This is a genomic window from Allonocardiopsis opalescens (assembly GCF_003002095.1).
Taxonomy (GTDB): Bacteria; Actinomycetota; Actinomycetes; order Streptosporangiales; family Streptosporangiaceae; genus Allonocardiopsis; species Allonocardiopsis opalescens.
In genome coordinates, this window is the sequence record NZ_PVZC01000003.1 from 395,407 (window position 1) to 453,077 (window position 57,671).

A 57,671-nucleotide genomic window follows, 5' to 3' on the forward strand; every position below is an offset into this window, starting at 1 on the left:
CCAGCTCATCGCGTTGGCCGCGCCGCCCGCGAAGAACACCAGCGGCATCACCTGCGCCACCCAGGTCACCGCCCAGCCGCCCGGCCCGCTCAGCGCGTTGCCGAAGCGCAGCACCCCGTCACCGTAGGCCAGCACCGGCATCAGCCAGTGCAGCAGCAGCACGGCGGCGATCCCGGCCGCCCGGATCAGATCGACCAGCGGATCGCGTCCCGGACGCCGGGCGGACGGAGCCGGTCCCGGCTCGGGCGGGGCTGCGGCGGTGAGAGCCATGGCGCGCTGCTTCCTCGGAGTTTCTGCGGGTGCGGGGAACCCCCTCAGCCTCGGCCGCGCCACCCCCGCGGCGCAGGACGGCCAGCCCGCCGAACCGAGGTGGGAAAGCGCGCCCCCGCACCGGGGTGCCAGCACCCCCGTGTGAGCCGGAAGCCCTGCGGGGTAGGCGCTCGCGCATGACCGTGTACGGGATCCACGCCTCGCACGAGCAGGTCCACCCCCGCGAGCTCCTGGCCGCCGTCTCACACGCGGAGCGGGCCGGCTTCACCGCCGCGATGAGCTCCGACCACTTCGCCCCCTGGAGCCACCGCCAGGGGCACTCCGGCTTCGCCTGGTCCTGGCTCGGCGCCGCCCTCCAGGCCACCCGGCTGCCCTTCGGCGTCGTCAACGCGCCGGGGCAGCGCTACCACCCCGCCGTCATCGCCCAGGCCATCGGCACCCTCGGCGCCATGTACCCCGGCCGCTTCTGGGCCGCGCTGGGCAGCGGCGAGGCGAGCAACGAGCACATCACCGGCGGACGCTGGCCTCGCAAGGACGTCCGCAACGCGCGGCTGCGCGAGTGCGTCGACGTCATCCGCGCCCTGCTGGCCGGAGAGGAGGTCAGCCACGATGGCCTCGTCACGGTCGACCGCGCCCGGCTGTGGACCCGCCCCGACCCGGTGCCGCCGCTGATCGGCGCCGCCGTCAGCGAGGAGACCGCCCGCTGGTGCGCCTCATGGGCCGACGGGCTCATCACCGTGAACGCCCCCGCCGAGACCCTGCGCCGGCTGGCCGGCGCCTACCGCGAAGCCGGTGGGCGCGGCCCGCTGCACCTCCAGGTGCACCTCAGCTGGGCGCCCGACCCCGCCGAGGCGATGCGGATCGCCCACGACCAGTGGCGCTCCAACGTGTTCGGCCCCCCGGTCTGCTGGGACCTGGAGCTGCCCGAGCACTTCGACGCCGCCGCCGAGCACGTGCCCCCCGAGCGGGTCGCTGAGGTGGTCAACGTCAGCGCCGACCTGGCCCGGCACGCCGAATGGCTGCACGGCTACGCCGAACTCGGCTTCGACCAGGTCTACCTGCACCACGTCGGCCGCGAGCAGACGCCCTTCGTGGACGCCTTCGGCGCCGAGGTGCTGCCGCGCCTGAACGTGACCCGCCCGGCCCCGGCCGCCGCCCCCGCCCAGGAGGTTCCCGCGCGATGAGACTCACCCGCACCGCCGACCTGTGGTGGAAGACCGCCGTCGTGTACTGCCTGGACGTGGAGACCTTCCGCGACGGCGACGGTGACGGCACCGGCGACTTCCACGGCCTCGCCCAGCAGGTCGACTACCTCGACCGGCTGGGCGTCACCTGCATCTGGCTGATGCCCTTCTTCCCCACCCCCGACCGCGACGACGGCTACGACATCGTCGACTTCTACAATGTCGACCCCCGGCTCGGCACCCTGGGCGACTTTGTCGAGTTCACCCGCACCGCCCGCGACCGGGGCATGCGCGTCATCGCCGACCTGGTCGTCAACCACACCTCCGACCGGCACCCCTGGTTCGAGGACGCCCGCTCCAGCCGCGACTCGCCCTACCGCGACTGGTACGTGTGGCAGGACGAACCGCCCGCCGACGGACCCAAGGGCGTCGTCTTCCCCGACGAGGAGGACGGCCTGTGGAGCCGCGACGAGGCGTCCGGCCAGTACTACCTGCACCGCTTCTACCGGCACCAGCCCGACCTCAACGTGGCCAACCCCGACGTGCGCGCCGAGATCGCGCGGGTGATGGGCTTCTGGATGGAGTTGGGCCTGTCCGGCTTCCGGGTGGACGCCGTCCCCTTCCTGCTGGAGACCTCCGGCCAGGACGACGCCGCCGCCCTGCCCGATCCGCACGACTACCTGGCCGACCTGCGCCGGTTCATGACCCGCCGCAACGGCGAATCCGTGCTCCTCGGCGAGGTCAACCTGCCCTACCCCGACACCATGCGCTACTTCGGCGACGGCGGGGGCGACGAGCTGACCATGTGCTTCGACTTCATCGGCATGCAGCACATGTACCTCTCCCTGGCCCGCCGCGACGCCCGCCCCCTCGCCTCCGCGCTGCGCGAGCGCCCCGCGCCGCCCAAGGACGCCCACTGGGCCACCTTCGTCCGCAACCACGACGAACTGACCCTCGACCGGCTCACCGAGGACGAGCGCAACGAGGTCTTCGACGCCTTCGGGCCCGAGGAGACCATGCGCATCTACGGGCGGGGCCTGCGCCGCCGGCTGCCGCCGATCCTCGGCGGCGACGAACGGCACGTGAAGATGGTCTACAGCCTGCTCTTCTCACTCCCCGGCACCCCCGTGCTGTACTACGGCGAGGAGATCGGCATGGCCGAGGACCTCCGCAACGAGGACCGGCTCGCCATGCGCAGCCCCATGCAGTGGCGGCCCGGCCCGCGCGCCGGCTTCTCCACCGCCGACCCCGGGCGCTACCCCGCGCCGGTCGTCGAGGGCCAGTACGGCCCCGACCGCGTCAGCGTCAGCGCCCAGCTGCGCGACCCCGGCTCGCTGCTGTCCTGGATCGGCCTCCTCGCCCAGCGCTACCGCGAATGCCCCGAACTGGCCTGGGGCGAGTACCGGATCCTCGACACCGGTGTCCCGCAGGTGCTGGCGCACCGCTGCGACACCGGGGACGGCCTGGACGGCGATGTCCACGACGGCACCGTCATCGCGCTGCACAACTTCGCCCCCGACGCCACCGAGGTGGAGCTGGAGCTGGACGGCATGGCCGGCGACTGCGTGCTGACCGACCTGCTGGTCGACGGCGGCACCGCCGTGTCCGCCGACGGCACCGCGAAGATCGCCCTCGACGGCTACGGCTGCCGCTGGTTCCGGGCGACCCGCGGCCCGGACTGACCGCCGGCGCGCTCCCTCCGCCGGGGGCCGGCCCGGCGGAGGGGAGCCCTGCTCAGCGGCGGACCCGCGCCGCGGCGCGCACCGCGAGGAACGCGGCGAGGGCGGCGCCGAGGGCGGCTCCGCCGATGTAGCCGGCGGCGTCCAGCGGGGTGCCGGGGTAGGCGAGCAGCATCGCCAGCACGGTCAGCACCGGGGCGGCCACGGCGACCGCCGGGGCGCGCCACCGGGGCATGGTCCGGTCGGCCGAGGTGATGGCGGCCGCCGCCCAGGCGGCCAGGCCGCCGAAGACGGCCAGCACCGCGAAGCCGATCAGCACGGTCGCCAGCTGGAAGTCGGCGACGCTCATGTCGGTGCGGCCGCCCAGCAGCTGCAGGACCGTGCTGCCGAAGACCATGAATCCGACCAGTACGATCCCGGCCGCGGCCGCCAGGGCGAGCAGCAGCCGCCCCATCCCGGTCTTCCGCCACCAGCCGGCCGCGCCGCGGCCGATCCTGCGAAGTAGGTTCATCAGGTCCATCCTTTTATTTCTCCCACCGGAACCAGCGCAGTCCCGACGGGTAGGTCCGCCCGGGGAACTCCCCGCCGGCCTGCGTGCCCTGGCCGCCCATCCCGGTGTCGTCGGAGATGAGGCCGAAGCATCCTCCGGCCCCGGGCGACGTGGGGATCTCGGTGCCGGTGCGAATGTTGTTGCTCGTCCCGCCGGGGCCCAGGCGCGTGTCAGGGACCCGGCCGGCGAAGTGCAGAGGTGCTGATCAGGCGGTTACCAGAAGGTTTTCTTGCAGATCAGTGGCCCAGTGGAGGATGGGGCCGCAGATGCGGGCGCATTGGGTCCCGGGACCCAATACCGTCCGGTAATCACCTGATGACCTGGCGTTATGGAGGGTGCAAAATTCCGGTCCGGGCAAGCGGTGACATCGAGCACACGGGAACTGCCGGGAGCCTCCGTTGAATCCACTGATTTGTGGCTGATAAACGAACGGAAAGGCTGGAAAGCGCAGTGGAGAAGGGGGTGGTACGCCATTTCTCCCGCTCCGCGTCTCATCCTCCGGCCCGTCCGCCGCGGCGCCGCCGACATGGCCGGCGCGGTCCAGCGGCCGCCCGATCCCGAGCCTCCGCCACCGCTCGGCCGCGCCGCGGCCCGCCTCGCGGAGAGGATTCAGCTGGTTCGTCACTCAGTCCTCCCCGTCCGACAGGTCAGGTACGTCGTTCTCCCACCAGTACAAGCGCAGTCCGGACTGGTAGGTCCTGCCCCGGTACTCCCCGCCCACCTGCATACCCTGACCGCCGACTCCGGTGTCGTCCCCGATCACGCCGCGGCACCCACCGCCCTCCGGCGATGTGTCGACCTCGGTGCCGGTGCACATGTTGTTGCTGGTCCCGCCCGAGACGATCTGGTAGTCGCTACCCAGATGGTCCACGAGGTTCTGCTCGGCGTGCACGCCGCGGTGGGCCGGTTTGTAGATATAGCCGAGATCTTGGATGATCCTCATCGCCTCAGCCGACGGTGCGGTGCCGCTCGTCGTCACCCAGTATTCGTACCGCCCGGTCCGCTGGTTGTAGACCTCTGCCACCGTGTACACCGGCGGGTGGCTGTTGTGCGTACCCATCAGAAGATGCGCGATGTCCGCGAAATGCATCGCGTCCTCTATGGTGCCCGCCGGGCGGTCCGGGCACTGCTGCCTGGGCGGGTTCGCTGAGTCGTTGTGGACGAGGACGTCGGTACCGCCGGCCGCCACATGGTAGGTGTGCAGGTCCGCGACGGTCAGGTTGTAGACCTGCTGGTAGGCGACGGTGCGGACCGACGCCGTCTCGACCTGGACGGAGGTGCCCGCCGGGGTGGTGAGCAGGTCGCCGGGGCGCAGGTCCTCGGCGTCGGTCCAACTGCGGTCGGATGCCACCCAGAAGGGGTGTTCGTCGGTCGCGGTGACGGTGCCGCCGCCGGCCAGGTCGAGGGTGACGAGGGTCTTGCGGCCGTCGCCGCGGATCAGGTCCGTCACCGGCCGGGGGCCCGACTCGCCGGTCGCGGGGTCGTGCGCCCACACCAGGTCGCCGACCGCCACGTCCTCGATGTCCAGGTGGGTCCCGTCGGCGAGCAGGACCGGGGTGTCGGCGACGAAGCTGTTGTGGGTGCAGCGCCCCAGCCCATCCTGGTCGTCCTGCTCGTCGTCCTGCTCGTCGTCTTCGTTGTCGAACCGGTCCCGGTTGCGGTCCTCCGCCTCCCGGTAGGTGTCGTCGTTCGGCCCGCAGCGGTCGCTCCACTGCCAGGGCGCCAGGGCCGGAGCCCAGCCGGCGACCACGCACTCCGAAATCGGGGGACGGCTCTGGTCGTCCTGGTCGTCGCGGACGATGCAGTCGTCCGGCTCGCACTCGTCCCGGTCGTCGTCGTCCGGCGCGCAGTCGCGGTCGAAGCGGCTCTGCGGGCTGCCCGGCTCGCATCGGGGCCGGCCGTCGTCCCGGTCAGGCTCGTTGCCCCGGTCCTCCCCGTCCTCTTCGTCGTCGCGCTCGTCGCCGGGCTCGCAGTTGTCGGTGGAGGTGGGGTACGGGTAGGCCGGGAAGTCGATGCACCGGTCGTCTTCGGGCCGGTCGTCCTCTGGCTCCTCGTCTTCGGGCCGGTCGTCCTCGTCCTCGGGCTCGTCGCCGGGCCCGTCCTCCGGCCGGTTCCCGGGCGAGTCGTCGTCCTGGCCGGGGCCGCAGCCGTCGATGGAGACCGGGTACGGGTAGGCCGGGAAGTCGATGCACCGGTCGTCCTCGGGCCGGTCGTCCTCGTCGTCCTCAGGCCGGTCGTCCTCCGGGGAGTCCTCGTCGTCCTCCGGCTGGTCGTCCTGTGAGTCGTCGTCGTCCTCGGGCCGGTCGTCTTCGTCTTCGGGACGGTCCTCGGGCCCGTCTTCGGGGCGGTTCCCAGTTGAGTCGTCGTCCTGGCCGGGGCCGCAGCCGTCGATGGAGACCGGGTACGGGTAGGCGGGGAAGTCGATGCACCGGTCGTCTTCGGGCCGGTCGTCCTGTGAGTCGTCCTCGTCCTCAGGCCGGTCGTCTTCGTCTTCGGGCCGGTCGTCCTCGTCCTCCGGACGGTCTTCTGGCTCGTCCTCGGGCCGGTCCTCCGGGGAGTCCTGGTCGTCGTCCTCGTTGGGGCCGCAGCCGTCGGTGGAGACCGGGTACGGGTAGGCGGGGAAGTCGATGCACCGGTCGTCTACGGGCCGGTCGTCCGCCGGCTCCTCCTCGTCCTCGCGCTCGTCCTCCGGTCGGTCGTCCTCGTCCTCGGGCCGGTCGTCTTCGGGCTCGTCCCCGGGCCGGTCGTCCTCCGGGGTGTCCGGCCGGTCGCAGTCGTCCACCCAGATCCACGGCGCCACGGCCGGCATGAAGCCGGGCCGGATACAGTCCTCGGGCGACGGTTCGCCATCGCCGGGCTCGTCCCCGGGCCGGTCCTCCGGCTCGTCGTCGCCCGGACCGCCGTCACCGGGTTCGTCCTCCGGTCCCTCGTCCTCCGGCCGGTCCTCGCCGGGCTCGTCGTCGCCGGGCTCGTCCTCGGGCCGGTCCCCCGGGCGGTCCTCGCCGGGCTCGTCGTCGCCCGGTTCGTCATCAGGCCCGTCCCCGGGCGAATCTCCGGGTTCGCCCTCGGGCCCGTCGCCGGGCTCGTCCTCCGGTCCGTCGCCGGGGCCGTCGTCGCCGGGCTCATCGTCGCCCGGCTGGTCCCCGGGCCCGTCGTCCGGTCCGTCCCCGGGACCGTCGCCGTCGGGGTCGCCCTCGCCGTCGGGGTCGCTCTCGTCGCCAGGCTCGGTGTCGTCGCCGGGAGCGGTGCTTATCCCGTCCGCGCAATCCTCATCCATAAAGAGAACGCAGACGGCCGAGCGGATCGACATGTCCACACCCGCCGTCATCGACGCGGTTACCAGGGCGAGCAGCAGTAATGACGACAGGCACAGGAGTGCCGCGTATTCGATAAGGCTCGCGCCCTCGTCTCGACGCATCGACTTACTCCCGTTGTCCGACCTGTAGACCGTCTCCGTCGCAAAGCTAGAGAGGTCCGGAGGGGCGGACCAGGGCCCCCGGGCCGGGCCGGGGGACCCAATCGGAAGAATATTCCGTTTCCACTCGGATTGTTACCAGCAGATTTCTTCGCAGCTCAGTGGGCCGGTATCGGAGCGCTTCGCGCCCAGGGGCATGCGGAAGGGGGCCCAGTCGCAACTGGCGATCAAGTGGTGACCTGGCCCTACGGAGAAATCATTTTTGGGCCCCTGAAATACCGTTCCGCTTTCGGGGCGAGGGCGGATCTCCGGCGCGCGCAACGATATCGGCGCCTTCCGCGAATCCGCTGCGGAAGAAAGCGCACCGAAAGGGCCGAGAGTGCGACAGGCCATGATCCCATGATCCGGCCACCGCCATTCCGGAGCGGCGCCGCTCAGCCGCCCAGTTCGGCCATGGCCTTCCTGATCCGCTTGTCGGAGACGGGATAGGCGGTGCCGACCGGCTGGGCGAAGTAGCTGACCCGCAGCTCCTCGATCATCCAGCGGATCCGGCGCAGCGGCTCGTCGGCGCGCTCGGCGGGCGGCCGCTGCCCGAGCAGCCGCTCGTAGGACTGCCGCACCTGCTCCACCTGGGCGATGTACATCTGGTCGCGGCGCGGGTTCTCCGGCAGCTTGTCCAGCCGCCAGCCGATCGCGCGCAGATAGCGCTCCACGTCGGGCAGCCGCGCCCAGCCGGTGTCGGTGACGAACCCGGGGTACACCAGGCCGGCGATCTGGTTCCTGATGTCGGTGAGCGAGGGCAGTAGCGCCAGGCTGACCGTGCCCCGCAGCCGCCGGTCCACCTCGTGCGCGGCGGCCAGCACCCGCGCCACCCGCTCCACCGCCTCGGCCGCGGTGTGGTGGAGGTCGGCCCGGACTGCGTCGCGCAGCTTCGCGAAGGCCGGCTCGTCCCACACCGGGCCGCCGTGGTCGGCGAGCAGCTTGTCGACCGCGGCGGCCACGCAGGCGTCGAAGAGTTCGGCCGTGCTCCGGTACGGGCTGTGCCCGAGCGCCAGCCGGCGCGGCCCCGGCAGCCGCTGCTGGATCGACTTGGCCGGCGACGGCAGGGTGAGCAGCAGCAGCCGGCGGGTGCCCTGCCACATGGCGCGCAGCTGCTCGTCCTCGGTGTCGAACAGCCGGATCGCCACGCTCGCGCCCTCGTCCACCAGCGCCGGGTAGGCGCGGATGGCGTGCCCGGCGCGGCCCTGGGCGGCGCGGCCCGGGGCGTGGTCCTGCTCGAAGGTGCGCGGCAGCGTGCCGAAGGTCCAGTCGGTGAGCCCGCTGCGCTCGATCCCGCTCGCGGCGGCGGCGAACTCCGCCCGCATCCGGTCCTTGAGCCGGGTCCGCAGCGCCTCCAGGTCCTTGCCCTCGGCGACGGTCGCGCCGGCGTCGTCGACGATCCGGAAGGTCATCAGCAGGTGGTCGGGCACCCGGTCCAGCTGCCAGGCGTCGGCGGGCACCGCGTCGGGGGCGCCGCCCAGCCGGCGGCTCAGCTCGGCGGCGAGCGCCTCCCGCAGCGGCCCTTCGCGCGGTTTCAGCCGGCCCAGCACCGCGGCGGCGTGGTCGGGCACCGGCACGAAATTGCGCCGGATCGCCTTGGGCAGCGCCCGGATCAGCGCGGTGACCAGCTCCTCGCGCAGCCCAGGCACCTGCCAGTCGAAGCCCTCGGCGCCCACCTGGTTCAGCACCGGCAGCGGGATGTGCACGGTCACGCCGTCGGCGTCCGCGCCCGGCTCGAATGCGTAGGTGAGCCGCAGCCGGATGCCGTCGGGGGTGGTCCAGGTGTCGGGGTAGTCGGCCTCGCTGACCTCGTCGACCGCCTCCCTGACCAGCATCGAAGCCGAGAAGCTGAGCAACTCGGGCTGGCTGCGGCGCGCCTTCTTCCACCAGGCGTCGAAATGGCGGCCCGACACCACGTCGGCCGGGATCCGCTGGTCGTAGAACTCGAACAGGGTGTCGTCGTCCACCAGGATGTCGCGGCGGCGGGCGCGGTGCTCCAGCTCCTCCACCTCGGCCAGCAGCCTGCGGTTGTCGTGGAAGAAACCGTGGTGGGTCTGCCAGTCGCCCTCCACCAGGGCGTGCCGGATGAACAGCTCCCGCGACAGCTCCGGGTCGATCCGGCCGTAGTTCACCCGGCGCTGCGCCACGATCGGCACCCCGTACAGGGTGACCCGCTCGTAGGCCATCACCGCCGCCTGCTTCTTCTCCCAGTGCGGCTCGCTGTAGTGGCGGCGCACCAGGTGGCCGCCGAGCGCCTCGGCCCACTCCGGCTCCACCCGCGCCGCGATCCGCCCCCACAGCCGGGAGGTCTCGACCAGCTCAGCCGCCATCACCCAGCGCGGCGGCTTCTTGAACAGCCCCGACCCGGGGAACACCCCGAAGCGGGCGCCGCGCGCGCCCAGGTACTCGTTCTTGTCGGCGTCCTTGACCCCGATATGGGACAGCAGCCCGGCCAGCAGCGACTGGTGGACCGCGGCGTAGCGGGCCGCGGCGGCCGCGTCGTCGGGCGCCTCCCCGGCGTCGCCCCCGGCCGGCTCCTCGGGGACGGTGACGCCCAGGGTGCGCACGACCTGCCGCAGCTGGCTGTAGATGTCCTGCCACTCCCGCACCCGCAGGTAGTTCAGGTACTCGTTCCGGCACATCCGGCGGAACTGGTTGGACGACAGCTCCGAACGCCGCTCCCGCAGATAGCGCCAGAGGTTCAGGTACGCGGAGAAGTCGGACTCGCGGTCGGCGAAGCGGGCGTGCTTCTCGGCCGCCGCCTGCTGGGCGTCGGCCGGGCGCTCCCTGGGGTCCTGGATGGACAGCGCGGCGGCGATCACCATCACCTCGCGCACGCAGCCGTTGCGGTCGGCCTCCAGCACCATCCGGGCCAGCCGGGGGTCCACCGGCAGCTGCGCCAGCTTGCGGCCCAGCGGGGTGAGGCGCTTGGCGGGGTCCTTCGCCGCCGGGTCGAGCGCGCCCAGCTCCTCCAGCAGCTGCACGCCGTCCTTGATGTTGCGGCGGTCCGGCGGGTCGATGAACGGGAAGGCCGCCACATCGCCGAGCCCGGCCGCCGACATCTGCAAGATCACCGAGGCCAGGTTCGTACGCAGGATCTCGGCGTCGGTGAACTCCGGCCGGGACAGGAAGTCGTCCTCGGAGTACAGCCGGACGCAGATGCCCTCGGCCACCCGCCCGCAGCGGCCCTTGCGCTGGTTCGCGCTGGCCTGCGACACGGGCTCGATCGGCAGCCGCTGCACCTTGGTGCGGTGGCTGTAGCGGGAGATCCGCGCGGTGCCCGGATCGACCACGTAGCGGATGCCGGGCACCGTCAGCGAGGTCTCGGCCACATTGGTGGCCAGCACCACCCGGCGGCCGGAGTGCGGCTGGAACACCCGGTGCTGCTCGGCCGACGACAGCCGCGCGTACAGCGGCAGGATCTCCAGCTCGCCAGGGCGCCGGTCCTTGGCCAGCGCCTCGGCCGCGTCCCTGATCTCCCGCTCGCCGCTGCAGAACACCAGGATGTCGCCCGGCCCTGCCGCGCACAGCTCGTCGACGGCCTCGCCGATCGCCTGGAACACGTCGCGGTCGGCGTCGTCGCGGGCGCCCGCGCCCGCCGGGCCCTCGGAGCCCGACACGATCGGCCGGTAGCGCACCTCCACCGGGTAGGTGCGGCCCGACACCTCCACCACCGGCGCCGGGCGGCCGTCAACGGCGAAGTGCTCGGCGAAGCGGTGCGGGTCGATGGTCGCCGAGGTGATGACGACCTTGAGGTCGGGCCGCTTGGGCAGCAGCTGCTTGAGGTAGCCGAGGATGAAGTCGATGTTCAGGCTGCGTTCGTGCGCCTCGTCGATGATCAGGGTGTCGTAGCCGCGCAGCATGCGGTCGCGCTGGATCTCGGCCAGCAGGATGCCGTCCGTCATCAGCTTGACCAGGGTGTTCTCGCCCACCCGGTCGGTGAAGCGCACCTGGTAGCCCACGGCCTCGCCGGTGGTGGTGCCCAGCTCCTCGGCGATGCGGTCGGCCACCGTGCGCGCGGCCAGCCGCCGCGGCTGGGTGTGGCCGATCATGCCGAGCACACCCCGGCCCAGCTCCAGGCAGATCTTGGGCAGCTGGGTCGTCTTGCCCGAACCCGTCTCGCCGGCGACGATCACCACCTGGTGGTCGCGGATCGCCGCCAGGAGGTCGTCCTTCTTCTGGCTGACCGGCAGCTCCGCCGGATAGGTGATCGGCGGGACGGAGGCGCGGCGGCCGCGCACCCGCTCCTCGGCGCGATCGGCGTCGGCGGCGATCTCGGCGATGGCGGCCGCGCGCCGCGCCTCGTCGGTGACCCTGCGTACGCCGTCGAGCCGGCGCTGCAGCCGGCGGCGATCGCTCGGCATCAGCTCCGGCAGGCGTGCTCTCAGCTCGGCGAGCGGGGATCTCCCGGTGGACGTACCCATACCTTGCCCAAGAATAGGCAGACCTCGTAGTGCTTGGCTCCTGGTTTTCCCCGCCCTCAACGGCGCGGCCCGCCGCGCGCATTCCGCGCCCCGGCCCGCCGAAAAGCGGTGGACCCACCGCGCCGCGCGCCGAGACCATAACGGTATGGAACGTACCGACTCACACAGGCTCACCGACGAGGTGCTCGCCTACTACCAGGCCGGCCGCGAGCACGGCCGCCTCCGGGCCGGCCGGGACCGCCTCGAACTGCTGCGCACGCGCGACATCCTCCGCCGCCTGCTGCCGCCTGCCCCGGCGCGGGTGCTCGACGTCGGCGGCGGCACCGGCGTGCACGCCGCCTGGCTGGCCGAGGACGGGTACGACGTCCACCTGATCGACCCGATGCCGCTGCACATCGAGCGGGCGGCGGAGCTGCCCGGCGTGCGCGCCACCATCGGCGACGCCCGCGAACTCGACGCCGCCGACGCCGCCGCCGACGCGGTGCTGCTGCTCGGGCCGCTCTACCACCTGGCCGAGCCCGCCGACCGCGCCCTGGCGCTGAGCGAGGCGGTGCGCGCCGTGCGCCCCGGCGGCCTGGTCGCCGCCGCCACCATCAACCGCACCTCGCCGCTGCACGACAGCCTCTACCACGGCTGGTACCAGGACCCCGCGCTGCGGTCGATGGTCGACACCGCGACCGCCACCGGCCGCCTCGTCTCGGCCGGCCTCGACGCCCCCACCGGCGGCTTCGACGCCTACCTGCACGACCCCGCCGAGATCCTCGCCGAGTTCACCGCCGCAGGGCTGCCCGCCGCCCGCCAGTACGGCATCGAGGGCGCCGCCTGGCTGCTGCCCACGATCGACACCTGGCTCGACGACCCCGAGCGCCGCACCACCCTCCTCGACGCCCTCCGCGGCGTCGAGGAGCACCCGCACCTGCTGGGCGCGAGCGGCCACCTCCTCACGGCGGCGTTCCGGCCGCGGCCGTCCGCGAACTGACGGCGCGGGACCCGCGCAGCGGTACCGGGGCGGACCCGCCCCGGAACCGCTGCGCGGCGGACCGCACGGCGGCGTGCCGGTGCGGACACGGCAGGCACTCCTGCGCCGCCGCACTGTGGGCGCGCCCGTGCCGACCGATGCCGGAGAACCGAGAAGGACACACCCGCACCCGGCGACCTGTGCACAAGTCGACCGCATCGGACCCAACCGTCCACAAGCCGCACTACGCATGGCTTTGCGCGGGCGTCACCTGGAAGAATGGAACTCGGGGGGGTACCCCCGACGGGGGCCCTTGCGAGTCGTGGCCCCGACCACGCTCCACCGTCATCGGGCCCAGGCCCGACCGGTCGACCCGATCCTCCGGCAGGCTCCACCAATACGGGCATGCGCCTGTGCACAGCCCGGCCACACCGGCGCACGCCATCCACAAGCCGCACCGACGCACACCGTGGCGCGGCCTCACCTGGAAGAATGGAACTCGGGGGGTACCCCCGAGCGGCCATACGCCCCGCCCCCACACAAGCCGAGGCGCCCCCGTCCGTTGACGGCGGCGCCCCGGACACGGGTGGGACTCAGACCTGCACGGCCCCGTCGAAGGGCGCCTCGGCCGCGGTGATGTCGGTGCGCACCCGCAGGTAGCGCACCGGGCGGCGCCACGGGTCGTGCGCGCCGCCCCCGGCGCTGACCTCGGCCACCAGCTCCGGCTCCACCTTCGTGTAGCGCAGCAGCAGGTCGCCGTTCGCACGCGGCGGCAGCATCGCCGGCCACGGGTGCCCCGGGCCGGCCGCGCGCAGCAGCGCCGCCAATGCCTGCTGTTCGGCGGCGGCCAGCGGCGCGGTGCGGCCCACCACCCGCAGCTCACCGCCCCCGGCCGGGTACCGGCCCAGGATCAGCTCGCGCGGCCGCCGCAGGGTGCCGGTCACCCCGCCGATGATCGCCTCGGTGGTGGCGCGGTGCCGGTAGCACCACCAGCCGTGCACACCGGGCCGGTAGCGGCCCGACGCCTCCTTCACCACCAGGCCCTCGAAGCCGCGCGGCGGCAGCGCCTCGAACCACTCCCTGGCCGTCTCCCAGCTGCGGGTCTGCGGCACCAGGGTGAGCACCGACTCCGGCGGCTCGCCGCCCAGCAGCTCCGCAAGCAGCCGGCGGCGCACCGACAGCGGCTGCTCGCGCACGCTCGCGCCGCGCAGTTCGAGCAGGTCGAACACTGCGAACTGGCACGGCTCCGCCGTCGCCGCCGCCTGGGCGGTCCGGCCCGTCCCCGGGTAGCGGCGGCGCAGCGCGGCATGGTCGAGCCGCCCGTCACTCCAGCGCACGATCTCGCCGTCGACGGTCGACTCCGGCAGCCGCTCGACCAGCGCCGCCACGATCTCAGGGAAGGCGTCGCTCAACGGCCTCCCCGTCCCCGAGCGCAGGCCGGCCCCGTCAGCGGTGGCCGTCCCCAGCGCCCGGATGCCGTCGTACTTGGGCTCGTACCGGCAGCCGCCCTCGCAGGACTCCGGATAGGGCAGGCTGTCGATCGTTCTCGCCAGCATCAGCTCGGCGGGGCGAATCTCCATGGCCGGGCCAGTACCCGACGCGCGGCGCACGCGCCGCCGATGAGGCGAAGCTGCCGCGAATTTGGCCCGCACATGACCCGCCGCCGCCCCGGCGGCGGGCCGCCTATGCTGCCGACCATGGCATCTACCGGCACGGCGCGGCGCCACCCGCTGTGGCCGCCGCGTGGACGGGTCGCCGACGCCGCCGTGGCGCTCGGGGCGGGCGCGGCGGTGGCGGGCTGGACCCTGGTGTCGGTGGCCGGGCTGCCCAGCCCGCCCCGCCCCGGCCCGCTGGAGTGGCTGCTGGTACTCGGGGCCTGCGGCGCGCTCTACCTGCGGCGCCGCTTCCCGGTCGCCGTCATGGTCGCCACCCTCGCCGCCTGCGCCGTCTACTATCCGCTGCACGAACCCGACGGCCCGATCCTGGTCACCTTCTTCATCGCCCTGTACACCGCGGCGGCCGGCGGGCACCTCGCCGCCGCCATCGTCGTCGGCACCGTCGCGCTGCTCGGCACGGCCTACGGCTGGCTCAGCTCCACCACCCGCTTCGTCGACGACTGGATGCTGCTGCAGACCGCGGGCTGGCTGGTCGCGGTGATCGCCGTCGGCGGCGTCACCAGCAACCGCCGCGCCTACCTGCGCGAGGCCCAGCAGCACGCCCTGGACGCCGAGCGCGGCAAGGAGGCCGAGGCGCGCCGCCGCGCCACCGAGGAGCGGCTGCGGATCGCCCGCGAACTGCATGACGTGCTCGGCCACCACATCTCGCTGATCAACGTGCAGGCCGGCGCCGCCCTGCACCGCCTCGAACGCGACGCCGCCGGCGGCGAGCCGCCGCCCGCCGCCGCGGCGCTCGCCACCATCAAGGACGCCAGCCGCGAGGCGCTGCGCGACCTGCGCGCCACCCTGGGCGTGCTCCGCCAGGTCGACGAGGAGGCGCCGACCGCGCCCGCGCCCGGCCTGCACCGCCTCGGCGAGCTGGTCGAAAGGGCCGCCGCCGCCGGCATCCGGGTCCGCACCGTCGCCGAGGGCGAAGCGCGCCCGCTGCCGCCCGAGGTCGACCTGGCCGCCTACCGCATCGTCCAGGAGGCGCTGACCAACGTGGCCAGGCACGCCCGCGCCGCCACCGCCACCGTCGCCGTCCACTACGGTGACCACGGCGTCGACGTGCGCGTCGAGGACGACGGACGCGGCTCGGCCGCCGCACCGGGCACGGCCGAGCACGCCGGCACCGGGCTGCACGGCATGGCCGAGCGGGCCCGCGCGCTCGGCGGCGAGTTCAGCGCGGGCGACCGGCCCGGCGGCGGCTTCCAGGTCGCCGCCAGGCTGCCGATCGACGGCGGGGAGACGACGTGATCCGGGTGCTGCTCGCCGACGACCAGACCCTCGTCCGCGCGGGCTTCCGCTCCATCCTCGACGGCGAGGACGACATCGAGGTGGTCGCCGAGGCGGGCGACGGCGCCCAGGCGGTCGAACGCGCCCGCGAGCACCGCCCGGACGTGGTGCTGATGGACGTGCGGATGCCCGCGCTCGACGGCCTGGAGGCCACCCGCAGGATCGTCGCCGACCAGCGGCTCGCCGAGGTGCGCGTCATCATCCTCACCACCTTCGAACTGGACGACTACGTCTACGGCGCGCTGCGCGCCGGCGCCAGCGGCTTCCTGGTCAAGGACACCGAGCCCACCGAGCTGATCCACGGCGTGCGGGTGGTGGCGCGCGGCGACGCGCTGCTCGCCCCCTCCGTCACCCGCCGCCTCATCTCCGAGTTCGCCGGGCGGCTCCGCCGCCCCGACCCGTCGCCCCGCCTCAACGCCCTCACCGAGCGGGAGCGCGAGGTGATGGCGCTGGTCGCCGCCGGGCTGTCCAATGACGAGATCGCCGCCCGGCTGGTCCTCAGCCCGGCCACCGCCAAGACCCACGTCAGCCGCATCATGACCAAGATCGGCGCCCGCGACCGAGCCCAGCTCGTCGTACTGGCCTACGAGTCCGGCCTGGCCACCCCCGGCTGGCTGAGCTGACGGGCGGTGTCGGCACCGGCCGCACGCAACTCCGGGAGTACGCGCCGGCCCGCCCCGCCGACCAGGGGAGTACCCCGGGTGACACCGCCGGCATGACGCGCCGGGGCACACCCGCCCCGCACCGTGGACGGCGTGGAATCCGACGTTCTCGACCTCGCCCGGCTCCAGTTCGCGCTGACGGCCGGCGCGCACTTCCTGTTCGTCGCGCTCACCCTCGGGCTCGCGACGATCGTGGCGTGCGTGCAGACCCGCGCGACCTTCGCCCGCAGCCGGGTGCACGCCCGGATGACGCGTTTCTGGGGGCAGCTCTACGTCATCAACTACGCGATGGGCATCCTCACCGGCCTGGTGATGGAGTTCCAGTTCGGGCTGGCCTGGAGCGGGCTGACGCACTTCGCCGGGAACGTGTTCGGCAGCGCCCTCGCCCTGGAGACCCTGGTCGCGTTCTTCGTGGAGTCCACCTTCCTCGGCCTGTGGATCTTCGGCTGGCACCGGCTCAACCGGTGGGCCCACCTCGCGGTCATCTGGGTCGTCACCCTCACCGCCTACGCCTCCGCGTACTGGATCCTGGTCGCCAACGCCTTCCTGCAGCACCCGGTCGGCCACCGGGTGTCTGAGGGCACCCTCGTCCTCACCGACGTGTCCGCCGTCCTCACCAACCCCAGCGCCGTGATCGCCTTCTGGCACATCCTGGGCGGCGCGCTGGTCACCGCCGGCTTCTTCATGGCCGGAGTCAGCGCCTACCACCTGTTCCGCCGCACCAGCGAACACGAACTCTTCCTGCGCTCGCTGCGCATCGGCGTGCTGGTCACCCTGCCCGCGCTGGTGCTCACCGTCATCGCCGGCGGCCTCCAGTTCGCCGCCGTCAACGAGTTCCAGCCGCTCAAGACCGCCGTGTTCGGCAACGACACCGCCGAGGCGGCGCGCATCCAGGCCGAGATGGCCGCCCTGCACGGCCCGGGCGACTACCTGCCCCCGGAGGGCTGGACCCGCGCCGGCGGACTGATCATGATCCTGACCTTCATGCTGCTGTTCAACATCTCCTGGGTGAGCTGCCTGTTCGCGCTGATCCGCCCGGTCGCCCTCCGCTTCCGGCTCTGGCACCTCGCGCTGATGGCCACCGTCCCGCTGCCCTACGTCGCGATGCTGGCCGGCTGGGTCTTCCGCGAGATGGGGCGGCAGCCCTGGGTCGTGTACGGCCTGCTGAGCACCGCCGACGCCGTGTCGCCGGTGTCGGAGGGGGCGATGCGCACCTCGCTGCTGGTCTTCACCGTGCTGTTCGGGGTGCTGACCAGCGTGAACGCGTGGCTGCTGGCCCGGCACGCCGCCCGAGGACCCGACGCCGCCGCACTGGGCCGCCCGCCGTCGCCGGGCGAGCGCGAGCCGCTGCCCGCCGTGAGCCTCTAGCAGGGAAGGACGCACCGAACCATGACCGCGGAACTGCTCGCCGCCGCCCTGCTCGGCTTCTTCGCCGTCGGCTACTTCGTGCTCGGCGGCGCCGACATCGGGCTCGGCATGGTGCTGCCCTACCTCGGCCGCGACCCCGGGCAGCGCAGGACGGCCATCGCCGCGGTCGGGCCGGTCTTCCTCGGCAACGAGGTGTGGCTGGTGGCAACGGCCGGCCTCCTCGTCGGCGCCTTCCCCGACCTGGAGGGCGAGCTGCTGACCGGCCTGTTCCCCGCCGTCGTCGCGCTGCTGGCCGGGTGGATCGGCCGCGACGCCGGCCTGTGGATGCGCGGCCGCGCCGGAGGGCGCGCCTGGTGGGCGGTCTGCGACACCGCCATCACCGCGGGCAGCTGGACGGTCGCGCTGAGCTGGGGCTGGATGTTCTCCGGCCTGTTCGCCGGGATCACCGACCGGCCCGCCACCGGCCTCGGCGCCGCGCTGGCCGCCCTCGCCGTCGCGGTGCTGTTCGGCTCGCACGGCCTCGCCTTCGCGGCGCTGCGGCTCAGCGGCCCGCTGCGCACCCGGGCGCGCGGACCCTTCGGCCCCTCGGGGGAGGCGCCCACCTTCGCGCTCACCTCGGCCGCGATGGCGCTGCTGCCGCTGGCCGCCGGCATCCGGTTGCCGCTGGCCGCGACCGCCGCCGACGACGGCACCCTCGCCTTCCTGCTGCCCGTCGTCGCGATCATCCTCCCGCTGCTGCTGGCCGCCCAGGTGTGGACCTGGAGCGTCTTCCGGCACCGGGTGACCGGGCCGGGCTACCTGTGACGGCACCGGCCGTCGCGGACCCTGCCGTACCGAGAGCCCACCGCCGGGTGGGAGAGGGGAGAACCCGGATGCGCACCATCGGCATCGCCGTGGCCGGCCTGTTCGGCGGCCTGGTGTTCGGCTTCGTGCTGTCGGAGGCGATCGCCATCGCCGCCGTGCTCGCCATGGGCGGCTCGCCCGACATGCCCTGGCTGCGCGCCCTGCGCTACCTGCCGCTGCTGTTCGCGGTCGCGGGCGCCGTCGGCGCGCCGCTGGTCGACGCACGGATCCGCCGGGGCCGCGCGGCCGGATGAGGCGCCCGTTCCCGCCCGTCCTCCCGAGGCCGGGCGGGAACGGGGCCTCACACCAGGTCGCGGCGGCGCAGGGCCAGCAGGCCCGCGCCGGTGAGCGCGGCGGCCACCGCGGCCGGCCACAGCAGCGGCACCGCCGAGAACTCCTCGCCGGTGAGCACCATCGGCACGTAGTGCCAGGGCACCACCCGGTTGGCCACCCAGTAGTCGATCCCCAGCACCGGGCCGATCGACTCGCCGAAAAGCTGGAAGAACACCCAGGCCACCCAGGCCGACGCGACCGCGTACCGGGGGAAGAAGCCGAAGGCGAACACCGCCACCGAGCCCACCACCAGCGCGGGCGGCAGCTGCACCGCCGCGGCGAGCAGCACCCGGGGCAGCTGCTCCGCCACGTCGCCGCGGCCGAGCCCGTAGACCAGCCCGGCGCCGAGCCCGGCGGCCAGCAGCATCGCCGCGGTGCCCGCCGCCGTGACCGCCATGTGCCCCCCGGCCCAGCGCAGCCGGGTGAGCGGTGCGGACAGCGCCGGCTCGGCCAGGCCGGACGCCTCCTCCGAACGCAGCCGCAGCGTCGCCAGCAGCGTGTACAGCGACACGGCGTAGCCCAGGCTGAGGACCACGATCCACAGGTAGGTGTCGGACAGGCTCACGTCCGGGGCGGCGGCGTAGCGGCGGAAGAACTCCAGCATCGGCTCGCCCAGCAGTCCGCCCAGCGCCGGGATGCCCGGCGCCACACTCGCCGTGGCCGCCCCGGCCACCGCGAAGGCCGCCGTCCAGCCGAGCAGCTGCCCGCGCTGCAGGCGCCAGGCGAGGCCGAGGGGGCCGCGCAGCGACGGGGCGGCGGTCGCGCGGCCGTCGCGCGCCGCGACCAGGCCCGCGCCGACGTCGCGCCGCCCGGCCAGCGCGAAGGCGGTGCCCGCCAGCACCAGCACGGCCGCCGCCGGGATCGCCGGCGTCCACCAGCGCTCGTCACCGAACGGCCGCAGCAGGTGGCTCCAGCCCAGCGGCGAAAGCCAGCGCAGCCAGAGCACACCGCCGCCGTCGGCGGTGAAGCGGAGGATGTAGGCGGTGCCGAAAAGCAGGCCCGCGAGCAGGTACGTCGTGCGGGTCTGCGCGGTGAGCTGGGCGGCGACGGCGGCGGCCGCGGCGAAGACCAGCCCGGCGGCCAGCATCGCGGCGCCGAAGGCCGCGGCCCCGACCGGGTCGATGCCGAAGCCGAGGGCGAGCAGCCCCGCGGCGCTGAGCGCCGCGGTCAGCGCGCACAGCCCGGCGGTGTGCGCCAGGGCGGCGGCCAGGGGCGCGTGCCGTCCCACCGCCGTGGCGGCCAGCAGCTCGCGCCGCCCCGACTCCTCGTCCGCCCGGGTGTGCCGCACCACGCTGAGCAGCGCCATCAGCGCGACCAGGCCGAAGGCGATGTCGCCGATCTTGAACATGACCAGGCCGCCGAGGGTGGGCGCGGTCACCTGGCCGGAGAAGGCCAGCAGCGCGCGGTTGGCCCCGACCGCCTCGGCCATCGCGGCCTGCGCGGCGGCGGTGGGGAAGGCGCGTGGTACTGCACGCCCGTGCCCACGACGAGCCCGGCGACCAGCAGCATCCAGGCGGGGGCGAGCACGCGGTCGCGCCGCAGCGCGAGCCGGACCAGCGACCGGGTGCCCGCGAGGCCGTGTGTCGATCGTGCGGTTTCCATGCGTCACAAGCTACGACGATTTCACGAGTTTGTGAATCTTGTGAAGCGTCATGATGGCGTAAGGACGCCTGTGGGGTGTGCGGCGCGCCGCCTCATGCGCATGACCAGGGCAGCGAGGATCTCTTCGGCTTCAGCTATTTCCTTGAGGTCCTGTGGCGTGCGCCCACATGGGCGGGCGTCCTCTCCGAGTGGAACACAAGTGGAAGCCCAAGTCGCTGTATGCAGGATCGCTTTATCTGCCAATTCAGAAATGACGACTCGGCGTCCCGAGCGACGGTTACGGGAAATATCTTGCCGAGAGTGGAGAGCGACCGGCGCCGCGCGGTGGATGCCGATCCCATGCCCCCTGAAGGGTCTCACGGCCCAGGGCGCCGAGAACTCCGTCGTTATAGCATTTGTGCCGCTCATCGCAACCCTCCAGATCAAGGCCGGTGGACACCGGGTCGCCCGCGACCGTTCCTATCGCTTGTGACCGTAGGCAGAAAGAATGCCTCCGCGCCGCCCGTCGGGTGGAGCAGCGCGGGGAAACGGGCCGGTTCACCGTCGTCGAGAAGGAGTGCGTGGCCGGTTCGGCGTCGCGGCGCTCGGCCTCGTCGGTGAAGGCGCGCAGGTTCAGCTTCGACACCTTCTGAGCACGATCAAGGAGGACATTCAAGAACAGCGAGTGCAACCACCAGTGGTGGAATTCGTCGTACAGCAACACCGATGGCGGGGGTTGCGTGGAAGCGGCGACGCCCGCGTCTCTCCGAACGATGCCGGTCCGCGACTCCAAGAACCCTGACCAGCCGTACCCGTCCTTCTCGGCTGATCAGTGGCGTGCTTTCATCGCGACCGTCAAGGGCGGCGACCGATCCTGAAGCGCTGAGGGCCGGACTCCGATCGGAGTCCGGCCCTTTTCCAGCGGCGGCGCGTGGATCAGTTCACCGTCGTCGAGAAGGAGTGCGTGGCCAGTCCGGCGCCGCCGCGCCAGGGCTCGAAACCGGCCTGGATGCTGGTCAGGTACCAGCTCCGCTGCACGGCGCCGCGGCGTACGGCCTCGTCGGTGAAGGCGCGCAGGTTGAGGTTCGACACCGAGTTCGTCGGCGAGGTGCGGATGAAGCTGATGACGTTCCAGCCGATGTTGCCCTGCCAGATGTCCCAGCTCGCCCCCGCCACCTGCACGTTCGAGGCGACCCGCTGGCCGATCGGCTGGATGTCGCCCTGGTGGCGCAGCCAGATCATCAGCTCGGCGTCGTTCTGAGCCGGGGCGTTGGGGTCGGCGTCGTACCACAGGTCGTAGGCGACGTTGTAGACGCCCGAACTCGGCGCGCTGGTGCTCCAGCTGCTGGTCACCGTGTTCATCGAACTCACCTGGCGCGGCATCCCGCTGTTGGTGGTGCAGTTGCGGTAGTGGCAGCCCGCGTAGATCGACGGGTACCCGGCGGGCGCGCCGCTGGTGGAGTTGTTGTGCTCGGCGACCGTCACGGTGAACGAGGTGCCGTTCACGTCGATGCACTGCCGGGTGCTCGCGCCCCACACGTTGTTCTGCACGATGTAGCGGCCGCCGTCGACCCGGAGCGAGTCGTACTGGCCGCACAGCACCTGGGCCGCCTGGATCGGGTCGGCGGCGGCGGGCTGCGGGGCGGTGGTGATCAGCGCGAGGACCGCCGCCGCGACCAGCGGGGCGAGGCGGCGCAGGCGCGGTACCGCGGTGGATTGTCTGCTCTTCATGTCGTCACTCCAGTGACCAATGGGATCGGATGCGGGATGGAACATGACGGCGCCGGGGAGTGGGAGCGCTCCCAGCGATGGGGGTCGCAGGGCTCCCTCCTTCTTCTTCGGTCTCCTCCGGCCGCTTCGGCGGTACGGGCGGGGCGGCTCGGCGCCCGGCGCCGCACAGGCCGCCGTCGGCGGTGATCCGCGTCACGGACCACGGGCTTCAGCGTCACTCCGCCGATACCTCTTGTCAACAGCGGGTAACACGGCGCGGCCCACCGGAGCACGCGAGAGGCCCTCGACCGGCCCCGCCGCGGCCGGGCCGCCCGCCGCCGAAACCGCAGGCCGCCACGGCACCGCCCGTGAAGGCGGCCGCGACACACCCGCCGCGCGGCACCGGCCGCCACGCCCCCAGCCCCGCCCGGTGACCCCTCTCACCACCCTGGCGTGAGCCGCCGACGACACCCCCGGGTAACCTGAGCCGGTACGTCCGGTACCCGAAGAGGACTGGAACGGCAGAGGGAACTCCGTGGAAGAACTACCCGTGCGTGAGCGCCCGGCTCGGCTCCGGGTGGGCGTCGTCGGCGCGGGCCGAGTCGGCTCCGTGCTGGGCGCCGCGCTCAGCCGCGCCGGCCATGACGTCACCGCCGCCTCCGGCGTCTCCGACGCCTCCCGCCGGCGCATCGCCGCCCGGCTGCCCGGCGCCCGCGTCGCCGAGCCCCCGCAGGTCGTCGCCGACTGCGACCTCGTGCTGCTCAGCGTCCCCGACGACGCCCTGCCCGCGCTCGCCGCCGGCCTGGCCGAACTCGCCGACGCCGAAGGCACCCTCGTCGCCCACACCAGCGGCCGCTACGGCCACACCGTGCTCGACCCGCTGCTGCGCGCCGGCGCCCTCCCGCTCGCCCTGCACCCCGTCATGACCTTCACCGGCCGCGACGAAGACCTCAGCAGGCTGGCCAGCTGCAGCTTCGGCGTCACATCGCCCGACCGGCTGCGCCCCATCGCCGAGGCCCTGGTCGTGGAGATGGGCGGCGAACCCGTCTGGATCCCCGAGGAACGGCGCGGCCTCTACCACGCCGCCCTGGCCGGCGCCGCCAACCACCTGGTCACCCTGGTCGCCGAATCCGCGCAGCTGCTCGGCGCCGCCGGGGTGGAGCACCCCGGCCGGATGCTCGGCCCGCTGCTCGGCGCCGCCCTCGACAACGGCCTGCGGCTGGGCACCGCCGGGCTGAGCGGCCCCGTGGTGCGCGGCGACGCCGGAACCGTCGCCCGGCACCTGGAAGAGCTGGCCGCCGTGTCCGACGAGGCGCTCGCCGCCTACCGGTCGCTGGCGCGGCTCACCGCGGTGCGCGCCCTGGACTCCGGCCTGCTCAAACCCGACCAGGCCGAAGCGCTGCTCGCCGTCCTCAACGGACCCGCACCCGGCAGGGAGGACCGCCGTGGACAGCCGGAATGAGCCTCGTACCGGCGGTGTTCCCACGATTGTGGAGACGCGCCGGGAACTCGCCGAGCTGCGCCCGCACCTCGGCACCGTCGCCCTCGTGCCCACCATGGGGGCGCTGCACGAGGGGCACCGCTCCCTGTTCCGGCTGGCCGCCGAGCACGCCGACACGGTCGTGGCCAGCATCTTCGTCAACCCGCTCCAGTTCGGGCCGAACGAGGACTACGAGCGCTACCCCCGCACCTTCGACGCCGACCTGGAGGTCTGCGCCGCCGAGGGGGTGCGCGCCGTCTTCGCGCCCAGCACCGCCGAGATGTACCCGGCGCCGCAGGTCGTCACGGTGAACCCCGGGCCGATGGGCGGCGTGCTCGAAGGCGAGTTCCGCCCCGGCTTCTTCGACGGCGTGCTGACCGTGGTCGCCAAGCTGCTCAACATGGTGCGCCCCGACACCGCCGTCTTCGGGGAGAAGGACGCCCAGCAGCTGGCGCTGGTGCGGCGGATGGTGCGCGACCTGGCGCTGCCCGTGCGGATCGTCGGCGCGCCCACCCTGCGCGACCCCGACGGCCTCGCCGTCTCCAGCCGCAACGTCTACCTGTCGCCGGCCGAGCGCACCACGGCGCTGGCCCTGTCGGCCGCCCTGTTCGCGGCACGCGACGCCGCCGACGGCGGCGGTCCCGACCGGCCGCTGGCGGCGGCCCGGACCGTGCTGCGGGAGGCCGAGACCGCCGACCCGCCGCTGCACGTCGACTACCTGACCCTGGTCGACCCGGACACCTTCGCCGAGATCCCCGGCGGCTCCGCGCACGGCGGCGCCGCGATCCTGGCGGTCGCCGCGCGGGTCGGGGCCACCCGACTCATCGACAACATCCACCTCGTGCTCTGAGCCTCCCCGTCGCACCTAGGAGCCGGCCATGTTCCGCACCATGTTCAAGTCCAAGATCCACCGGGCCACGGTCACCCAGGCCGACCTGCACTACGTCGGCTCGCTCACCATCGACCAGGACCTGATGGATGCGGCCGACCTGCTCCCCGGCGAGCAGGTGCACATAGTCGACATCGACAACGGCGCCCGGCTGGAGACCTACGTCATCGCGGGCCCCCGCGGCACCGGGGTGATCGGCATCAACGGGGCCGCCGCCCGGCTGGTGCAGCCCGGCGACCTCGTCATCATCATCAGCTACGCCCAGGTCAGCGACGCCGAGGCCCGCACCCTGCGTCCCAGCGTGGTGCACGTGGACCGCGACAACCGCGTCGTCGCCCTCGACCACGACCCGGCCGCCGCCACCCCCGACGGCAGCACCGCCCGCGGCGACCTGGTGCACCAGCGATGACCGCCGCCCGCCGCCCGCCGAACGGGCTGGAGCAGAGCCGTCGAGGTAGATGCCCCGCCCGCCCAGGGGGCCACCCTCCCCTCAATTCTTCCGCCCCCGCCGCCCCCCGCGCCATCCCCGGAGCGGCCCTGTGGACAAATCCGCCGTCCGCACGCCGCCCTGTGGAAAACCCGGGCCGGGCCGGGAGCGCCCGGCGCCACGCCCCGGGCAGCGCCCGATGAGCGCCGCCGCCGCGCTGCCGCGGCTGCGCGCCGACCGGCCGGGCTGGACCGTGCACACCGACGTGCTGGTCGTCGGCTCCGGCATCGCCGGGCTCGCCACCGCGCTGCGGCTGCGCGAACTCGCCCCCGGCCTGCGGCTGCTGCTGGTCACCAAGGACGTGCTCGACAACGGCTCCACCCGCTGGGCCCAGGGCGGCATCGCCGCCGCCCTCCACCCGCTGGACACCCCGCTCGCCCACCTCGCCGACACCCTCGCGGCCGGCTCCCACTTCAACGACCCCGACGCGGTCCGCGCCCTGGTCACCGAGGGGCCCGCCGCCGTCCGCTGGCTCATCGAGCGCGGCACCGGCTTCGACCGCGACCGCGCCGGCGGCATCGCCCTCACCCGCGAGGGCGGCCACCGCGCCGACCGCATCGCCCACGCCGGCGGCGACGCCACCGGCGCCGAGATCGAACGCGCCCTCATCGACGCCGTCCGCGCCGACCCCGGCATCGAGGTCATCAAGCACGCCCTCGCCCTCGACGCCCTCCTCGCCGCCGACGGCTCCGCCGCCGGGATGACCCTGCACGTCATGGGCGAAGGCCGCCCCGACGGGGTCGGCGCCGTCCGCGCCCGCGCCGTGGTCCTCGCCACCGGCGGCATGGGCCAGATCTACGCCGCCACCACCAACCCCGACGTGTCCACCGGCGACGGCCTCGCCCTCGCCCTGCGCGCCGGCGCCGCGGTCCGCGACCTGGAGTTCGTCCAGTTCCACCCCACCGTGCTGTGGCTGGGCCCCGACGCACGCGGCCAGCAGCCCCTGGTGTCGGAGGCCGTCCGCGGCGAAGGCGCCTTCCTCGTCGACGCCCGCGGTCGCCGCTTCATGGCCGGCGCCCACGAACTCGCCGACCTCGCCCCCCGCGACGCGGTCGCCAAGGCCATCAGCCGCGCCATGCGCGACACCGGCACCGACCACGTGTACCTCGACGCCCGCCACTTCGGCGCCGCCAAGTGGGAGGCGCGCTTCCCCACCATCCTCGCCACCTGCCGCGCCCACGGCATCGACCCCGTCACCCAGCTCATCCCGGTCACCCCCGCCGCCCACTACGCCTCCGGCGGTGTCCACACCGACCTGCGCGGCCGCACCACCGTCCCCGGCCTCTACGCCGTCGGCGAGGTCGCCTGCACCGGCGTGCACGGCGCCAACCGGCTCGCCTCCAACTCGCTGCTGGAAGGCGTCGTCTTCGCGCACCGCATCGCCGCCGACCTCGCCGCCGGACTCCCCGACGCCGCCGAACCCGCACCCGACCCCCGCACACCCGTGCTCGCCGACCCCGGCACCGTCCCCGAACTGCGCGCCGCCATGTCCGCCCGCGCCGGCGTGGTCCGCCGCGGCCCCGACCTCCAGGCCGCCCTCGACACCCTCGACGATCTGGCCGCCCGCCCCGCGCCCGCCCCCGGCCTCGACGCCTGGCAGGCCACCAACCTGCTCCAGGTCGCCCGGATGGTCGCCCTCGCCGCGCTCGCCCGCCCCGCCGGCGCCGGCACCCACTGGCGCGAGGACGGCCCCACCGGACCCGTCGAAGCCGCCCGCGCCGAGTTCCGCCTCAGCCCCGACGGCCCCCGCCCCGTCCCCCTGCACGGCGGCCAGTCCGGCGCCCTGCTGGCCGAACTCGCCGCCGCCGGCATCCCCTGGAGCCGCCCCCACGGCCGCCCCGCCCTCGGCGACCTGGTCGCCGCCGCCCTCGGCGAGGACCTCGACGGCGGCCCCGAGCGCATCGACGCCACCAGCGCCGCCACCGTCCCCGCCGACCAGCTCGCCACCGCCCACGTGGTGGCCCGCCGCGCCGGCGTCCTCGCCGGACTGCCCGTGGCCGAGGCCGTCTTCCACCAGGTCGCCCGCGGCGCCGTCCTCACCGAGCGGCACACCGCCGACGGAGAGCGCGTCAAGGCCGGCCAGGTGCTGATGACCGTGCGCGGCCGCACCCGCGACCTGCTCACCGCCGAGCGCACCGCGCTGAACTTCCTCACCCGCATGTCCGGGGTGGCCACCCTCACCCGCCGCTGGGCCGACGCCATCGACGGAACCGGCGCCCGGCTGCGCGACTCCCGCAAGACCATCCCCGGGCTGCGCGCCCTGGACAAGTACGCGGTCCGGTGCGGCGGCGGCGTCAACCACCGCTACAGCCTCGCCGACGCCGCCCTGATCAAGGACAACCACGTGGTCGCCGCCGGCGGGGTCGCCGAGGCCGTCCGCGCCGTGCGCGCCGCCCACCCCGGCCTGCCCCTGGAGGTCGAGGTCGACCGGATCGACCAGATCGAACCCGCCCTCGCCGCCGGAGCCGAGGAGATCCTGCTCGACAACTTCACCGTCCCCCGCCTCGCCGAAGCGGTCGCCCTCGTGGCCGGCCGGGCCCGTCTGGAGGCCAGCGGCGGACTCGACCTCGCCTCGGCGCGCGACGTCGCCGCGACCGGAGTGGACTACCTTGCTGTCGGTGCGCTGACGCACTCCGCGCCCGCGCTCGATATCGCGTTGGACCTGCTGCCCGCCGGCCACCCCGGGCCGGACGGCACCGGGAGAGCGGAGACCTGATGCTCCTCACCATCGATGTCGGCAACTCCGACACCGTCTTCGGCGTGTTCGCGGGCGACGACATCGTGGAGCACTGGCGGGTCGCCACCGACGCCCGCCGCACCGCCGACGAGCTCGCCATCGTGCTGCACGGCCTGCTCGCGCACAGCGCCGTCATGCGCGGCTCCGACATCTCCGGCATCGCGCTGTGCGCCACCGTCCCCTCGGTGCTGCACCAGATGCGCGAGATGTTCCGCCGCTACTACGGCGACCTGCCCGCCGTCATCGTCGAACCCGGCGTCAAGACCGGGGTGCCGGTGCGGATGGACAACCCCAAGGAGGTCGGCAGCGACCGCATCGCCAACGCGCTGGCCGCCGTCCACCTGTTCGGCGGGCCCTGCGTCGTGGTCGACTTCGGCACCGCCACCACCTTCGACGCCATCAGCGCCAAGGGCGAGTACGTCGGCGGCGCCATCGCGCCCGGCATCGAGATCTCCGTCGACGCCCTGTCGCGGCGCGGCGCCCAGCTGCACAAGGTCGAGATCGTCCGGCCCCGCCAGGTCATCGCCAAGAACACCGTCGAAGCGCTGCGCTCCGGCATCGTCTACGGCTTCGCCGGCCAGGTCGACGGCATCGTCGACCGGATGGCCCGGGCCCTCGCCCACGACACCGCCGAACTCACCACCATCGCCACCGGCGGGCTCGCCCCCCTGGTGGTCGACGAGGCCGAGAGCATCGACGTGCACGAGCCCTGGCTCACCCTGATCGGGCTCAAGCTCATCTTCGAACGCAACACCACCCAGGTGTGAGCCCCTCCCGCGCCGCAGCCCGTGCGCACGCCGGTGCCCGGTAGTCTCGGCGTGTGAACGCCCAGCCCGATCCCACCAGCGACAGCTACGACGACCTCCCCGAGCAGATGCGCGTGCGGCGCGAGAAGCTCGACCGCCTGCGCGCCGCCGGCGTCGACCCCTACCCGGTCGTCTTCCCCCGCACCGACACCCTGGGCGGGATCCGCGCCAAACACCCCGGCCTGGAGCCCGGCGCCGCCACCGGCGAGCGCGTCTCCGTCGCCGGGCGGGTCATCCTGTCGCGCACCGGCGGCAAGCTGTGCTTCGCCACCGTCCGCGACGGCTCCGGCGAGATCCAGGTGATGCTCTCCCTGGACAGGGTCGGCGAGGAGCGGCTGGCCGCCTGGAAGGCCGACGTCGACCTCGGCGACCACGTCGGCGTCGAAGGCGAGGTGGTCGCCTCCCGGCGCGGCGAGCTGTCCATCATGGCCGAGAGCTGGACGCTCACCGCCAAGTGCCTGCGCCCGCTGCCCGACAAGCACAAGGGCCTCACCGACCCCGAGGCCCGGGTCCGGCAGCGCTACGTCGACCTCATCGTCAACCCCGAGGCCCGCGACATGCTGCGCTTCCGCAGCACCGTCGTGCGCGCGCTGCGGGAGTCCATGCACCGCCGCGGGTACACCGAGGTCGAGACCCCGATGCTCCAGCAGGTGCACGGCGGCGCCACCGCGCGCCCCTTCACCACCCACATCAACGCCTACGACCTCGACCTCTACCTGCGCATCGCCCCGGAGCTGTTCCTCAAGCGGCTCGTGGTGGGCGGGGTGGAGAAGGTCTTCGAGATCAACCGCAACTTCCGCAACGAAGGCGCCGACGCCACCCACAACCCCGAGTTCACCATGCTGGAGGCCTACGAGGCCTACGGCAGCTACGACACCGTCGGCGTGCTGGTGCGCGAGCTGATCCAGGAGGCCGCCCGGGAGGCGCTGGGCGGCACGACCGTGGTCCACCGCGGCGAGGAGGTCGACATCGGCGGCGAGTGGCCCTCGGTCACCCTCTACGGCTCGGTGTCGCAGGCGCTGGGCGAGGAGATCACCCCCGCCACCCCCCGCGAGGACCTCGTCAAGCACGCCGAGGGCCGCGGGCTGGCGGTGAACCCGGCCTGGGGGCCCGGCAAGCTGGTCGAGGAGCTGTTCGAGGCGCTGGTGGAGCACACCCTCGTCCGCCCCACCTTCGTCCGCGACTTCCCCGTCGAGACCAGCCCGCTCACCCGCGCCCACCGCACCGAACCGCAGCTCACCGAGAAGTGGGACCTCATCGGCTTCGGCATGGAGCTGGGCACCGGCTACTCCGAACTGGTCGACCCGGTCGAGCAGCGGCGCCGCCTCACCGAGCAGTCGCTGCTGGCGGCCGGCGGCGACGCCGAGGCCATGCAGCTCGACGACGACTTCCTGCGCGCGCTGGAGTACGGCATGCCGCCCTCGGGCGGCATGGGCATGGGCGTCGACCGGCTGCTGATGGCCTTCACGGGGCGTAACATCCGCGACACCATCCTCTTCCCCTTGGTGAAGCCCGCCTGAGACGCGGTCCCCTCGGCCGCCGGCACCCGCGGGTGCCGGCGGCCGAGGCTGTGAACTGGACCGGCGCCGCTGGTGGCCCGTTTTCCGGTCGGGTGACGACGGCGTGTCCGAATGAATGTGGCCTACGCCACGTTTCAATTCGGTACCGGTGGGTCCGGACGGTGTCTTCGCAGTACAGGGCGGCGGTCGGCCGGGCCGCCGGCCCGGTCGGCGAAATTATCCGGCGCCGGGCCGCGGGTCACCCCGGGGTCGGTGAAGACGCTGGTCAATGGCCTGTTCCGGCCGCCGGGAGAGAGGTGTTATCACTCTCTATAGCCACATCGCTACTAATGGTGATCAATTGTGGCTTGACGACTCCTGTCCGGCCGCTTAGCGTTCCGGACCGTAGCGAATCTCTAATCCATTTCGGAGCAGGCCCTACGGCCTGGCCGGCATGCGGTGCGGACACCGATGGGATCGAGCGGCCGGCCAGGCCGACCCGCCCCCGACGGCGGCCGCGCACAGGCCGCGGCCGGCATGAATTCGCCGCGACGCTCGTGCTCGGCAGGGGATGGGAGAAGGGCCAGATGACATGACCCGTTCCCTGGCGCGCTCGAGAAGCGGCGGTCCGTCCGTCCCGGACCGCGCGGACACCTCTGCGGAATTCTTCGGGGGCGCGGCTGCCCCGTCTGATCAGGTCGTCTCCAGATACCGCCCCAATCTGGTGAATCGCTCGCAACCTGAACCGACCCCGCCGCGTCCGAGTGATGAGTGGGTTTCCCCTGGCAACGCCCCACCCGTGCGGCTGCCCACTGACTTTCCGCGGTCATCTCGGAAGAGGAGGGACGGAGTGGAACAGGCGACACTCGTACGCCACACCCTGGAGGACCTGACGTTGAACGGGGATGATCTCAAGCTGCTGGCCGAGATCGCCAGCGGCGTCACCGCCGACGTCGCCGCGCGGCGGCTTGAGCTCAGTGCCCGTACGCTCCGTCGGCGGCTCCGGGCCATCTGCGATCGGCTGGGCGTGAACACGCCGATCGAGGCCGTGGTGTGGGCGGCGCGCCGCCAGCTCATCTGATCCGCAGGGCGGCCCGGAAAGCAGCGGGCCGCGACCGCGACGACCCCCGAGGCGGCAGTGTCAGCGTCGACCGCCGCCGAGTCGGCCCCCCGCGGCGCGTCCGCACGCCCCCTGCGGCTCCCCGGCAGCAGTAGCACACCCCCGTCGCGGCGGTCGGCCCCAGGGCCCGACCCGCCGACCGAAGCAGGAACGCCATCGCTCCGCGACGCGTGCGACGGTCCGCCGGCCGACCGGCCGGGCCGTACGCGCCGCGGAGCCGTGTCGTGTCCGGCCCGGGAGCCTCCCCCCGGCACGGCGGGAGCGTCGGTGTGCCCGGGGCCCGGTACGGCGCTCTGAGCGCCGCCGCGGAAGCCGTCGGATACGCGCGTGGCGCGGGAGGGTCCGCCGTCAGGGCGCGCGAAGGCGGGACACGGCTCACGCCCGGGTCGGGCGGAGGTGTCCACCGCGGCGCGCGCACGCTCCACTCGGATCTCACTCCTCTCCTCGGCCGCCTACCGGGTTAGCTGACGGGTTCGGGCCGGGAGAAGGCCCTACCACCGTGGCCCGGCCGCCCGGGACCGCCGTCCCGTGCGCCCGGCCGTGGCGGATTCACCCCGGGGATTGGTGGGTCCCCGGCTCCGCTGCCGCCCGGACCGGCCTCCGGTCGGTCGACCGGGTGCCAGGCACCGCGCGAGCATCGGATTCGGCGGGCTGCGGCCGCCCGTCAGCCTGGACGAAACCGGTATTTGGGACCGGAAGATCACCAGGGACATAACAGACCGCAACAGCGATGCAGATTACGGCAAGATTCCGGCGATGCCAACCGCGCGGCGGCCGCACCGCCCGAGCCGCAGTGCTTCCCGTTGCCGTTTGTGGACAGCGGGGCGAATGGGAGCGCTGCCGTTTCGGACCGGATGATCACCCTCGGTAATGATCTTTGCGTCCAAAAGGGCCGGTCTGAGCCCGGCGCACCGATATCCGCACGTCGCGGCCGCCCGCCGCCTCACTGTCGGTCGCGGCGCGCCGATGTGGCGAGCGCCGCGCTGACCGGGTGCGGCCAGCCGCCCCGGGGAGTGATCTGCGCCGCCCCGGGGAAGCCGGCCGCGGCCGGCGGGCCGCCCGCCCCCCGTGGGTAGGCTCGGCCGCACTATGGAGCAGCAGGTCACCATCAGGCGGGCCAGGACCGCCGACGTCGCCGGCATCCGCCGCCTCGTCGACGCCTACGCCGACGACCGCCGGGTGCTCACCAAGGACACCGTCACCCTCTACGAGGACGTCCAGGAGTTCTGGGTCGCCGTCCTCGGCGCGGACGGCGGCGACGCGCCCGGAGCCGGCCGCGTCGTCGGCTGCGGCGCCCTGCACGTCCTGTGGGAGGACCTCGCCGAGGTGCGCACCGTCGCGGTGGACCCCGCCATGCGCGGGCGCGGGATCGGCCACCGGATCGTGCGGCGGCTGCTGTCGGTCGCCGCCGAGCTCGGCGTGCGCCGCGTGTTCTGCCTGACCTTCGAAGTGGCCTTCTTCGCCCGCCACGGCTTCACCACCCTCCAGGGCGCGCCTGTTTCTCCCGACGTCTACGCGGAGCTGCTGCGCTCCTACGACGAAGGCGTGGCCGAATTCCTCGATCTGGACCGGGTGAAGCCGAACACCCTCGGCAACACCCGAATGATTCTTTATCTAGCGGGTACCGACGAAGCCCTCTAAGGCCACTCCGAGCGGCAATCGCCGGACTCCGGCGGGTGAAAACGCCCGGTTGGGCGGTCCGACGGCAGATCGCAAGGCGCTTTGGCGGGAAGATCCGGCACAACGGTGCGGCGGATTGCCGCCGCAATCGTCCAAGTGCCCCCCGAACTGCCCCAGAGGTGTGCACGTTGTGCAACAGAACGGGACGCTCCAGAACTATCCGGTGCACCTGGGCGGGCCGGCTCGCACCATCCGCGTCGGGCGCGGCGCCCCTTTGCCGGGGACGGCGGCGAAACGGATCTACGGAGAAGTGGCGGCCGCAGGAATCCGGCCCGGGAATGACCATCCCCGCTAAGGCGACGCGCCCGCCACCGGCCCGATGACGATAACCTGTGCCGCGAACCAGGACATACCCAATGCTTTCGGCGGCTCATGGCGGACCCTGCCGTGTTCGCCGCGGCCGGCCCGAACCCGTCGGCGGCAAGCGCGCCGACCGGCAAGGAGCCGCCACCCGGCACCCGCGAGCGGTACGCACGCGCACGACAGTAGGCTGAATGGTGCCGGACCGCACAGGCCGGTTTTTGCTGTAGGCGAACTTTCATCGCGAAGGAAGAGGTGGCGTTCGATGTGGGACGTTTTGTCGGCGCTAACGCCTCCGGCGGTGGTCGGTGCCGTCTTCTGCTGGGGCGTCTACAAGCTCGTCCGCGCCGAGATGGTGCCCCGCACCACCGACGGCCGCGCCGTCGACCTCCGCGACGGCTCCGCGGGCGGTGCGAAAGGACGGGCGCCCGGCGCGGCCGGCCCCGCCAGGTCCGACAGGGCAGGCACTGACACTTCGGCCTGATCCGGTGTGTGCTGTGTGACACAGCCCGGGCCAGGTGGTTCAATACACGCGTCGTCGCCAAATGAGAAAAGTCCGCCGACTGCGGAGCATGCTCGCGTCATTGCGCGCCGCATACGGGCGGCCGGGCGCACCGCGCCCCGCCGCGCCGTCGGCAGCGGCGCATGACCTCCTCCGTCGCCCAATAGTGGCCGACGGTAACCGCAATGTGGCTCCCGCGGCCGCTCGGCCGCCCGAATTCGTCCGTGCGGCGAATTGTCAATCGATAGCAGTCGGGTATATATTCACCCTGTAATTGCCCCATTGCATCGCTGAAAGGCCAGTCTTCCATGGCGCAGAAGGTGCAAGTGCTGCTCGTCGACGACCTCGACGGCGGCACTGCAGAGGAAACCGTCTCGTTCGCGCTCGACGGTTCGGTGTATGAGATCGATCTCAGCGGAGATAACGCCGCCAAGCTGCGGTCCGCCCTCGACCCGTTTATCGAGGCGGCCCGGAAGTCCCCCTCCAAGGGGGCCAGGCGCCGGCCGCGCGGGGTTTCCAGCCGCGAACGCAGCGCGGAGATTCGGGCCTGGGCCAAGGCGGCCGGCAAGAAGGTCAATGAGCGGGGGCGGATTCCCGCCTCCATCGTGGCGGAATTCGAGGCGGCTCAGCGCTGAGGGCGCGCGGACGGCCCTCGGCCGGCTTGACCCGCACCAGGGCGGCCGCCCGGCCGCCGAGCAAATCCGACGCATCGCGCCGCGACAGAGGGAGCCCTCCCCGAGTCGCGGCGCGATGTGTTTCGGCAGCCATGCGCCCGCCGCCCCGGGCACGCCCCCGCGCGCAACATCCGCGCACCCCCGAACCGGCCGCCCCGCGAATCGGCGCACGCCCCACGCGTGCGCGGCGCGCACATCCGTCACCGCCCCGTTCCGCGGCGCGTTCGCCCGTGGCGTACTTGGAACACCGGCGGGCGTATGGGTAGTTGGATGGGGATGAAGGTCCTAGCGTGGGGAACGTCTTATCCGAGTCTCAACGGGTCGACGTACACGCCCCCACGGCTGGGGCAGGAATGCGGCAAGTGTAAGGACCGGACATCCCGGCCCTGCCTGACCGCTCTGTGAGGAGCGACGAGATGTTCGAGAGGTTCACCGACCGCGCCCGTCGGGTGGTCGTCCTGGCACAGGAAGAAGCCAGGATGCTCAACCACAACTACATCGGTACGGAGCACATCCTGCTCGGCCTCATCCACGAGGGGGAAGGCGTCGCCGCCAAGGCCCTGGAGAGCCTCGGGATCAGCCTCGAGGCGGTCCGGCAGCAGGTCGAGGAGATCATCGGCCAGGGCCAGCAGGCCCCGTCGGGGCACATCCCCTTCACGCCCCGGGCCAAGAAGGTGCTGGAGCTGTCGCTGCGCGAGGCGCTGCAGCTCGGCCACAACTACATCGGCACCGAGCACATCCTGCTCGGCCTCATCCGCGAGGGCGAGGGCGTCGCCGCGCAGGTCCTGGTCAAGCTGGGCGCCGACCTCAACCGGGTCCGCCAGCAGGTGATCCAGCTGCTGCACGGCTACTCCGGCAGCAAGGAGGCGCAGACCACCGGCGGCTCCTCGGAGTCCACCCCCTCCACCTCCCTGGTCCTCGACCAGTTCGGCCGCAACCTCACCCAGGCCGCCCGCGAGAGCAAGCTCGACCCGGTCATCGGCCGGGACAAGGAGATCGAGCGGGTCATGCAGGTGCTGTCCCGCCGCACCAAGAACAACCCCGTCCTCATCGGCGAGCCCGGCGTCGGCAAGACCGCCGTCGTCGAAGGGCTGGCCCAGAAGATCGTCAAGGGCGAGGTGCCCGAGACCCTCAAGGACAAGCAGCTCTACACCCTCGACCTCGGCGCACTGGTGGCGGGCAGCCGCTACCGCGGCGACTTCGAGGAGCGCCTGAAGAAGGTGCTCAAGGAGATCCGCACCCGCGGCGACATCATCCTGTTCATCGACGAGCTGCACACCCTGGTCGGCGCGGGCGCCGCCGAGGGCGCCATCGACGCGGCCTCCATCCTCAAGCCCATGCTGGCCCGGGGCGAGCTGCAGACCATCGGCGCCACCACCCTGGACGAGTACCGCAAGCACCTGGAGAAGGACGCCGCGCTGGAGCGCCGCTTCCAGCCCATCCAGGTCGCCGAGCCCACCATCAAGCACACCATCGAGATCCTCAAGGGGCTGCGCGACCGCTACGAGGCGCACCACCGCGTGTCGATCACCGACAGCGCGCTGGTCGCCGCCGCCCAGCTCGCCGACCGCTACATCAGCGACCGGTTCCTCCCCGACAAGGCGATCGACCTCATCGACGAGGCCGGGTCCCGGATGCGCATCCGCCGGATGACCGCCCCGCCGGACCTCCGCGAGTACGACGAGCGGATCGCCGAGGTGCGCAGGGAGAAGGAGTCCGCGATCGACGCGCAGGACTTCGAGAAGGCGGCCTCGCTGCGCGACAAGGAGAAGACCCTCCTCGCGCAGAAGGCGCAGCGGGAGAAGGAGTGGAAGGCCGGCGACATGGACGTCGTGGCCGAGGTCGACGAGGAGCTCATCGCCGAGGTCCTGGCCACCGCCACCGGCATCCCCGTCTTCAAGCTCACCGAGGAGGAGAGCCAGCGGCTGCTCCGCATGGAGGACGAGCTGCACAAGCGGGTCATCGGCCAGGAGGACGCCATCAAGGCGCTCTCCCAGGCGATCCGCCGCACCCGGGCCGGTCTGAAGGACCCCAAGCGCCCCGGCGGCTCGTTCATCTTCGCGGGCCCGTCCGGCGTCGGGAAGACGGAGCTGTCCAAGACCCTCGCCGAGTTCCTCTTCGGTGACGAGGACTCCCTGATCCAGCTCGACATGAGCGAGTTCATGGAGAAGCACACCGTCTCCCGGCTGTTCGGCTCGCCTCCCGGCTACGTCGGCTACGAGGAGGGCGGCCAGCTCACCGAGAAGGTGCGGCGCAAGCCGTTCTCGGTCGTGCTCTTCGACGAGATCGAGAAGGCCCACTCCGACATCTTCAACTCGCTGCTGCAGATCCTGGAGGACGGTCGCCTGACCGACGCCCAGGGCCGGGTGGTCGACTTCAAGAACACCGTCATCATCATGACCACCAACCTGGGCACCCGCGACATCTCCAAGGGCGTCGCCCTCGGCTTCGCCAAGGAGAACGACGTCCAGGGCAACTACGAGCGGATGAAGGCCAAGGTCAGCGAGGAGCTCAAGAGCCACTTCCGGCCCGAGTTCCTCAACCGCGTGGACGACGTCATCGTCTTCCACCAGCTGACCGAGAAGGAGATCGTGCAGATCGTCGACCTGATGATCTCCAAGGTCGACGAGCGGCTCAAGGACCGCGACATGGGCATCGAGCTGCGGCCCAAGGCCAAGGCCCTGCTCGCCGAGCGCGGCTACGACCCGCTGCTGGGCGCCCGGCCGCTGCGCCGGACCATCCAGCGCGAGATCGAGGACAACCTGTCGGAGAAGATCCTCTTCGGCGAACTGCGCGCCGGGCAGATCATCATCGTCGACGTGGAGGGCAGCGGCGACAAGGCGTCGTTCACCTTCCGCGGCGTCCCCAAGCCCGACGCCGTCCCCGAGGCCGTCCCCGTCGAGGAGCGCCTCAACAACAGCACCACCGTGGACTGAGCCCTCGGGCCGGTCCTCAGCCGAGGCCCCCGCGGACACCCGTCCGCGGGGGCCTCGGCCTGTCCGGGCTAGCCCGCACCGCCCCCGGTGCGGGCGCGGTGCATCCACTCCAGCGAGCCGGTGCGCAGCGCCGTGTCGGCGATCCGCTTCGCCGTGGCGGTGCGCAGCGCGGCCAGCGAGGTGTCGATCCACGCCTGGGTGTCGGTGCCCTGCTCCCGGTACTCCACCGCCTGCAGCAGGCACTCCACCTTGTCGGCGTCCCGCGCGCACTGCGCCTCGGGCGTCACGTCCGCCTCGTACTCGGCCACCGCCCCGGCCACCAGCGCCGCCAGGGCCGAGGGCAGACCCGCGGTCTGCGCGGCGGTGACCTCCTCATGGGAAGCCGTCGACACATAGCGCTTGCCGACATGCGGGATATCGGTGGTGCGGCTCTCCTGGCTGTCGTGCAGCAGGCTCAGGAACGCGGCCCGCTGCGGATCCGCGCCCTCCACCGACGCGATCACCGCCGCCGCCACCGCCGCGCGGTGCGAATGGTCGGCGATGCTCTCCGGCGCCGGAACACCCGCCACGAGCCAACCCGTCCGCTTATACCGCTTCAGCAGCCCGACCTCGTACAGGAAGTCGACCGCACGGGACATCTCGCGCTCGTCTGCCATAGGACCCCTTCCAACGGCGCCGCAACAGCTCCGGCACGGACAAAACACTGCCGAGGCCCCGCCCACCTGCGACGACACCTCTCTTCATCAAACAGCCGCACCGCCCCCGGAGCCAGATCCGCCACGGGGCGGGCTGCGTTCGGGTCGGACTGGGGCGGGTGGAAGGTGTCGGTGCGGGGTTGGGGCGCCGTTGCCGGTGGGGCCCGGACCGCTCGTCGGGGTGGCGGCTCGCGGCGTTTCGGCGGCCGTGGAGTCCGCCGGCGTGTTGGGTACGCCGATGCTCTCGACGTGGAGCGGGGATGCGGCAGGGGGCCGTGCCGTCCGCTGGAGTGGACTTGCTCGTCGGAGTGGCGCTTACACGCCAGGCGGCACCGCGTTCGGGATCGTGTGCCGCCCCCTCGCCGGGTTCTCCGGGTTGTGTGCTCGGCGCGCCGGTGCTGTCGGTGTGGAGCGGGGACGCGTCGGGGCGGCCGTCCGTTGGAGTGGACTTGCTCGTCGGGCGGCGTCGATGCGCTGGGCGGCGCCGTGCTCGGCGTGGTGTGCCGCCATGTTCGCCGGGGCCGAATGTGCCCGATGTCGTCGGCGCGGAGCGCGGACGCGCCGCGCCGCCGTGCCATCTGTTGGAGCCGACCAGCTCGTCGGGTGGCGGCGTGCGGCTCGGATGGCTCCCGGCGGCCCTTCGACGCCCGTGGAGTCCGCCGACGCGCCGAGCGACGCCCATGTGCCGTCGACGGGTCCTCCGGGGTGTGTGCCTGTCGGTGGCCGGTCTGCCGTCGCGGGGCGCGGAGTCATCCCCTGGGGCGGGACTCGGTCGTCGGGGTGCCGCCGATGTGCTGCGCGGCGTCGCGTTCGGCGTCGTGTGTCGTCACACTCGCCGGGTCCTCTGGGATGTGTGCTCGTTGGCTGTGCCCGGAGCTGTCGGCGTGGGGCACAGACGCGCCGCGGCGCCGAGCCGTCTGTTGGAGCCGACCAGCTCGTCGGGTGGCGGCGTGGCCTTCTCGACGACGCCTCGCAGCCCTTCGACGCCGGTGGCGTCCGCCGACGCGCTGAGCGACGCCATGGGCGTTGCGTGCCGTCCTGCTTGCTGGGCCGGGGTGCCCCCGGTGTCGTCGACCTTGGGTACGGACGCTCCAGGGCGCCGGACCGCCGCCGGACCAGCCCTGCCCGGCACGAGCGCAGCGCGTGCGGTGCCGCGGACGGTCGGCCCCGCTCCGCGTCCGGTGAAGGCGGTGGCGGTGCTCGTGGCGGATGACGAGCGGCTGAGCAACTCGAGGGCTGACGGGCCCAGCGGCGCAGCGCCGCAGCCCGCGCGGTGCGGCGCGGGTCCCCTACTCGGCGCCGGACAGCGGGCTGGACCAGGCGACGGGCAGCTCACGCAGGTCGTAGAGCGGCCGCTCGGGCCGCCCGTACCGGGCCCAGGGCGCGAGGCTGGCCCGCGGCAGGCCGGTGACGGCTTCGGCGGCCTCGGCGTCGACCAGCACGGGCATGCCGTGGCGGCGCGGCGTAAGCGTGGTGGGCATGATCGAATGATCCCGCACGGGTACGACACCGCAACCCGTTTTCACCTTGGGCCAAGCCGCCCAACCCGGCGGCGACTCCCCTCCCAACCGGCCACCCCGCCGCCCGCCAGCCCTCGATCCGACCCCCGACCATCAGCGCACCGACCCCCAGACCACCGACCCACCCGATCCATCGGATCGGGGCAGTCGGCACCACACCTCCCCGCGCGCATCCCCCTCCCGCCCAGGGGGGCAGCCCCTAACACCATTTTCTCGCGCAACGCGCGCCGCCGCGAGCCGCGTTCCGCAGGCTGTGGATAACTCCCGGGCTGCAAACCGAGCTGTGGACAACTCGACCGCGAGGCGGCTCAGAGGCTGCGCACCGAGTACATCGCACGCCGCCAGTCCGACCGGTCGCCGCCGTAACAGGTGACCGGAAGCCTCACGGCGCTGCCGGGACGAAGAGCCCTCGGGCACGCACGCCCACCGGCCGCAGCGCACTACCGCACCGTGCGCGCCACCCGACCCGCACACCGACGGGCCGCTACGCGGATCTGCGTAGCGGAGAGCCGCGCCCGGACCGACGACTGCGTAGCCGTGCCGCGGCCAGGCTGGCCGCCATGACGGACATGCGTACGAGACGACGGTGGGGCTGGCGGGCGGCGACGGTGCTGGGCCTGCTGGCCACGGCCGCAGGCAACGGCATCCTCATGGTCGCCGGGGTGGAGTTCCCGGTGGCCATCCCGCCGGGCGGAGAGGCCAATCCGGCCAGCGCCCGTTCGGAGCTGGTGTTCCTGCTGCTGGCGGCGCTGATCGTGCTGCTCCTGCGATGGCGTTGGACACCAGCGCTTGGAGCGCTGCTCGCGGCGATGTTCGCGGCGGGGTTCTGGCTGGATCCGACCGGGCTCGCCAACCTGACGGGCCAGGCGGGCGCACTCGCGGCGGCCGGCCAGGCCGTCCAGCAGCTAGGGGCGCTCACGGCCGTGCTGGCGGGCCTGGTCGCGACCGCGGCCGGCTACCGCGGCGCCCGTACCGCCCTGCGCTCATCCGGAGATACCCGAACGTGCACCCCGAGCCGCTGATTCCTGTCCATGCGCCCATTATCACCTGGAAACTCTTTGATAGCTATCAAAAAATGCGTCGGCGTCCCGCCGGGATGGCCGACCGGTCCGGGCGCCGATCCGATGGCAATCTCCGGTACGCCCGTGTACCGTTGCCCGTGTCCGGTACGCAGGTGTACCGGAGAGGGGAGCGGACGGATGGGCGAGAGGGCGGCGGGGCCGCATGCGGAGCTGCCGGTGCGGGCGGTGCGGGCGAGGCTCGGGCCGCTGGTGCAACGCGTCGCCCAGGGCGAGGGACCGATCGGGATCACCTCCGACGGGGCGCCCGACGGCGCGCTGGTCAGCGAGCAGCAGGCCGAAGCGGCCGGGCTGGTGCCGGTGGCCAGCTGGGGGGCGCGCGAGGCGCGCGACCAGTGGGCCGACGTGCGCAGGCTGGCGGCACAGACCGGGCCGCAGCTGATCACCCACCGCGAAGGCGGCCGCGCCGTCCTGGTGGATGCCGCCGGCGCGGCCGCGGCCGCGGGCGGCGTGCCCTTGCTGCCCTTCGACGTGCTGGAGACGGGCCCGGGCGGTCGGGTGATGGCCGACGGCCGACCGGTGCCGCCCGGCACCTACGTGGTGCCCGGCGGCGGGCGCCTGGTCGTGAACGCCGAAGAAGAGGAAGGGTGAGGGCGGGCGATCAGCGCGGCCTGGAGGAGCTGCGCGCGGCGGCGGCGCGGACCGGCGGCGACGAGCGCACCGCCCGCCGACTCGTCCCGGTCGGACCCCGCCGCGCCCGAGGAGCTGGCAGCCGGTGCGGTTGGCCTGGGCGCTTCCGGGGCAACGCCAAGGCCCGCCTCACCGCGAGAACGGGAGGCGGGCCATTGGAGACCTCCTAGTTCCGCCGCTTGCCGCTGAACCAGCGCCCAAGAAGGTCATGGCGGTGGGCTGACTGCCACGGCCACACGACCAGCACGACGGCCGTGATGCCGGCGGCCACGGCCACCCACCACGGGGCGTCAGCGAGCAGCGCGAAGCCGCTCACCACCGTCCCCACCGACATGGCAGGGCTCTGACCAGCGCTGACGCCGTCTGCCGGTGCAGAACTTGTTGACCCCGAATCCGGAATTCGGTTATCCTGGGGATCGTTTTGCTCGGAGGAGGAATCCTCGATTCCCGGTGGTTCACTCACCGGCATCTCCTTAGAGAAAAGGGCCGCTGCGGTTTCAGCGGCCAAACGGGCACATCCGCCGACCTGCTACCAACAGGTGCGGCGTATGCGAGCGGCGGCACCCGTGGTGCCGCCGCTTTCTCGTGTGGGTCCCGCAGGACCCATGGGGGGCAGTGCTCCGGAACACGAAAAAGGCGAGCCCCGGGACTCCCGTCCCGATCTGACTCGCCATGGTACCAGAGGTATAAGGCCCCCGTGTCGCTAACTCCACATCATAACGCGAAATCGTCCCTTTGACGCTGAGTCAATGTAACAAACCCATAACTCTTAGTGTGATTTGCATCACTAATTGTGGGTGGCTGATGCGAAAAACGGCACTTGACCAGCGAAAACATGTGTCGGGCGCGGATTTGCTTGATTTTTGGCGTCGGGCGATTGGCCTTGACAACCTCGGGAAAGTCGCTAGGTTCCGCCGAACCCTGAGCGCCGGCGGGATGGAAGAACGAGATGGGAGAGGACGCCGCGGCACCGCTCGGGACCTGCCCGGGACGTCTTCTACGCGTCCGGTTCCCTGCCGCCGCGGCGGCGCTCAGCTGTGCTGGGTGCGGTCGTCGTGGTCGCGGAGCATGCGCATGACGGTGGCCGGGGAGGGGTGCTGCCCCTTCTTCGCGCCCTTGGTGATGACCAGTTGGGCGGCGATGGCGCGCAGGCTCTGGCCCTGCTCCCGCAGGTGCAGGGCCATCGACAGCATGGCGGGGTCGGTGACGGCGGCCCCGCCGATGGCGGTGCCGTTGGCGCGGGCGGTCTCGTGGCCTTCCAGGGTCCGGTCGCGGATGTACTCGCGTTCGCTGCCCGACATCGCCGCCAGCACGGTGAACACGATTCCGGTGGGGTCGTGGGAGCCGGCCAGTTCGCCGGTGAGGAACTCCAGCCCGATGTCGGCCGCGCGCAGCTGCTCGGCCAGGGCGGCCAGCTCGATGCCCCGTCCCAGCCGCTTGTGCTCGTGGGCGACCAGGGTCACCGCCACACCCGAGGCGCGCAGCTCCCCGGCCAGGGCCACGGCCCGCTCCAGTTCGGGGCGCCGCAGCGCGCGGGTGGAGACCTTCTCAGAGAAGACCCGGCTCACCCCGGCCTCGGCGAGGGCCGCCAGCTGGGTGTCCAGGGACTGGCGGAGCGTGGAGGCACGCGCGTAGCCGAGGCGCACACCGGAGGCTGATCCGGCGTCGGCCGCCGGCGGGCGGGGCAGCTCCACCCACACCGACCCCGGCCTGCGCAGCGCGGGGACGGCGACGTTGAGCGCCTTGGCCAGCGCGGGCACCAACCGGAACCGCGCCGTGTGGTACTGGGCCGCGACCCGGCCCCGCCCGGTCCGGCACGGCGACCCGGCCGGAGCGGCGCACGCCGACATCGGGCAGTCGTGCGCTTCGACCCGCAGGAAGTCCTCGTTCACCCCGCCATCGTTTCATGGGGCCGTTTCACGCCACCAGGCGTTTGCAACGACGCATGAAACAGTGTTCGCCCTGGACGGCGCGGCCCCCGCGGTCTGTTTCGTAGCCCGCGCGGGACGGGACTGTCGGCGCGGACACCGCCGACTGACCCGCCCCGTCCCCGGACCCGCCGCCCGACGGGACGTCAGAGCGGGTCGCCCTCCGGAGGGCGGCGGGCCAGCAGATAGGCGTGCGGGGTCGCCTCGGCGCGTTCAGGCTCGCGCTGCACCCGGGTGTGCACGGCGAAACCGGCCTGGTGCAGCAGTTCGGCGACGTTGTCGGGCGAGAGCCGGTGGTAGTCGAGCTCGACGGCGCGTCCGAAGGCCTCCGTGAGGTGGCACTGCTCGTCGCCGACCTGGAAGGCGAGCATCAGATGGCCGCCGGGGGCGAGCAGCCGGTGGAACTCGGCGAACACCTCCGGCTGGCGAACCGGCGGGATGTGGATAAAGGAGTAGTAGGCGAGGACGCCGCCGAGGGAGCCGTCGGGCAGGTCGAGGCCGGTCATCGACCCCTCTTCGAAGCGCAGCTCAGGAAACTCCTGGCGGGCCAGCGCGAGCATGCCGGGCGACAGGTCGATACCGAAGACCTCCAGTCCGAGCCCGTGCAGGTAGGCCGTGATCCGTCCCCAGCCGCAACCGATATCGGCCACCGGCCCCAGGCCGTCCGCCCGCGCCGTCTCCGCGAACGCGGCCAGCAGCGCCCGGTCCAGCGGCTTGGCGGCCAACTCGCCGCGAGAGCGCTCGACATAGGCATCGGCCACGGCGTCGTAGCCGGATCTGGTAATGCTCAGGAAGGAGGAATCGGTCACGGTCGAGCACCGTAGCGCACGCCCACCCGGCCCACCGATTGCCACCGCCCGTCCGTGCCCGTTCCGCCGCCGCCGACCGCCCCTGGACACCCGCCGGCCGGGGTGCCACGGCCGGGCGTCCCCGTGCTGAGCACCACCCACTCGATCGCCTTGCAGACGAGTCGTCTACAGACCGCTTGCCGAGCGGCACAGGTTGTCCACAGCCTGCGGACCACGACTCGCGGCGGCACATCGTTACGTGGGACGATTGATTACGGGGGGTCACCCCCTGGGTGCCTGGGGGTGACCCCCCGTATCAATTCTTCCGCCGCAAGCCGCGCGCCGCGACTGCGAACGCGCAGGCTGTGGACAACCCGCGCGGCAGTGCCGCCCTCTTGTGGACAAGCGGCCCGACAGCCCCTCCGGACGCCTCGTCCGTTAGGACGGCAAGCCTCCGTGTCTGGCGCGCCTCTGATCAGCCACCGGACGGCGGTGTGCACCATCCCCAGCCTCTCGGCGGCCAGCAGGCGTAGCAGCGGGCCGGACCGGCTCAGGACCCAGGAAACCCCACCTCCGCCGTCACCTGCCCACCCGCCGGACCCCAACCAGGCAGCGCCGCCACGAACCAGGCGGACGGCCCCGTCGGCAGCCCGGAGCGCCAGCCTCCCTCGCCCGAGCCCGACCAACGCACCGCCCCGCCATCGCCAACGACACCCGCGACTCAATCACCGGCCCGGACCAGGCCGCCCGGCCAACGGCTGCCACCACCCCCGCCGCGTGACCTCGACCATCCCCGGCGGAAACCGTTCCCGCACCCTAGGCTCGTGCCAACGCCGCGCGACCGGACCGGAGAGACCACGCATGCGCTGGACCGTCCACTCAGAACAACCGCTCTACCAGGACGAATGGCTCGACATCCGGCTCGCCGACGTCGAGGTCGCCGACGGCCGCCGCCTCGCCCACCGGCTCATCCGCCTCCGGCCCAGCGCGGGCGCCGTCGTCGTCGACGACCGGCGCCGGGTGCTGCTGCTCTGGCGGCACCGCTTCATCACCGACGCATGGGGCTGGGAGATCCCGATGGGCGGCGTCGAACCGGGTGAGGACCCCAGCGCCGCCGCGGCCCGCGAGGTCGAGGAGGAGACGGGCTGGCGCCCCGGCCCGCTCCGCCCGCTGATCCGCACCAACCCCAGCAGCGGCATCAGCGACAGCCTCCACATCGTCTTCCGCGCCGACACCGCCGTCCGCGTCGGCGCCCCCACCGACGAATCCGAAGCCGCCCGCGTCGCCTGGGTCCCCCTGTCGGACGTGCTCGGCCTCATCGACAAGGGCGACATCGTCGGCGGCACCACCCTCAACGCCCTCCTCTACCTCCTGGCGGCCGACCCCCGCTGAACCCGCCGACGCCGCGCTGGTGGCGCCCCACCGGACGTTCCGGCATGCTGAGCGGACGCCGATTCACGGAGGGAGAGCAGAATGGTCGGAGAGCTTTCCGGGGTGGTCCTCGACACCGCCGACCCGGAAACCCTCGCGAACTTCTACTCCGAGCTGCTCGGACTGCCCATCACCCGCGTCGACGGCGGCTGGATCGAGATCCAGCACGGCACCTGGCGGCTGTGCTTCCAGGAAGCGCCGAAGCACCGGCCGCCGCGCTGGCCCGACGCCGCCTTCCCGCAGCAGTTCCACCTGGACATCCGCGTCGACGACATCGACGAGGCCGAGAAGCAGGTCCTCGACATGGGCGCCACCCTCCTGTCCACCGACGAACCCGGCTTCCGCGTCTACGCGGACCCGTCCGGCCACCCGTTCTGCCTGGAGTACCAGGACTAGTCGCCCGGACGACCACCGAACCGGCCCCACCGCGGCACCCACACGGCACCACCCGCCGCGGACGGGCGGGACGGCACCCGCCGGACGGTCCACCCCGGGAAGGCGAACGAAACGACAGCACCTGTCGGCGGATCCGGACGAGGATCGCGGCGAGCGCACAACCGGATCCGTGCCAATGGCGACCGGCAAGCGAAACGAAGCCGATCCAGGTGCAGCGATCCCCATCGCCGGACATCGGCCGCCGACGAATCGACGAATGCGTGCTCCCTACGACGACGAATCAACGGTCGGACGCGTACCCGAACACCGCATCAGTCGACGCTTTGCAGGCCGACGGGTGCGTCTGCGCAGGAGGGAGCCGAGGGCGGCCCTCAAGACCGCATGGCGACAACACGACGGTGACGTGTTCGTCCTGGTGCAGGCCGGCCCGAGCGCGCTCCTGTCGTACATCGATGCTCGCGGCCGCCGTAGCGCCGCTCCGCCCCTGAACCGCGGCGGCCGAGCAGCGGATGCGAGGCGGTACCAGAGCAGCAGATCCATGGCGGACGGTCGGAGGCGGCCGGGAAACGGCCGTGTCCGGGGACCGGTGGCGGCAGGCCGTCGAACCCCTGTGCGCACGGCGCCCGGCCCGGTCCGTTCACCGCAGTAGTGCGACGAGCGGAGCGGAGCCGTCAGGGCGCCATGCCGACGAATCGACGGTCGGACATGCGGCTTGATGCGCGCGACCGCTGCTCGCGGTTGAGTGACCGACGCTGCCCGCGATCGTCCGCGTTCTGATCCGTGTGCCGCATGGAGCAGGCCGAATGAGGCCCACGTACCTTGGTGGCACATCTACGCAGCGATATTCGAAATCCGGCTGAGGGGCTCTGGTCGCGAGTCGGCGACCGGGGAACCGCCGCGTCCACCCGCCTCCGAATCGAACGCGTACGGATCCGTGGACAGGGCGGCGAGTGAAGTGCGGTCCACACGACGACAAGCCGACGAATCGATGACCAGCAAGGCAGACACACGCCGAATCGGCTGATCCGGTACGGCGGCCATGCCGCTTCGTCGCGGCCGTGCACACCACCCGCCCGACAGGAAGCCCATCTCCATTCCGCCCTCGTCTTCCGCACGACACCGCACGCATGGCGGCAACGGACTTGCGAAAGGGCGGCACCAGCCGACCGCTGACGTCGAATCGACACGGTGCCGCCACGCCCGGGCAACCCGGCATCCGCCCGCCGAACGCCCCGCGTACGCGCACGGCGAGCGGCGCGCCATCCGGACGCCGGTCGGCCGCCACCTGCTCCGACGCGGCTAAACCGCTTGCCGGACGCCCGTCCGCACGGAAGGATGCTCCGCCGTGCCCGCCTGGTTGCTCGCGCTCCTGTTCGGAGCCTTCGTCTTCTACACCGACGACTACGTCATCGCCGGCGTGCTGCCCGAGATCGCGGTCGGCCTGGGTGTGAGCGAGGCCGCCGCCGGGCAGCTCGTCACCGTCTTCTCGCTGACGGTCGGCGTGGCCGCGCCCGTGGCCGCCGTCCTGACGGCGCGCTGGCCGCGCCGCCTCGTCTTCGGCATCGCGCTGACCGCCTTCGCCGCCGCCAACGCCATCGCCGCCGCCACCGACTCCTACGCGGTCCTGATGGCGATGCGCGTCCTGGCCGCGCTGGCCGCCGCGATGGCCACCCCGGCCCTGTTCGGCGTCGCCGCCGTCCTGGCCCCCGAACGGAGACGCGGCCGCTACCTGGGCACCGTGTCCCTCGGCGTCACCGGCTCGATCGCGCTGGGCGTGCCCCTGGGCACCTGGATCGGCGGCGCCTGGGGCTGGCGGGCCACTTTCGCGGCGATGGCCGCCGCCGGTGCGCTCGCGCTCATTGCCCTGCTCGCGACGCTGCCCCGCACCCGGCCCGCCCCCGCCGTGCCGCTGCTGGAGCAGGTACGGGTGCTGCTGTCGGCGCCTGTCTTCCTCGGCCTGCTCGCCAACGCCTTCACCATCACGGGCTCGATGATGCTGCTCACCTACCTCGCGCCCTACCTGGCCGACTTCGCCACCGCCGACACCGACGTGCGCGCCGCGATGTTCGCCGCGTCCGGGGTGGCCGGGATGGCCGGAATCTGGCTGGGCGGACTGGCCACCGACCGGTGGGGCGCCGACCGCACCCTCATCGGCGGCATCGGCGCCTTCATGGCGGTGATGGCCGTGTTCACCCTGCTCTGGCCGCTGCGCCCCGTGCCGCTGTGGGTGGTGGCGCCGCTCGCCGTCGTCTGGGCCGGGTCCGCGTTCTGGAACTCCCCGGCCATCCAGGCCCGGCTGCTCACCCTCGCCGGACCCGTCGGTGGCCAGGCCCTGGCGCTCAACACCAGCTTCACCTACATCGGAGTCGCCGTCGGCGGCGCCCTCGGCGGGATCCTCCTCTCGACGGCGTCCGTCGCCGCCCTGCCACCCGTCTCGGCCGTCCTCGGCGGCATCGCCCTGGGCACCTTCCTGCTGGCGTCACTGGCCGCCCGCCGCACCGCCCCGACCGCGTGATGGCCTGCACCGGCACGGGCCGCTGAAGCCGACGCCGCCGGCCGCCGTCGACCGGGAGTCCCGGGGCGGGCTCCGGCCACGCCGGACCGGCGTCAGCGGCCTCCGCTCCCAGGCGCGTGGGACGGTCTTCAGGCCCTCGGGGGACCACCGATCACACCCGCCGGTCGGCGTCGACGGCCCATCGCACCGTTCTGGCGGGTGAGATCGGCGCGTAATCGGCCGCGCCGACGACCGTGGCGCGCAGGACTGTCGGCGGCCGGCGGAGTGCAATGTCCGCCTTGAACGGTGGTGCCGTGGGAGGTTCGCCCGAATCGGCGTCCCCCTGCACTCCGGTGTTCTCAGAGCGCCCTGCTGGAAGGCGACCCGTCCGGGTCCGGGACGGGGGCGGTCCGGAGCCGCAACTCCGGCACGTTTCACCTGCCGGTGCCGCCATCCATGCCGACGATCCGCCAGGGCCCAACCTCGGAATCGACCGCACCCGCCATCCCCGCGTCTCGGGAGGGGCTGCCGGGCACACCATGCCGGAGCGCCGTCGACCGTCCGTCGTGCCGTCCCCGACGAGTTCGATCGGCGCGCCCGTCATGTCGGCGTCCGAGTCGCGCAGGACCCGCGTCCGTGTGCCTGTCCGGACCCGCACGGGCTCACGGTGTTGACGAGCTTCCTCCCGCAGCGCGTGGCCCCTGGCCTCCGATTCCGGACCAGGGACGACCTCGAACCCATGGTGGCGTCGACCACCACCCGGAATCGCTGCTGGAAAGCGGCAGCGTCGCGGTGCGTTCGTACGTCGGTCGGGCGGGGCCGCAGTGGCGGCCGGCCATCGGTCGCCAGGACACCGACGAGCACCGATGCCTCCCGCCGACAGACAACGCCGCCCGTTCAGTCGCCGCTGGTGGGCGCCTTGTGGCACCGTCGGCCGCTCGCGTGGCCGGAAGCCCGCCGTGCCGCTTCGACGGTGTGCTCCAAGCCAAGAGTCCGGCCGAGTCGGCCGGGCCCGTCTCCGACGCCCGATCGGCCGGGCCGCCAGAAGGCGGCCCGGCCGAAGGCGCGCGGGTCAGCTGAAGTCGTCCGCGTGGTCGGCGGCCCACTCGGCCAGCGACCGGGCCGGACGGCCCAGCACTCGGCGGACGTCGTCCGACGGCACCGGCGGCTCCTCGGCGTACTCGGCCTGGTAGCCCAGCACGTACTCGGCGATCTCGGGCGGGAATCCCGCGTTGATATAGGAGGCGCGGGCCTGCCCGTACGTGAGCGCCTCGAAGCGGATCGGTCGGCCCAAGCCCTCCGCGACCGCCGCGGCCTGATCCCGGTGGCTGAGCGCCACCGGCCCGCTGAGCGCGTACGCGCGCCCGGCGTGGCCATCCTCCAGCAGCGCCGCGACCGCCACCTCGGCGATATCGGCCTCGTGCACCGGTGCGCCGAGACCGTCGGGGAAGGCGTTGCGGATCACGCCCTCGGTGCGCACGCTCTCAGCCCACACGTCCAGCTTGTTGACGGCGAACTCGCCGGGCCGCAGATGCGTCCACTCCGCACCCGACGCCTCCACCAGCTGCTCGATCTCATACAGCAGCTCGAAGCTGCCCGGCCGCCCGACCGCCACGGCCAGACCCGACAGCATCACGATCCGCCGCACCCCGGCCCTGATCGCCAGCGCCAGGAAGGACTTGGCGTGCGCGGCCGCGTCCTCCTCGTCCAGCGCGGGCAGGTAGTACATCCGGTCCACCCCGGCCAGCACATCGGCCAGCTCCTCAGGCCGGGTGAGGTCGCCGCGGACCGTCTCCGCCCCGGCGGGAAGACCGGCCCGGGCTGGATCACGCGTCAGCGCGCGCACCGGCCGACCCGCCGACAGCAGGCGGTCGACCACTACGCGGCCGACGGTGCCGGTCGCCCCGGTCACCAGAATCATGGCGTTCTCCTTGTCCTAGTGTCGTCGTGGAGCCGAAACCGGTTTCGAGCGCGCTCACGTTAGCCCAGGCGGCGACGTATTCGCACATGAGCGTATGTCTCGTTTGGTCGGGAGAACGGCCGAAAGGAAACGGTGGATATGGACCGACTCGCGCGCCGAATGGTGCCCGATGAAATGTGGGAAATGGCGCGTGCGCTGATGCCGCCCGCTCCGCGTCGGCCGCAGGGCGGCGGACGGGCCGCGGCGGACGAGCGCCTGGTGCTCACCTCGATCATCTACGTCCTGACCAGCGGGTGCGCGTGGCAGCAGCTACCGCCGCACTTCGGCGTGACCGTGCCGACGGCCCACCGCTGGTACTTGCGCTGGACCCGGGCCGACCTGTGGAACCGGCTGCGCGACGCCGCGGCCGCGCCCGACGCGCCCCCCGGCCTCGCCGAGTGGACGTGCGCCATCGCCGAAGCCGCGGCCACGCGGCTCTACGCGACCCCAACTGAAGCGGCCGACGGCGACCCCGACTGCGCCGACCCGCAGACGCCCCCGAGCGCGGAACCCGACCCCCACGCGCAACCGGCCTCGTGAGCGCAACGACCGACCCCGTCACTGGTGCCGACCCGGCACTGAGAAATTCACCAAACGAGACATAGGCACCAGGACCCACCGGCCCCGAGACCAGCACCCCGAAAAGGCAACGCCGGTCGACCGATCCCCGCCTTACCCCGCCGAAGGCCGCCGCTCTGCCCGGCCGACGTCTGACCCCGAAATCGTCCAGCCCGTGCTGAGGCGCTTCATGGCCAAGTCGCCCTCACACCACCAACCCAAGTCGTCAAGGCGAACCCGCACCATGTGGATATCTCCGCGCGACCACACGGTTATCCACAACCTGTGGACGCCGCAGTGGCGCGCGAACGCCAATCACGACACGCTGTCGCACGTGGCGGTCACGTTGCCGCCTCAACCCGGTTCGCGAGGGAGGGATGGTGAATGCGCGCAGACCATTCCGCTATCACCTCCGACCTGGGGCGCCGTAGGCCGTCGACGCGTGTCGGCGGTGCTTCACGGGAAGCCCGGGTGGCGGCAGTAGCCCTGCCACCATCCGGACCGACGACGAAAAACGATGGCCGCTGGGCGTACTCACGGCAACGTGACCGTCACCCCTGACCGAAAGGACGAGCCACCGCAGCCCAACCCACCCACAACACGACCACAACAGAAAATCGCGCCAGGGCCCACCAAGCGACCCGCGCCACCACCCCGAACCAGCTCACTTCGGCCGGCGCATCGCCCTCTTCATGGTGCTCATGAACCGTTCACCCTCATCGAACTGGTCATCCCGCACCAGATAGGTCCACGTGGCCGTCGGCCGCTTCAACCCAGAAGCCGCCAGGTCCACACCCTCAGGCGTGATCGTGACCGAACGGAAGGTCTCCGCGGCCTGCTCCCGGACCTCCGCAAGGAGATTCAGGAACGGCGGCACGGCGTCCCGGTTGAACTCGTCCAACGGGTTCCGCCGCCCGAGCGCCCGTAGATGGATGCCCTCCCGCAACTCGGTCAGCAGCGCGAAATGCTCGGACCACCGCTGGTCCAAGTGGTAGAGCACGATCTGCCTCGCCGCTGCCGCCAAGACCTCGGCGCCCACCTCGCCGAGCAATTCGGCATGCCTTTCAGAGCACCGCTCCGCCAACTCCTTGTCGGCCAGGTCAGAATGCAGAACCTTGTTCCGATACTCGAGTACCGTCGAACGCTGGACCTCGACCAACTTGTTGTACCGCCAGGTATTGCGGTGCAACTCCAGCAGCTCGCCCTCGGCGACCCGCTGGGCGTGGTTCATCGACCACTTCCCGCCGGCATCCTCGATCCGGCCCGTTTTCGGATCGGCGCTCGGAACCGCGGTGTCCGAGGCGTGCCGGACGATCACATCGTCTTCGAAGCTCGTGAAGAAGACCGAACCGCCGGGGTCCCCCTGTCGTCCGGCGCGGCCGCGCAGCTGGTCGTCCAAACGGCTGCTCGAATAGCGGCCGGTGCCGATGACATACAGGCCGCCGATCTCGGCGACACGGTCGTGATCTTGGGCGTCCCGGCCGCCGAGACGAATGTCGGTGCCGCGGCCGGCCATCTGGGTCGAGACCGTAATGGCGCCCTCCCGGCCGGCTTCGGCGATGATGGCGGCTTCCTCCGCATCGTTCTTCGCGTTCAGGACCGAGCACTCCAGACCGGCACGGCGCAGGCGGCGGGCCAGCCGCTCGGATTCGGCGACGTCGAGGGTACCGATCAGAATGGGGCGGCCCTCGCCGTGAACGGAGGAGATGTGCGCGACCAGAGCGTCCTCTTTGTCGTCGCGGGTCACGTAGAGCCGGTCCGGCTCGTCCTTGCGGATGCAGGGAACGTTCGGCGGGACGACCGCCACTTCCAGTTCGTAGAACTCGCGGAGCTGCTCGGCGACGGCCACCGCCGTGCCGGTCATACCGCAGACGGTGGGGTAGCGGCGGACCAGTGCCTGGATCGTCGTTGTGTCGAGCACCTCGCCGCTCTCACTGGTGACGAGTCCCTCCTTGGCCTCGACCGCTGCATGCAGGCCGTCGGGCCAGCGCTGCAAGGTCGCCACACGGCCGCGGTTGTCGTCGATCAACTGGATCCGGCCGTCGCGCACGATGTAGTCGACGTCCCGCTCGACGAGTGCGTGGGCGTAAAGGGCGAGATTGACGGCGGTGAGCGTGGCCATGTGCTCCACGCCGTAGAGGTCGATGCCGCCCAGTGCCGCTTCGACGCGGTCGATTCCCGCGTTGGTGAGATGGGCGGCGCGGGCGTCCTCCTCGATTTCGTAGTGGACACCGCGGCCCAGCCCTTTGACCAGTTCCGCCAGGGCCGGGTCGGCGGCACTCTGCTCGATCGCGCCGGCCAGCACCAGCGGTACCCGTGCCTCGTCCACGAGCACGGAGTCGGCCTCGTCCACGATCAGGACGTCGGGCTCCGGCACCACCAGTTCGGACTCTTCGTAGGCGAGGCGGTCGCGCAGTACGTCGAAGCCGAGTTCGCTGACGGCGCCGTAGCAGACGTCGCAGGCGTAGGCGGCCCGGCGCTCGTCGGCCGTGGAGTCCTGGCCGATCCAGCCGACCGAGACGCCGAGCAGGTCGTACACCGGCCGCATCCATTCGGCGTCGCGGCGTGCCAGGTAGTCGTTGACCGATGCGATGTGGACGCGTCGTCCCCGTATGGCGTAGCCCGCGGAAGTGAGCGCTCCCACGAGCGTCTTGCCCTCGCCCGTGGCCATCTCGATCACGTTGCCGGAGAGCATCGCCATCATGCCGAGCAGCTGTACGTCGAAAGGCCGCTCGTCGAGTGCGCGTCTGGCGGCTTCGCGGGCCAGGGCGCTGAACTCGACCAGCTTGTCGGTGGGAAACCTGTCGGCGCCGGCCACGGATTCGTCTGCGCGGAGTTCAGTGACGGAGGCGGTCAGTTCTTCGTCCGGCAGTTCGCGCACCGTCGGCTCGCGGTCACCGACCTGGCCGAGCAGCCGCCGGTACGGACCGAGGTCAACTGTTCCCGGCCGCCCGATGAGGCGCCTGAACCACTCACCCATCCGTCCGCCAACCGTGCCCATACCGACTCCTGTCTCGCCGCCTGGCACCACATCGGACAACTCGGCGCGGTGCACCAGGGTTCCCCGCGGAGGACGGCTACTACTGGGCAAGCCGAGCCCGCCGGGCTATCCGCCACCATAAGTGAGCCGACGCCGCCGACTCTTCGCCGGGCCGCGCGATCCCGTGCGGTGCAGCGGTCTGCGGTCGTCGACCGTGTCGGGCGAAGCAGGCCGGCACGGGTGCGTGCGGGGCGAGAACGATATTCCGAGTCGCCATGGCGACCGACCCGGTTCGGGCGGTGGGACGAGGGCGGCCCGCTGCGAGACGTTTCTCCGCAGGTCACCGCCGAGGCGACGGTACGGCGTCGGACGGCCGGGACCGCGTGCCGGGCGGCATCGGAAGGCGGCCGCTCCCGAGCGCGATCGCCTGGGGCTCGGCGCGCCGGTCTGCTCGGACGGGCCGCTCCAACGGAGGCGGGCCCGGGTGAGGGCAGCCGGGTCTGTCTAGTCGGCGGTCTGCTGCGTCAGGCTGAACCAGTTGCCGGAGTCGTCGCGGAACACCGCCTCGATGCCGTATGGGCGTTCGGCCGGCTCCTGGACGAAGGTCACGCCGCGGGAGGCGAGTTCGGCGTAGGTGGCGCGGCAGTCGCCGGTGGACATCACTCCGGCGCCCAGCACCCCCTTGGCGATCAGTGCCCGCAGCCGCTCGGCCGATTCCGGGTCGAGCATGGGCGGGCTCGCCTCGCTCAGCACGATGCGCAGTTCGGGCTGGTCGGGTGCCGACACGGTCAGCCAGCGCGGCCCATCCGGCCCGAGCCTGACGTCGTCGTGGAGGGTGAGGCCCAGCTTCTTCGTGTAGAAGTCCAGGGCGGAGTCCTGGTCCAGCACCCACACCTGGGTGTGGGACATCCCCGTGATCATCTTCGCTCCCTGTGGTGCGATCGGCTTCGACGCGGCGACGCTACCGGCGCGGCCGCGGCGCGGGCTTCTCCTGCGTTGCGGTTCCAGGGCCGGTGGCGAAGCCGTTGGCCCACATCAACACGTAGCAGCCGGGGACGGGAGCCGGCCGGCCCGACCGCCGCCGGTATTGCGAGGGCGAGATGCCGACCACCGCCTTGAAGCGTGCGCTGAAGGTGCCGACGCTGCTGAAACCGACGAGGTGGCAGACCTCGGTGACGGTGAGGTTGGCGGCGCCCAGCAGTTCGCGGGCCCGCTCGATCCGGCGCCTGGACAGGTACCGCCCAGGGGTTTCGCCGTACGCGGCGGAGAAGCCGCGCAGGAAGTGGTAGCGGGAGTAGCCGGCCTCGGCCGCCACCTCGGTGAGGTCGATCTCCTCGGTGTAATGGCGGTCGATGTAGTCCTTGGCCATCCGGACCCGCGTCAGTGGGACGACGGTGGTCCTGCTCGGTGCGCTGCTCACGTCCACAGGGTGCCGGTGGCCGGTGACATCGGCCGGACGTGAACCTCCGGGGCGGCCCCGGCCGGACGGATCCGTGCGGCCGGGAGGTGATCAGCGCAGGTGGAACACGTAGCGGTCCTCGGGCGCGGTGGCGGCGTAGTCGCCGTACAGCCGCACCACGTAGGTGCCGGGCTGAGCGGTGATCGCGGCGTCGCGGCAGTCCGTGAACGACCGCATGCGGTCCCAGTCGATCCGCTCGGTGTGGGGCACGCCGCGCTGGAGCTCCTGCGGGTCGGTGCCTTGCTCGGCGCAGTCGAGGTTGGACCAGATCCGGTCCGAACCGGAGGTGACGCGGACCTCGAGCTGCTCGGGGGCGACGTCGAAGGTGCACATGACGTCGGAGGTGTTCACCACCGTCACCTCGAACCGGGGCTCCTGCCCGGCCGCGTAGACTTCGCGGTCGATGTCGAAGGTGACGACGACGTTCTCCGGCGCGCAGGGCGCGCCGGCCTGCTGCCCGGTGTTGGCGGCGGGCTGGGCGTCATCGGCCGGGACGCCGCTCGCGCCGGGGGCGGGGGTGCCCGACGGCGACTCCGAGGGCTGCGGCGACGGACTCGCCCCGGAGCCCGGATCGAGCGGGACCGACTGCTCGGGCGTCGGACTGGGGGAGGCCGACGCGGCCGCCGGTCCGGGGTCGCCGGCACCGGTGTCGTCGCCCGGGCCGGCCAGGGCCGAGCACGCCCACGCGACCAGTGCGATGATGCCGAAGACTCCGGCCAGTACGAAAACCCTGCGCCGCCAGTAGGTTTCCGGGGGTACCGGCCCGGAGCGTGGACGATCATACGTATCCGGCTCCATATCCGCAGTATCCCGATTCACGGTCCCCGATCCCACCCGACCCGCCGCGCCGACGATGGACGATGACAACAAACCCTTACGCCGCACCGATTGTCGACTGGTACGCCACCCATCAGCGGGACCTCCCCTGGCGGAGACCCGACGCGGGCCCCTGGGCGGTCCTGGTCAGCGAGATCATGCTCCAGCAGACCCCGGTCGCCCGCGTGCTGCCCGTCTACCACGAGTGGCTGGCCCGATGGCCCAGCCCTGCCGACCTGGCCAAAGAGCCCGCGGGCGAAGCGGTCCGGATGTGGGGGCGGCTCGGCTACCCGCGCCGGGCGCTGAACCTGCACCGCATCGCCCAGGCCGTGGTCGAGCGGCACGGCGGCCGGGTGCCCGACGACCACGGCCGGCTACTGGAACTTCCCGGGGTCGGCTCCTACACCGCCGCGGCGGTGGCCAGCTTCGCGTTCGGCGGACGCCACTCCGTGCTGGACACGAACGTGCGGCGGGTGCTGGCGCGGCTGGTCAGCGGTGAGGAGTTCCCGCCGAAGGCCACCACCTCGGCGGAGCGGCGCCTCGCCGACTCCCTGCTCCCCGATGAGGACGCCCCAACCTGGGGCGTGGCCGTGATGGAACTCGGCGCGCTGGTGTGCACGGCACGGTCGCCCCGGTGCGCGGACTGCCCCGTGGCGGAGCGGTGCGCCTGGCGGCTGGCCGGCAAGCCCGGCTACGACGGGCCGCCCCGGCGCGGCCAGCGCTATGCCGGGACCGACCGCCAGTGCCGGGGCCGCTTGTTGGCCGTGCTCCGGAACGCCGACGGACCGGTCCCCAAGGCGGCGCTGGACGCCGTGTGGGACGAACCGGTGCAGCGCGAGCGGGCGCTGGACGCGCTGATCGCCGACGGTCTGGTCGACCCCCTCGATGACGGTGGCTACGCGCTTCCCGGCTAGCGGGCGCTGGTCCGGAGGGCGCTGCTCCTACCGGACCGGCCGGACGCCGAGCCGGTCGGCCCGTGCCCTGAGTCGGCGGTTCCGAGGCGGGTCGAGTCGGACGGAGCCCGGCCGTCCATGCCTTTGCCGTGGTCAGCGGCTGCGCACGGTCGGCGGCCGTGCGGAGGGCGGGCGCAAGGTCACCGTCCGTCCGGGGCCGCTGATGCGGCGGAGGGCCGTCGCCGGAGACGGCGCTCGCCGAAGAGCCTGGGGCGTCGGTCGGTACCGGAGATGGGCATGGCGTTCTCCGTGGTGGGGGTCGGCGACCTTCGCCGCGCCTCCGCGCGTGCTCGCCGGCGCCGCAGGAGGAGCGCGCGCTCTCTGCTGTGCGCGAAAGCCGTGGGCGCGTCTTCGCCGGTTCGCCTAGCTTGCCGATATGAGCACCGAGAGTGACGTCGAGGTCGTCGAGCTGCTGCCCCACCTGCACATGCTCAGGTTCATGGTGGGCCAGGCGTACGTGTGGCGCGACGGGGCGTCGCTGACCCTGATCGACGCCGGGCCGGTCGGCGCCGGCCCGGGGATCGCGCGGGCGCTGCGCGAGCTGGGGCACGGTCCGGAGGACGTCGATCGCGTGGTGGTGACCCATTTCCACGAGGACCACACCGGCTCGCTGGCCGAGGTGGCGGCGTGGGCCGGCGCGGTCGTGGTCGCGCACCGCGCCGACGCTCCGTTCGTCCGGGGCGAGCTGGCCGGTCCCGCGCCGGACTTCGCCGACTGGGAGCGGGAGCTGCGCGCGACCATCCCGGTCACACCGCCGTCGCCGCCCGCCAGGGTGGACCACGAGGTGGACGACGGCGACGTGCTGGACTTCGGCGGCGGCGCCCAGGTGGTGGCGGTTCCCGGCCACACCGACGGCAGCATCGCGCTGTACCTGCCCGAGCCGCGGGTGCTGTTCACCGGCGACACG

General features: G+C 72.6%; 45 protein-coding genes and 1 riboswitch (2 of these 46 only partly in view). Of the genes, 27 read left to right on the plus strand and 18 right to left on the minus strand.

Features of this window, described 5'->3' with window-relative positions:
* Positions 1–270, minus strand: partial view of an acyltransferase family protein gene (locus tag CLV72_RS11945; protein WP_211302830.1) — the start only. The gene continues 1,128 nt to the left of window position 1, outside the view; only the first 270 of its 1,398 coding nucleotides appear in the window; its start codon is at positions 268–270; its stop codon lies off the left edge, out of view.
* 176 nt (positions 271–446) lie between these two features.
* Here CLV72_RS11945 and CLV72_RS11950 point away from each other — a divergent pair, with 176 nt between their 5' ends.
* Together CLV72_RS11950 and CLV72_RS11955 are read left to right on the plus strand one after the other, a co-directional pair.
* Positions 447–1,454: a TIGR03885 family FMN-dependent LLM class oxidoreductase gene (locus CLV72_RS11950; protein WP_106244687.1), complete on the plus strand. Its 1,008-nt coding sequence runs from the start codon at positions 447–449 to the stop codon at positions 1,452–1,454.
* The gene (locus CLV72_RS11955; RefSeq protein WP_106244689.1) at positions 1,451–3,136 is read left to right on the plus strand and encodes an alpha-amylase family protein; all 1,686 of its coding nucleotides are present in this window, start codon (positions 1,451–1,453) and stop codon (positions 3,134–3,136) included. The genes CLV72_RS11950 and CLV72_RS11955 overlap by 4 nt, the downstream gene beginning before the upstream one ends.
* A gap of 52 nt (positions 3,137–3,188) precedes the next feature.
* Here the strand turns inward: CLV72_RS11955 and CLV72_RS11960 are convergent, their stop codons facing one another.
* The 3 genes from CLV72_RS11960 to hrpA form a co-directional block, all read right to left on the minus strand.
* Positions 3,189–3,644: a hypothetical protein gene (locus tag CLV72_RS11960; RefSeq protein WP_106244690.1), complete on the minus strand. Its 456-nt coding sequence runs from the start codon at positions 3,642–3,644 to the stop codon at positions 3,189–3,191.
* A 664-nt stretch (positions 3,645–4,308) separates the two neighbouring features.
* Positions 4,309–6,960 (minus strand): Hint domain-containing protein, encoded by a 2,652-nt coding sequence (locus CLV72_RS32810; protein ID WP_245930114.1) that lies wholly within the window; start codon positions 6,958–6,960, stop codon positions 4,309–4,311.
* Positions 6,961–7,532: 572 nt separating this feature from the next.
* Positions 7,533–11,561 (minus strand): ATP-dependent RNA helicase HrpA, encoded by a 4,029-nt coding sequence (hrpA, locus tag CLV72_RS11975; protein WP_106244692.1) that lies wholly within the window; start codon positions 11,559–11,561, stop codon positions 7,533–7,535.
* A 145-nt stretch (positions 11,562–11,706) separates the two neighbouring features.
* Here hrpA and CLV72_RS11980 point away from each other — a divergent pair, with 145 nt between their 5' ends.
* Positions 11,707–12,540 (plus strand): class I SAM-dependent methyltransferase, encoded by an 834-nt coding sequence (locus tag CLV72_RS11980; RefSeq protein ID WP_106244695.1) that lies wholly within the window; start codon positions 11,707–11,709, stop codon positions 12,538–12,540.
* Positions 12,541–13,112: 572 nt separating this feature from the next.
* Here CLV72_RS11980 and CLV72_RS11985 read toward each other — a convergent pair.
* Positions 13,113–14,099, minus strand: coding sequence for an ATP-dependent DNA ligase (locus CLV72_RS11985; protein WP_106244697.1), 987 nt, complete (start codon positions 14,097–14,099; stop codon positions 13,113–13,115).
* Between the two features lie 117 nt (positions 14,100–14,216).
* Between CLV72_RS11985 and CLV72_RS11990 the strand changes: the two genes are divergently transcribed.
* The 5 genes from CLV72_RS11990 (at position 14,217) to CLV72_RS12010 (ending at position 18,597) form a co-directional block, all read left to right on the plus strand.
* A complete protein-coding gene (locus CLV72_RS11990) occupies positions 14,217–15,431 on the plus strand; it encodes a sensor histidine kinase (protein WP_106245460.1) in 1,215 nt (404 codons plus the stop codon).
* Positions 15,428–16,093 (plus strand): response regulator transcription factor, encoded by a 666-nt coding sequence (locus CLV72_RS11995; RefSeq protein WP_106244700.1) that lies wholly within the window; start codon positions 15,428–15,430, stop codon positions 16,091–16,093. The genes CLV72_RS11990 and CLV72_RS11995 overlap by 4 nt, the downstream gene beginning before the upstream one ends.
* A 132-nt stretch (positions 16,094–16,225) precedes the next feature.
* On the plus strand, positions 16,226–17,500 hold the full coding sequence (locus CLV72_RS12000; RefSeq protein ID WP_106245463.1) for a cytochrome ubiquinol oxidase subunit I: 1,275 nt from the start codon (positions 16,226–16,228) through the stop codon (positions 17,498–17,500).
* A gap of 21 nt (positions 17,501–17,521) precedes the next feature.
* On the plus strand, positions 17,522–18,304 hold the full coding sequence (locus tag CLV72_RS12005; RefSeq protein ID WP_106244702.1) for a cytochrome d ubiquinol oxidase subunit II: 783 nt from the start codon (positions 17,522–17,524) through the stop codon (positions 18,302–18,304).
* Positions 18,305–18,372: 68 nt separating this feature from the next.
* Positions 18,373–18,597 (plus strand): DUF5957 family protein, encoded by a 225-nt coding sequence (locus CLV72_RS12010; RefSeq protein WP_106244705.1) that lies wholly within the window; start codon positions 18,373–18,375, stop codon positions 18,595–18,597.
* 47 nt (positions 18,598–18,644) lie between these two features.
* Here the strand turns inward: CLV72_RS12010 and CLV72_RS12015 are convergent, their stop codons facing one another.
* Complete coding sequence (locus tag CLV72_RS12015; RefSeq protein ID WP_106244708.1) at positions 18,645–20,105, minus strand: hypothetical protein; 1,461 nt, start codon at positions 20,103–20,105, stop codon at positions 18,645–18,647.
* 450 nt (positions 20,106–20,555) lie between these two features.
* Positions 20,556–20,981, minus strand: coding sequence for a hypothetical protein (locus CLV72_RS31750; RefSeq protein ID WP_146159431.1), 426 nt, complete (start codon positions 20,979–20,981; stop codon positions 20,556–20,558).
* Positions 20,982–20,997: 16 nt separating this feature from the next.
* Here CLV72_RS31750 and CLV72_RS12020 point away from each other — a divergent pair, with 16 nt between their 5' ends.
* Complete coding sequence (locus tag CLV72_RS12020) at positions 20,998–21,135, plus strand: DUF397 domain-containing protein (protein WP_106244711.1); 138 nt, start codon at positions 20,998–21,000, stop codon at positions 21,133–21,135.
* 58 nt (positions 21,136–21,193) lie between these two features.
* Here the strand turns inward: CLV72_RS12020 and CLV72_RS12025 are convergent, their stop codons facing one another.
* Positions 21,194–21,988 (minus strand): GH12 family glycosyl hydrolase domain-containing protein, encoded by a 795-nt coding sequence (locus CLV72_RS12025; protein WP_170140958.1) that lies wholly within the window; start codon positions 21,986–21,988, stop codon positions 21,194–21,196.
* 514 nt (positions 21,989–22,502) lie between these two features.
* Here CLV72_RS12025 and CLV72_RS12030 point away from each other — a divergent pair.
* The 10 genes from CLV72_RS12030 (at position 22,503) to CLV72_RS12080 (ending at position 37,077) form a co-directional block, all read left to right on the plus strand.
* Positions 22,503–23,429, plus strand: coding sequence for a Rossmann-like and DUF2520 domain-containing protein (locus CLV72_RS12030; RefSeq protein WP_211302831.1), 927 nt, complete (start codon positions 22,503–22,505; stop codon positions 23,427–23,429).
* A 25-nt stretch (positions 23,430–23,454) separates the two neighbouring features.
* A complete protein-coding gene (gene panC, locus CLV72_RS12035; protein WP_106245466.1) occupies positions 23,455–24,297 on the plus strand; it encodes a pantoate--beta-alanine ligase in 843 nt (280 codons plus the stop codon).
* A gap of 28 nt (positions 24,298–24,325) precedes the next feature.
* On the plus strand, positions 24,326–24,745 hold the full coding sequence (panD, locus tag CLV72_RS12040; RefSeq protein WP_106244719.1) for an aspartate 1-decarboxylase: 420 nt from the start codon (positions 24,326–24,328) through the stop codon (positions 24,743–24,745).
* A gap of 217 nt (positions 24,746–24,962) precedes the next feature.
* A complete protein-coding gene (locus tag CLV72_RS12045; protein WP_106244722.1) occupies positions 24,963–27,539 on the plus strand; it encodes an L-aspartate oxidase in 2,577 nt (858 codons plus the stop codon).
* Positions 27,539–28,327 (plus strand): type III pantothenate kinase, encoded by a 789-nt coding sequence (locus CLV72_RS12050; RefSeq protein WP_106244725.1) that lies wholly within the window; start codon positions 27,539–27,541, stop codon positions 28,325–28,327. Before CLV72_RS12045 ends, CLV72_RS12050 begins: the two co-directional genes overlap by 1 nt.
* A gap of 107 nt (positions 28,328–28,434) precedes the next feature.
* Positions 28,435–29,886: a bifunctional lysylphosphatidylglycerol synthetase/lysine--tRNA ligase LysX gene (lysX, locus tag CLV72_RS12055; RefSeq protein WP_106245468.1), complete on the plus strand. Its 1,452-nt coding sequence runs from the start codon at positions 28,435–28,437 to the stop codon at positions 29,884–29,886.
* Between the two features lie 829 nt (positions 29,887–30,715).
* Complete coding sequence (locus CLV72_RS12060) at positions 30,716–30,946, plus strand: LuxR family transcriptional regulator (RefSeq protein ID WP_106244728.1); 231 nt, start codon at positions 30,716–30,718, stop codon at positions 30,944–30,946.
* A gap of 472 nt (positions 30,947–31,418) precedes the next feature.
* Positions 31,419–31,594: riboswitch (cyclic di-AMP (ydaO/yuaA leader) on the minus strand.
* A 480-nt stretch (positions 31,595–32,074) separates the two neighbouring features.
* Positions 32,075–32,626: an amino-acid N-acetyltransferase gene (locus tag CLV72_RS12065; protein WP_106244731.1), complete on the plus strand. Its 552-nt coding sequence runs from the start codon at positions 32,075–32,077 to the stop codon at positions 32,624–32,626.
* A gap of 1,149 nt (positions 32,627–33,775) precedes the next feature.
* A complete protein-coding gene (locus CLV72_RS12075) occupies positions 33,776–34,102 on the plus strand; it encodes a histone-like nucleoid-structuring protein Lsr2 (RefSeq protein WP_106244735.1) in 327 nt (108 codons plus the stop codon).
* 455 nt (positions 34,103–34,557) lie between these two features.
* Positions 34,558–37,077 (plus strand): ATP-dependent Clp protease ATP-binding subunit, encoded by a 2,520-nt coding sequence (locus CLV72_RS12080; RefSeq protein ID WP_106244738.1) that lies wholly within the window; start codon positions 34,558–34,560, stop codon positions 37,075–37,077.
* Between the two features lie 68 nt (positions 37,078–37,145).
* Here CLV72_RS12080 and CLV72_RS12085 read toward each other — a convergent pair whose 3' ends face one another.
* Positions 37,146–37,733, minus strand: a complete 588-nt coding sequence (locus CLV72_RS12085) for an HD domain-containing protein (protein ID WP_106244740.1) — start codon at positions 37,731–37,733, stop codon at positions 37,146–37,148.
* A 1,328-nt stretch (positions 37,734–39,061) separates the two neighbouring features.
* Positions 39,062–39,253, minus strand: coding sequence for a hypothetical protein (locus tag CLV72_RS12090; RefSeq protein WP_106244742.1), 192 nt, complete (start codon positions 39,251–39,253; stop codon positions 39,062–39,064).
* Between the two features lie 608 nt (positions 39,254–39,861).
* On the opposite strand from CLV72_RS12090, the gene CLV72_RS12095 reads away from it, so the two are divergent.
* Positions 39,862–40,314, plus strand: a complete 453-nt coding sequence (locus tag CLV72_RS12095) for a hypothetical protein (protein ID WP_146159432.1) — start codon at positions 39,862–39,864, stop codon at positions 40,312–40,314.
* A gap of 177 nt (positions 40,315–40,491) precedes the next feature.
* Positions 40,492–40,962: a type II toxin-antitoxin system prevent-host-death family antitoxin gene (locus CLV72_RS12100; RefSeq protein ID WP_170140959.1), complete on the plus strand. Its 471-nt coding sequence runs from the start codon at positions 40,492–40,494 to the stop codon at positions 40,960–40,962.
* Between the two features lie 205 nt (positions 40,963–41,167).
* Here the strand turns inward: CLV72_RS12100 and CLV72_RS32175 are convergent, their stop codons facing one another.
* The 3 genes from CLV72_RS32175 to CLV72_RS12110 form a co-directional block, all read right to left on the minus strand.
* Positions 41,168–41,335 (minus strand): hypothetical protein, encoded by a 168-nt coding sequence (locus CLV72_RS32175; protein ID WP_170140960.1) that lies wholly within the window; start codon positions 41,333–41,335, stop codon positions 41,168–41,170.
* A 697-nt stretch (positions 41,336–42,032) separates the two neighbouring features.
* On the minus strand, positions 42,033–42,893 hold the full coding sequence (locus tag CLV72_RS12105) for a recombinase family protein (protein WP_245930116.1): 861 nt from the start codon (positions 42,891–42,893) through the stop codon (positions 42,033–42,035).
* 182 nt (positions 42,894–43,075) lie between these two features.
* A complete protein-coding gene (locus CLV72_RS12110; RefSeq protein ID WP_106244752.1) occupies positions 43,076–43,738 on the minus strand; it encodes a class I SAM-dependent methyltransferase in 663 nt (220 codons plus the stop codon).
* Positions 43,739–44,578: 840 nt separating this feature from the next.
* Between CLV72_RS12110 and CLV72_RS12115 the strand changes: the two genes are divergently transcribed.
* From CLV72_RS12115 to CLV72_RS12125, 3 genes are all read left to right on the plus strand, one after another.
* A complete protein-coding gene (locus CLV72_RS12115) occupies positions 44,579–45,109 on the plus strand; it encodes an NUDIX domain-containing protein (RefSeq protein ID WP_106244755.1) in 531 nt (176 codons plus the stop codon).
* An 81-nt stretch (positions 45,110–45,190) separates the two neighbouring features.
* Positions 45,191–45,544, plus strand: coding sequence for a VOC family protein (locus tag CLV72_RS12120; RefSeq protein ID WP_106244757.1), 354 nt, complete (start codon positions 45,191–45,193; stop codon positions 45,542–45,544).
* Between the two features lie 1,345 nt (positions 45,545–46,889).
* Entirely contained in the window at positions 46,890–48,059 is a 1,170-nt protein-coding gene (locus CLV72_RS12125; RefSeq protein ID WP_106244759.1) for an MFS transporter, read from the plus strand.
* Positions 48,060–49,110: 1,051 nt separating this feature from the next.
* Here CLV72_RS12125 and CLV72_RS12130 read toward each other — a convergent pair.
* A complete protein-coding gene (locus CLV72_RS12130; protein ID WP_106244762.1) occupies positions 49,111–49,959 on the minus strand; it encodes an NAD(P)H-binding protein in 849 nt (282 codons plus the stop codon).
* A gap of 174 nt (positions 49,960–50,133) precedes the next feature.
* On the opposite strand from CLV72_RS12130, the gene CLV72_RS12135 reads away from it, so the two are divergent.
* Entirely contained in the window at positions 50,134–50,538 is a 405-nt protein-coding gene (locus tag CLV72_RS12135) for a transposase (protein ID WP_281262414.1), read from the plus strand.
* 682 nt (positions 50,539–51,220) lie between these two features.
* Here CLV72_RS12135 and secA2 read toward each other — a convergent pair.
* The 4 genes from secA2 to CLV72_RS12155 form a co-directional block, all read right to left on the minus strand.
* Positions 51,221–53,536, minus strand: coding sequence for an accessory Sec system translocase SecA2 (gene secA2 / locus CLV72_RS12140; RefSeq protein WP_106245473.1), 2,316 nt, complete (start codon positions 53,534–53,536; stop codon positions 51,221–51,223).
* A gap of 504 nt (positions 53,537–54,040) precedes the next feature.
* Complete coding sequence (locus CLV72_RS12145) at positions 54,041–54,457, minus strand: VOC family protein (protein WP_106244766.1); 417 nt, start codon at positions 54,455–54,457, stop codon at positions 54,041–54,043.
* 40 nt (positions 54,458–54,497) lie between these two features.
* Positions 54,498–54,956 carry a helix-turn-helix transcriptional regulator gene (locus tag CLV72_RS12150; RefSeq protein ID WP_211302832.1) on the minus strand — a complete coding sequence of 153 codons (459 nt, stop codon included), beginning with the start codon at positions 54,954–54,956 and terminating at the stop codon, positions 54,498–54,500.
* A 90-nt stretch (positions 54,957–55,046) separates the two neighbouring features.
* Positions 55,047–55,793, minus strand: coding sequence for a hypothetical protein (locus CLV72_RS12155; RefSeq protein ID WP_106244771.1), 747 nt, complete (start codon positions 55,791–55,793; stop codon positions 55,047–55,049).
* 62 nt (positions 55,794–55,855) lie between these two features.
* On the opposite strand from CLV72_RS12155, the gene CLV72_RS12160 reads away from it, so the two are divergent.
* Both CLV72_RS12160 and CLV72_RS12165 read left to right on the plus strand, forming a co-directional pair.
* Positions 55,856–56,725 carry an HhH-GPD family protein gene (locus tag CLV72_RS12160; RefSeq protein ID WP_106244774.1) on the plus strand — a complete coding sequence of 290 codons (870 nt, stop codon included), beginning with the start codon at positions 55,856–55,858 and terminating at the stop codon, positions 56,723–56,725.
* Between the two features lie 415 nt (positions 56,726–57,140).
* Positions 57,141–57,671 carry the 5' portion of an MBL fold metallo-hydrolase gene (locus tag CLV72_RS12165; RefSeq protein WP_106244776.1) on the plus strand. 183 nt of this gene lie beyond the right edge of the window, so the window shows 531 of its 714 coding nt (coding positions 1–531); it begins with the start codon at positions 57,141–57,143; its stop codon lies off the right edge, out of view.

What these genes read in the sequence shown, in the direction of transcription:
- CLV72_RS11950 (WP_106244687.1), top strand. Translation starts at nt 447, where the DNA reads ATGACCGTGTACGGGATCCACGCCTCGCACGAGCAGGTCCACCCCCGC.
- CLV72_RS11955 (WP_106244689.1), top strand. Translation starts at nt 1,451, where the DNA reads ATGAGACTCACCCGCACCGCCGACCTGTGGTGGAAGACCGCCGTCGTG.
- CLV72_RS11960 (WP_106244690.1), bottom strand. Translation starts at nt 3,644, where the DNA reads ATGAACCTACTTCGCAGGATCGGCCGCGGCGCGGCCGGCTGGTGGCGG.
- CLV72_RS32810 (WP_245930114.1), bottom strand. Translation starts at nt 6,960, where the DNA reads ATGGATGAGGATTGCGCGGACGGGATAAGCACCGCTCCCGGCGACGAC.
- hrpA (WP_106244692.1), bottom strand. Translation starts at nt 11,561, where the DNA reads ATGGGTACGTCCACCGGGAGATCCCCGCTCGCCGAGCTGAGAGCACGC.
- CLV72_RS11980 (WP_106244695.1), top strand. Translation starts at nt 11,707, where the DNA reads ATGGAACGTACCGACTCACACAGGCTCACCGACGAGGTGCTCGCCTAC.
- CLV72_RS11985 (WP_106244697.1), bottom strand. Translation starts at nt 14,099, where the DNA reads ATGGAGATTCGCCCCGCCGAGCTGATGCTGGCGAGAACGATCGACAGC.
- CLV72_RS11990 (WP_106245460.1), top strand. Translation starts at nt 14,217, where the DNA reads ATGGCATCTACCGGCACGGCGCGGCGCCACCCGCTGTGGCCGCCGCGT.
- CLV72_RS12005 (WP_106244702.1), top strand. Translation starts at nt 17,522, where the DNA reads ATGACCGCGGAACTGCTCGCCGCCGCCCTGCTCGGCTTCTTCGCCGTC.
- CLV72_RS12010 (WP_106244705.1), top strand. Translation starts at nt 18,373, where the DNA reads ATGCGCACCATCGGCATCGCCGTGGCCGGCCTGTTCGGCGGCCTGGTG.
- CLV72_RS12015 (WP_106244708.1), bottom strand. Translation starts at nt 20,105, where the DNA reads ATGGCCGAGGCGGTCGGGGCCAACCGCGCGCTGCTGGCCTTCTCCGGC.
- CLV72_RS12025 (WP_170140958.1), bottom strand. Translation starts at nt 21,988, where the DNA reads ATGAAGAGCAGACAATCCACCGCGGTACCGCGCCTGCGCCGCCTCGCC.
- panD (WP_106244719.1), top strand. Translation starts at nt 24,326, where the DNA reads ATGTTCCGCACCATGTTCAAGTCCAAGATCCACCGGGCCACGGTCACC.
- CLV72_RS12045 (WP_106244722.1), top strand. Translation starts at nt 24,963, where the DNA reads ATGAGCGCCGCCGCCGCGCTGCCGCGGCTGCGCGCCGACCGGCCGGGC.
- CLV72_RS12050 (WP_106244725.1), top strand. Translation starts at nt 27,539, where the DNA reads ATGCTCCTCACCATCGATGTCGGCAACTCCGACACCGTCTTCGGCGTG.
- lysX (WP_106245468.1), top strand. Translation starts at nt 28,435, where the DNA reads ATGCGCGTGCGGCGCGAGAAGCTCGACCGCCTGCGCGCCGCCGGCGTC.
- CLV72_RS12065 (WP_106244731.1), top strand. Translation starts at nt 32,075, where the DNA reads ATGGAGCAGCAGGTCACCATCAGGCGGGCCAGGACCGCCGACGTCGCC.
- CLV72_RS12075 (WP_106244735.1), top strand. Translation starts at nt 33,776, where the DNA reads ATGGCGCAGAAGGTGCAAGTGCTGCTCGTCGACGACCTCGACGGCGGC.
- CLV72_RS12080 (WP_106244738.1), top strand. Translation starts at nt 34,558, where the DNA reads ATGTTCGAGAGGTTCACCGACCGCGCCCGTCGGGTGGTCGTCCTGGCA.
- CLV72_RS12085 (WP_106244740.1), bottom strand. Translation starts at nt 37,733, where the DNA reads ATGGCAGACGAGCGCGAGATGTCCCGTGCGGTCGACTTCCTGTACGAG.
- CLV72_RS12090 (WP_106244742.1), bottom strand. Translation starts at nt 39,253, where the DNA reads ATGCCCACCACGCTTACGCCGCGCCGCCACGGCATGCCCGTGCTGGTC.
- CLV72_RS12095 (WP_146159432.1), top strand. Translation starts at nt 39,862, where the DNA reads ATGCGTACGAGACGACGGTGGGGCTGGCGGGCGGCGACGGTGCTGGGC.
- CLV72_RS12100 (WP_170140959.1), top strand. Translation starts at nt 40,492, where the DNA reads ATGGGCGAGAGGGCGGCGGGGCCGCATGCGGAGCTGCCGGTGCGGGCG.
- CLV72_RS32175 (WP_170140960.1), bottom strand. Translation starts at nt 41,335, where the DNA reads ATGTCGGTGGGGACGGTGGTGAGCGGCTTCGCGCTGCTCGCTGACGCC.
- CLV72_RS12115 (WP_106244755.1), top strand. Translation starts at nt 44,579, where the DNA reads ATGCGCTGGACCGTCCACTCAGAACAACCGCTCTACCAGGACGAATGG.
- CLV72_RS12120 (WP_106244757.1), top strand. Translation starts at nt 45,191, where the DNA reads ATGGTCGGAGAGCTTTCCGGGGTGGTCCTCGACACCGCCGACCCGGAA.
- CLV72_RS12130 (WP_106244762.1), bottom strand. Translation starts at nt 49,959, where the DNA reads ATGATTCTGGTGACCGGGGCGACCGGCACCGTCGGCCGCGTAGTGGTC.
- CLV72_RS12135 (WP_281262414.1), top strand. Translation starts at nt 50,134, where the DNA reads ATGTGGGAAATGGCGCGTGCGCTGATGCCGCCCGCTCCGCGTCGGCCG.
- secA2 (WP_106245473.1), bottom strand. Translation starts at nt 53,536, where the DNA reads ATGGGTGAGTGGTTCAGGCGCCTCATCGGGCGGCCGGGAACAGTTGAC.
- CLV72_RS12145 (WP_106244766.1), bottom strand. Translation starts at nt 54,457, where the DNA reads ATGATCACGGGGATGTCCCACACCCAGGTGTGGGTGCTGGACCAGGAC.
- CLV72_RS12155 (WP_106244771.1), bottom strand. Translation starts at nt 55,793, where the DNA reads ATGGAGCCGGATACGTATGATCGTCCACGCTCCGGGCCGGTACCCCCG.
- CLV72_RS12160 (WP_106244774.1), top strand. Translation starts at nt 55,856, where the DNA reads ATGACAACAAACCCTTACGCCGCACCGATTGTCGACTGGTACGCCACC.